This window comes from Flagellimonas olearia (genome assembly GCF_004150225.1).
In the GTDB taxonomy this organism is placed as follows: Bacteria; Bacteroidota; Bacteroidia; order Flavobacteriales; family Flavobacteriaceae; genus Flagellimonas; species Flagellimonas olearia.
In genome coordinates, this window is sequence record NZ_ML142909.1 from 115,344 (window position 1) to 172,768 (window position 57,425).

At 42.0% G+C, this 57,425-nt stretch carries 66 protein-coding genes (1 of these 66 only partly in view); 39 read left to right on the forward strand and 27 right to left on the reverse strand.

All coding sequences use genetic code 11. From position 1 onward, the window contains the following. The 22 genes from DN53_RS09475 to DN53_RS09570 form a co-directional block, all read left to right on the forward strand. Positions 1–412, forward strand: partial view of a Fur family transcriptional regulator gene (locus DN53_RS09475; RefSeq protein WP_109649867.1) — the 3' portion only. 23 nt of this gene lie to the left of the window's left edge; the window shows 412 of its 435 coding nt (coding positions 24–435); its start codon lies off the left edge, out of view; its stop codon occupies positions 410–412. Between the two features lie 124 nt (positions 413–536). After that, the gene (locus DN53_RS18115) at positions 537–665 is read left to right on the forward strand and encodes a hypothetical protein (RefSeq protein ID WP_256621137.1); all 129 of its coding nucleotides are present in this window, start codon (positions 537–539) and stop codon (positions 663–665) included. Positions 666–683: 18 nt separating this feature from the next. Then, positions 684–893: a hypothetical protein gene (locus DN53_RS09480; protein WP_109649868.1), complete on the forward strand. Its 210-nt coding sequence runs from the start codon at positions 684–686 to the stop codon at positions 891–893. A gap of 43 nt (positions 894–936) precedes the next feature. Then, entirely contained in the window at positions 937–1,737 is an 801-nt protein-coding gene (locus DN53_RS09485) for a cation efflux transmembrane domain-containing protein (protein ID WP_109649869.1), read from the forward strand. Positions 1,738–1,773: 36 nt separating this feature from the next. Beyond that, on the forward strand, positions 1,774–2,685 hold the full coding sequence (locus tag DN53_RS09490) for a cation diffusion facilitator family transporter (RefSeq protein WP_223308343.1): 912 nt from the start codon (positions 1,774–1,776) through the stop codon (positions 2,683–2,685). Continuing rightward, positions 2,682–3,680, forward strand: coding sequence for a sodium:calcium antiporter (locus tag DN53_RS09495; RefSeq protein ID WP_109649871.1), 999 nt, complete (start codon positions 2,682–2,684; stop codon positions 3,678–3,680). The genes DN53_RS09490 and DN53_RS09495 overlap by 4 nt, the downstream gene beginning before the upstream one ends. A 33-nt stretch (positions 3,681–3,713) precedes the next feature. Then, positions 3,714–3,857: a hypothetical protein gene (locus tag DN53_RS17915; protein ID WP_165357338.1), complete on the forward strand. Its 144-nt coding sequence runs from the start codon at positions 3,714–3,716 to the stop codon at positions 3,855–3,857. A gap of 466 nt (positions 3,858–4,323) precedes the next feature. Continuing rightward, on the forward strand, positions 4,324–5,166 hold the full coding sequence (locus DN53_RS09500) for a universal stress protein (protein ID WP_109649872.1): 843 nt from the start codon (positions 4,324–4,326) through the stop codon (positions 5,164–5,166). A 363-nt stretch (positions 5,167–5,529) separates the two neighbouring features. Beyond that, positions 5,530–6,729 (forward strand): di-heme oxidoredictase family protein, encoded by a 1,200-nt coding sequence (locus DN53_RS09505; protein ID WP_109649873.1) that lies wholly within the window; start codon positions 5,530–5,532, stop codon positions 6,727–6,729. Further along, a complete protein-coding gene (locus DN53_RS09510; protein ID WP_109649874.1) occupies positions 6,730–7,170 on the forward strand; it encodes a QcrA and Rieske domain-containing protein in 441 nt (146 codons plus the stop codon). Next, positions 7,160–8,374: a hypothetical protein gene (locus DN53_RS09515; protein ID WP_223308342.1), complete on the forward strand. Its 1,215-nt coding sequence runs from the start codon at positions 7,160–7,162 to the stop codon at positions 8,372–8,374. Before DN53_RS09510 ends, DN53_RS09515 begins: the two co-directional genes overlap by 11 nt. Before the next feature lie 146 nt (positions 8,375–8,520). Then, on the forward strand, positions 8,521–8,892 hold the full coding sequence (locus DN53_RS09520; protein ID WP_109649875.1) for an ArsR/SmtB family transcription factor: 372 nt from the start codon (positions 8,521–8,523) through the stop codon (positions 8,890–8,892). A gap of 1 nt (position 8,893) precedes the next feature. After that, positions 8,894–9,517, forward strand: coding sequence for a mercuric transport protein MerTP (gene merTP, locus DN53_RS09525; protein ID WP_109649876.1), 624 nt, complete (start codon positions 8,894–8,896; stop codon positions 9,515–9,517). Continuing rightward, on the forward strand, positions 9,518–10,864 hold the full coding sequence (locus DN53_RS09530; protein ID WP_109649877.1) for a dihydrolipoyl dehydrogenase family protein: 1,347 nt from the start codon (positions 9,518–9,520) through the stop codon (positions 10,862–10,864). 16 nt (positions 10,865–10,880) lie between these two features. Then, positions 10,881–11,504: a class I SAM-dependent methyltransferase gene (locus DN53_RS09535; RefSeq protein ID WP_109649878.1), complete on the forward strand. Its 624-nt coding sequence runs from the start codon at positions 10,881–10,883 to the stop codon at positions 11,502–11,504. A gap of 1 nt (position 11,505) precedes the next feature. Beyond that, the gene (locus DN53_RS18080) at positions 11,506–11,721 is read left to right on the forward strand and encodes a GDCCVxC domain-containing (seleno)protein (RefSeq protein ID WP_109649879.1); all 216 of its coding nucleotides are present in this window, start codon (positions 11,506–11,508) and stop codon (positions 11,719–11,721) included. A 65-nt stretch (positions 11,722–11,786) separates the two neighbouring features. Further along, entirely contained in the window at positions 11,787–12,149 is a 363-nt protein-coding gene (locus tag DN53_RS09545) for a metal-sensitive transcriptional regulator (protein WP_094997463.1), read from the forward strand. 155 nt (positions 12,150–12,304) lie between these two features. After that, positions 12,305–12,574, forward strand: a complete 270-nt coding sequence (locus DN53_RS09550; protein ID WP_109649880.1) for a thioredoxin family protein — start codon at positions 12,305–12,307, stop codon at positions 12,572–12,574. Positions 12,575–12,591: 17 nt separating this feature from the next. Next, positions 12,592–13,467 carry a hypothetical protein gene (locus tag DN53_RS09555; protein WP_223308341.1) on the forward strand — a complete coding sequence of 292 codons (876 nt, stop codon included), beginning with the start codon at positions 12,592–12,594 and terminating at the stop codon, positions 13,465–13,467. A gap of 25 nt (positions 13,468–13,492) precedes the next feature. Further along, positions 13,493–13,978 (forward strand): heavy-metal-associated domain-containing protein, encoded by a 486-nt coding sequence (locus DN53_RS09560; protein ID WP_109650107.1) that lies wholly within the window; start codon positions 13,493–13,495, stop codon positions 13,976–13,978. A gap of 5 nt (positions 13,979–13,983) precedes the next feature. Further along, a complete protein-coding gene (locus DN53_RS09565; RefSeq protein ID WP_109649881.1) occupies positions 13,984–14,325 on the forward strand; it encodes a hypothetical protein in 342 nt (113 codons plus the stop codon). Continuing rightward, positions 14,315–15,133, forward strand: a complete 819-nt coding sequence (locus DN53_RS09570; protein WP_109649882.1) for an NHL repeat-containing protein — start codon at positions 14,315–14,317, stop codon at positions 15,131–15,133. The genes DN53_RS09565 and DN53_RS09570 overlap by 11 nt, the downstream gene beginning before the upstream one ends. Positions 15,134–15,864: 731 nt before the next feature. On the opposite strand, the gene DN53_RS09575 is transcribed toward DN53_RS09570, so the two are convergent. From DN53_RS09575 to DN53_RS09705, 27 genes are all read right to left on the reverse strand, one after another. Next, the gene (locus DN53_RS09575; protein ID WP_109649884.1) at positions 15,865–16,317 is read right to left on the reverse strand and encodes a pyridoxamine 5'-phosphate oxidase family protein; all 453 of its coding nucleotides are present in this window, start codon (positions 16,315–16,317) and stop codon (positions 15,865–15,867) included. Positions 16,318–16,480: 163 nt separating this feature from the next. Further along, positions 16,481–17,674, reverse strand: a complete 1,194-nt coding sequence (locus DN53_RS09580; RefSeq protein ID WP_109649885.1) for a phospholipase D-like domain-containing protein — start codon at positions 17,672–17,674, stop codon at positions 16,481–16,483. Positions 17,675–17,676: 2 nt separating this feature from the next. Next, positions 17,677–18,936, reverse strand: coding sequence for an MFS transporter (locus tag DN53_RS09585; RefSeq protein ID WP_129654151.1), 1,260 nt, complete (start codon positions 18,934–18,936; stop codon positions 17,677–17,679). Beyond that, positions 18,936–21,101, reverse strand: coding sequence for a copper-translocating P-type ATPase (locus DN53_RS09590; RefSeq protein WP_109649887.1), 2,166 nt, complete (start codon positions 21,099–21,101; stop codon positions 18,936–18,938). The genes DN53_RS09585 and DN53_RS09590 overlap by 1 nt, the downstream gene beginning before the upstream one ends. 17 nt (positions 21,102–21,118) lie before the next feature. Then, positions 21,119–21,412, reverse strand: coding sequence for a phosphoribosylpyrophosphate synthetase (locus DN53_RS09595; RefSeq protein WP_094997470.1), 294 nt, complete (start codon positions 21,410–21,412; stop codon positions 21,119–21,121). Between the two features lie 6 nt (positions 21,413–21,418). After that, the gene (locus DN53_RS09600) at positions 21,419–22,033 is read right to left on the reverse strand and encodes a hypothetical protein (protein ID WP_207211106.1); all 615 of its coding nucleotides are present in this window, start codon (positions 22,031–22,033) and stop codon (positions 21,419–21,421) included. 32 nt (positions 22,034–22,065) lie between these two features. Further along, a complete protein-coding gene (locus DN53_RS09605) occupies positions 22,066–22,959 on the reverse strand; it encodes a ribose-phosphate pyrophosphokinase (protein ID WP_129654152.1) in 894 nt (297 codons plus the stop codon). A gap of 12 nt (positions 22,960–22,971) precedes the next feature. Then, positions 22,972–24,474 (reverse strand): thymidine phosphorylase family protein, encoded by a 1,503-nt coding sequence (locus tag DN53_RS09610; RefSeq protein ID WP_109649889.1) that lies wholly within the window; start codon positions 24,472–24,474, stop codon positions 22,972–22,974. Positions 24,475–24,544: 70 nt separating this feature from the next. Further along, positions 24,545–25,936: an MBL fold metallo-hydrolase RNA specificity domain-containing protein gene (locus DN53_RS09615; protein WP_109649890.1), complete on the reverse strand. Its 1,392-nt coding sequence runs from the start codon at positions 25,934–25,936 to the stop codon at positions 24,545–24,547. Between the two features lie 13 nt (positions 25,937–25,949). Next, the gene (locus DN53_RS09620) at positions 25,950–26,204 is read right to left on the reverse strand and encodes a hypothetical protein (protein ID WP_109649891.1); all 255 of its coding nucleotides are present in this window, start codon (positions 26,202–26,204) and stop codon (positions 25,950–25,952) included. 36 nt (positions 26,205–26,240) lie between these two features. Next, positions 26,241–27,083 carry an ATP cone domain-containing protein gene (locus tag DN53_RS09625; RefSeq protein WP_109649892.1) on the reverse strand — a complete coding sequence of 281 codons (843 nt, stop codon included), beginning with the start codon at positions 27,081–27,083 and terminating at the stop codon, positions 26,241–26,243. Between the two features lie 3 nt (positions 27,084–27,086). After that, on the reverse strand, positions 27,087–27,917 hold the full coding sequence (locus DN53_RS09630; RefSeq protein ID WP_109649893.1) for a universal stress protein: 831 nt from the start codon (positions 27,915–27,917) through the stop codon (positions 27,087–27,089). Between the two features lie 58 nt (positions 27,918–27,975). Then, positions 27,976–28,971 carry a 2-hydroxyacid dehydrogenase gene (locus DN53_RS09635; RefSeq protein ID WP_109649894.1) on the reverse strand — a complete coding sequence of 332 codons (996 nt, stop codon included), beginning with the start codon at positions 28,969–28,971 and terminating at the stop codon, positions 27,976–27,978. Positions 28,972–28,984: 13 nt separating this feature from the next. Continuing rightward, the gene (locus DN53_RS09640; RefSeq protein WP_109649895.1) at positions 28,985–29,956 is read right to left on the reverse strand and encodes an ATP-dependent 6-phosphofructokinase; all 972 of its coding nucleotides are present in this window, start codon (positions 29,954–29,956) and stop codon (positions 28,985–28,987) included. Next, positions 29,953–31,302, reverse strand: coding sequence for a dicarboxylate/amino acid:cation symporter (locus DN53_RS09645; protein WP_109649896.1), 1,350 nt, complete (start codon positions 31,300–31,302; stop codon positions 29,953–29,955). The genes DN53_RS09640 and DN53_RS09645 overlap by 4 nt, the downstream gene beginning before the upstream one ends. A 13-nt stretch (positions 31,303–31,315) precedes the next feature. Continuing rightward, complete coding sequence (locus DN53_RS09650; protein ID WP_109649897.1) at positions 31,316–32,377, reverse strand: class I fructose-bisphosphate aldolase; 1,062 nt, start codon at positions 32,375–32,377, stop codon at positions 31,316–31,318. A gap of 8 nt (positions 32,378–32,385) precedes the next feature. Further along, the gene (locus DN53_RS09655) at positions 32,386–33,402 is read right to left on the reverse strand and encodes a type II glyceraldehyde-3-phosphate dehydrogenase (protein ID WP_109649898.1); all 1,017 of its coding nucleotides are present in this window, start codon (positions 33,400–33,402) and stop codon (positions 32,386–32,388) included. Positions 33,403–33,428: 26 nt separating this feature from the next. Beyond that, positions 33,429–34,820 (reverse strand): NAD(P)/FAD-dependent oxidoreductase, encoded by a 1,392-nt coding sequence (locus tag DN53_RS09660; protein ID WP_109649899.1) that lies wholly within the window; start codon positions 34,818–34,820, stop codon positions 33,429–33,431. Positions 34,821–34,827: 7 nt separating this feature from the next. After that, complete coding sequence (locus tag DN53_RS09665; RefSeq protein ID WP_109649900.1) at positions 34,828–35,304, reverse strand: universal stress protein; 477 nt, start codon at positions 35,302–35,304, stop codon at positions 34,828–34,830. A 54-nt stretch (positions 35,305–35,358) separates the two neighbouring features. Further along, positions 35,359–35,967, reverse strand: a complete 609-nt coding sequence (locus tag DN53_RS09670) for a lycopene cyclase domain-containing protein (RefSeq protein ID WP_242502111.1) — start codon at positions 35,965–35,967, stop codon at positions 35,359–35,361. Between the two features lie 96 nt (positions 35,968–36,063). Continuing rightward, entirely contained in the window at positions 36,064–36,336 is a 273-nt protein-coding gene (locus DN53_RS09675; protein ID WP_067035915.1) for a DUF5676 family membrane protein, read from the reverse strand. Between the two features lie 15 nt (positions 36,337–36,351). Further along, the gene (locus DN53_RS09680; protein WP_109649902.1) at positions 36,352–36,570 is read right to left on the reverse strand and encodes an SHOCT domain-containing protein; all 219 of its coding nucleotides are present in this window, start codon (positions 36,568–36,570) and stop codon (positions 36,352–36,354) included. A gap of 29 nt (positions 36,571–36,599) precedes the next feature. Next, positions 36,600–36,815, reverse strand: a complete 216-nt coding sequence (locus DN53_RS09685) for a heavy-metal-associated domain-containing protein (RefSeq protein ID WP_109649903.1) — start codon at positions 36,813–36,815, stop codon at positions 36,600–36,602. 13 nt (positions 36,816–36,828) lie between these two features. Further along, entirely contained in the window at positions 36,829–37,071 is a 243-nt protein-coding gene (locus tag DN53_RS18005; protein WP_067035924.1) for a hypothetical protein, read from the reverse strand. 24 nt (positions 37,072–37,095) lie between these two features. Beyond that, on the reverse strand, positions 37,096–37,584 hold the full coding sequence (locus DN53_RS09695; RefSeq protein WP_313790135.1) for a hypothetical protein: 489 nt from the start codon (positions 37,582–37,584) through the stop codon (positions 37,096–37,098). 179 nt (positions 37,585–37,763) lie between these two features. After that, positions 37,764–38,345, reverse strand: coding sequence for a helix-turn-helix domain-containing protein (locus tag DN53_RS09700; RefSeq protein WP_109649904.1), 582 nt, complete (start codon positions 38,343–38,345; stop codon positions 37,764–37,766). Positions 38,346–38,508: 163 nt separating this feature from the next. Further along, positions 38,509–38,898 carry an HYC_CC_PP family protein gene (locus tag DN53_RS09705; protein ID WP_223308338.1) on the reverse strand — a complete coding sequence of 130 codons (390 nt, stop codon included), beginning with the start codon at positions 38,896–38,898 and terminating at the stop codon, positions 38,509–38,511. Positions 38,899–39,200: 302 nt separating this feature from the next. Between DN53_RS09705 and DN53_RS09710 the strand changes: the two genes are divergently transcribed. From DN53_RS09710 to DN53_RS09790, 17 genes are all read left to right on the forward strand, one after another. Beyond that, positions 39,201–39,617, forward strand: coding sequence for an HYC_CC_PP family protein (locus tag DN53_RS09710; RefSeq protein WP_109649906.1), 417 nt, complete (start codon positions 39,201–39,203; stop codon positions 39,615–39,617). 104 nt (positions 39,618–39,721) lie between these two features. After that, on the forward strand, positions 39,722–43,486 hold the full coding sequence (locus DN53_RS09715) for an efflux RND transporter permease subunit (RefSeq protein WP_109649907.1): 3,765 nt from the start codon (positions 39,722–39,724) through the stop codon (positions 43,484–43,486). Beyond that, on the forward strand, positions 43,483–44,700 hold the full coding sequence (locus tag DN53_RS09720) for a TolC family protein (RefSeq protein ID WP_109649908.1): 1,218 nt from the start codon (positions 43,483–43,485) through the stop codon (positions 44,698–44,700). The genes DN53_RS09715 and DN53_RS09720 overlap by 4 nt, the downstream gene beginning before the upstream one ends. Before the next feature lie 77 nt (positions 44,701–44,777). Beyond that, entirely contained in the window at positions 44,778–47,234 is a 2,457-nt protein-coding gene (locus DN53_RS09725) for a multicopper oxidase domain-containing protein (RefSeq protein ID WP_165357345.1), read from the forward strand. A gap of 3 nt (positions 47,235–47,237) precedes the next feature. Continuing rightward, entirely contained in the window at positions 47,238–48,536 is a 1,299-nt protein-coding gene (locus tag DN53_RS09730; protein ID WP_109649909.1) for an APC family permease, read from the forward strand. A gap of 113 nt (positions 48,537–48,649) precedes the next feature. Beyond that, entirely contained in the window at positions 48,650–48,739 is a 90-nt protein-coding gene (locus DN53_RS18085) for an SHOCT domain-containing protein (RefSeq protein ID WP_242502117.1), read from the forward strand. 4 nt (positions 48,740–48,743) lie between these two features. Continuing rightward, positions 48,744–49,130: a DUF302 domain-containing protein gene (locus tag DN53_RS09740; protein ID WP_109650110.1), complete on the forward strand. Its 387-nt coding sequence runs from the start codon at positions 48,744–48,746 to the stop codon at positions 49,128–49,130. Between the two features lie 68 nt (positions 49,131–49,198). Continuing rightward, positions 49,199–49,804, forward strand: a complete 606-nt coding sequence (locus DN53_RS09745; RefSeq protein ID WP_109649911.1) for a DUF3347 domain-containing protein — start codon at positions 49,199–49,201, stop codon at positions 49,802–49,804. Continuing rightward, complete coding sequence (locus tag DN53_RS09750) at positions 49,805–50,260, forward strand: heme-binding domain-containing protein (protein ID WP_109649912.1); 456 nt, start codon at positions 49,805–49,807, stop codon at positions 50,258–50,260. A gap of 15 nt (positions 50,261–50,275) precedes the next feature. Beyond that, positions 50,276–50,797 (forward strand): DUF3347 domain-containing protein, encoded by a 522-nt coding sequence (locus DN53_RS09755; protein ID WP_109649913.1) that lies wholly within the window; start codon positions 50,276–50,278, stop codon positions 50,795–50,797. A 148-nt stretch (positions 50,798–50,945) separates the two neighbouring features. Beyond that, positions 50,946–51,476 carry a hypothetical protein gene (locus DN53_RS09760; protein WP_109649914.1) on the forward strand — a complete coding sequence of 177 codons (531 nt, stop codon included), beginning with the start codon at positions 50,946–50,948 and terminating at the stop codon, positions 51,474–51,476. Between the two features lie 333 nt (positions 51,477–51,809). Next, on the forward strand, positions 51,810–52,484 hold the full coding sequence (locus DN53_RS09765) for a DUF2231 domain-containing protein (RefSeq protein ID WP_223308336.1): 675 nt from the start codon (positions 51,810–51,812) through the stop codon (positions 52,482–52,484). Positions 52,485–52,494: 10 nt separating this feature from the next. Continuing rightward, positions 52,495–53,988, forward strand: a complete 1,494-nt coding sequence (locus DN53_RS09770) for an FMN-binding glutamate synthase family protein (protein WP_109649916.1) — start codon at positions 52,495–52,497, stop codon at positions 53,986–53,988. Then, positions 53,966–54,550, forward strand: coding sequence for a YceI family protein (locus DN53_RS09775; protein ID WP_223308335.1), 585 nt, complete (start codon positions 53,966–53,968; stop codon positions 54,548–54,550). The genes DN53_RS09770 and DN53_RS09775 overlap by 23 nt, the downstream gene beginning before the upstream one ends. A gap of 77 nt (positions 54,551–54,627) precedes the next feature. After that, complete coding sequence (locus DN53_RS09780; protein WP_109649917.1) at positions 54,628–55,851, forward strand: permease; 1,224 nt, start codon at positions 54,628–54,630, stop codon at positions 55,849–55,851. 65 nt (positions 55,852–55,916) lie between these two features. Continuing rightward, a complete protein-coding gene (locus tag DN53_RS09785; protein WP_109649918.1) occupies positions 55,917–56,459 on the forward strand; it encodes an ion channel in 543 nt (180 codons plus the stop codon). Positions 56,460–56,595: 136 nt separating this feature from the next. Next, entirely contained in the window at positions 56,596–57,318 is a 723-nt protein-coding gene (locus DN53_RS09790) for a PepSY domain-containing protein (protein ID WP_109649919.1), read from the forward strand. Positions 57,319–57,425: the final 107 nt, after the last annotated feature.

Consider the following 57,425-nt stretch of genomic DNA (forward strand, 5'->3'; position numbering starts at 1 on the left):
GTCAAATCACGGTATTCGCCCTACTCAAATGAGGTCCAAGATATACAGGTATCTGAGAAGGAAGCAAAGTGCCGTGTCCTTTTCCGATTTAAAAAAGGTCTTTGCCGAAAAGAGCGAAACCAATAAGACCGCAAACAGAACGACCTTTTATCGCAATCTCAAGATTTTTGAGGATAAAGGACTTATTCATCAGATAAATGATGGAACCGGAGTGGCAAAATTTGCAATTTCTGATGAAAATGCAAAAGGTGATTACGGTTCAGATTTACATCTGCACTTTCATTGTACCGAATGTAAGAAAACAATCTGTTTGCCAAATAAAATACCGGAAGAAAGTATGCCAGATGATTATAAGATAAACGATGTCAACCTGGTATTAAAAGGGATATGTGTGAAATGTAAGAAAAAATAACAGGTGGGAGTTCCAAATCTTTGAACCCTTGTGCCCAAGAGTCAAGTCCAAGGTTCTTCCACCTTATTGAACCAAAAAAATACAACTATAGAATAATATGATATAACAATTATTGGTTCGTGTTTTGGCGATAATGGAATTCAGGGCAGCGGCAGAAGATATTGCACGGATGTCCCACGGACACCCCACATTTTCAGAAACCTTTAAGGAAGCCTGCTTGGCCGCTACCGAAGACAGGGCGTTGCATATATAAAATTATAAAGAAACGAAGATGAAGAAAATTCAAAAGCTAACCCAAGAAATCAACGAATTAACAGTAAGGATAGAACAAGAATATCCCGAACTCTATCGGTATTTGGATGAGAACCCCATAACTATTCCCGTAGATGATGAAGCAAAACCGACCATTAAATTGTTCACTGATTATTTGGAGAGCTTAAAATCGATTTTGGAAAAATATATGGAATCCCATAAAAAGTAAAGATTTAAAAGACCAAACGTAGAATTTAATACAGATAAATCAAATGTCCACCATAAACAAAACCACTTTTAAGGTAAGTCAAATGGATTGCCCTTCCGAAGAGCAGATGATAAGGATGAAACTGGAGTCAAATCCTCAGATCAAATATCTGGACTTTGACATTCCAAATAGAAAGTTGGATGTGTACCATCAAGGGAATGCCCAAGAAATAAATGTGGCATTGGGGGCATTAAAGTTGGGAGAAAAACTCTTGGGAACAGAAAAGGCGGAAACACCTATTGCCGAAGACGAGACAAAACAAAAGAAGATACTCTGGTGGGTCTTGTACATCAATTTTGGTTTTTTTGTTATCGAAATGACCACGGGTTGGATTTCTTCCTCGATGGGTCTAATTGCCGATTCACTGGATATGCTGGCCGATTCCATTGTATATGCATTGAGCCTTTTTGCCGTAGGCGGCGCTATTTCCAGAAAAAAGAAAGTGGCGAAATTCAGTGGCTATTTTCAGATGGCGTTGGCCCTGCTGGGATTTTCGGAAGTCGTGAGAAGGTTTTTGAGTAGTAGCGAAACCCCTTTGTTCCAATGGATGATCATCGTTTCCATTTTCGCCCTTATCGGCAACCTCGTTTCCCTATGGTTGATAAACAAGGCCAAAAGCAAGGAAGCGCATATGCAGGCAAGTGCCATCTTTACCTCAAACGACATTATTGTGAACGGCGGGGTAATACTGGCAGGGGTGCTGGTTTATTTTTTAGACAGTAAATGGCCCGATTTGGTCATAGGCGGTATTGTATTTGCCTTTGTGATGCGTGGGGCCATTAGAATTTTAAAATTGTCCAAATAACGTATTGGGAAGAAAAGAAATAGCAAAAGAAAGATTTTGGAAAGGAATCCAAATGCCATATCGAAAAAAGGATTGAAAACCACGCTTGTAGGTATAATAATTAGCGCATTTTTGGCTATAATAAAAGGGCTTGGAGGTATTTTTGGCCATTCTTATGCATTGATTGCCGATGCTATTGAATCTGCTTCAGATGTTTTAACTTCTGCAATGCTTTGGGCAGGTTTAAAATGGTCATCCAAACCACCAGACGAGAACCATCCTTACGGTCACGGAAAGATTGAGGCACTGGTAGCGATAGGTATTGCAATAGCTTTGATAATTGCAGGCGGGATTATAGTTAGAGACAGCATCATACACATTTTTGAACCACATAAAAGTCCTGCGCCCTATACATTGATTATTTTGGTAGTGGTGGTTGCTACTAAGGAACTCTTATATAGATATGTTCTTAAAACAGGAGATGAAATAAATAGTTCGGCCGTCAAGGCAGATGCCTTTCATCATAGGAGCGATGCCATTACGTCGATAGCGGCTTTTATAGGAATTTCCATTGCATTGATCGGTGGCGAAGGGTTTGAGATAGCGGATGATTTCGCGGCACTCATTGCAGCGGGCATTATTCTGTTCAATGCCTATAAAATAGCTAGGTCATCGGTAAGGGAGTTGCTGGACGAAGCTGTTGAGCCCGAATTTCGAAATGAGGTTATCCGACTGGCCGAAGCCGTTCCTGAAGTGGTAAGGGTAGAGCGCTGCCATTCCCGAAAGATGGGAACGGCCTTTCATATCGATATGCATATTTGGATCGATGGGGAATTAACTGTGACCGAGGGCCATGATATTGCACACAAAGTAAAGGAGAGATTGTTCAGGTCATATTCCGAGATACTTGACGTGCACATCCATATCGAACCTAGCAAAGAGAGAAATGTTAAAATGACAGAATTATGAACAGTTGGCTATGGGTACTCGTTTTGGGCCTAGCGGCCTGGGCAGCACACTGGGGTGCGGATCGATTGTTGACTCCTTTAAAGTTGCTCCGCAAGCAATGGGGGCTTACCGCATCCGCTGGAGCCGCTTTTCTTGCCCTTGTAACGGCCAGTCCTGAAGTTGCCATCAATATAACCAGTGCGGCACGGGACGTTTCTGATATTGGCCTGGGCAACTTATTGGGTTCCAATATTATTTCCATTCCCTTGATGGTGACCATAGCTTATTTTGCTTCCAGGAAACAATTCAAGAACAACAAGGAACATCAAGAACATCTTGATAAAAACATTCTGGCGTTGAACAAACGTTCGGTTTCCGTACTGTCACTTCCTTATCTGGGCATTATCGCCCTTGTGGCCATTTTAACTCTGCCAAAGCCCTGGCGCGGGCTACAACCAATAGACGGGTGGATTATGCTGGGTGCATATATTGCATTCCTGGCCCACGCCATAGTAAAAGGCAAGGAAAAGGGCAAAAAAGTAGAATGGAACAAAAAACAGGTCTGGTTATCGATTGCCGGGGCCTTGGCCATAGCAGTTGGTGCTTTTTTTATAGTGAAGGCGACCGAAAATATTGTTTCTGCCCTAAATATTTCTGAAATCGTGGGCGGCCTTTTTATCACGGGCTTAATGACCACCGCACCGGAAATATTCAAGACCTGGAGCGTGGTAAAAGGGGGCGAGGTGACAGCGGGTACCACCAGTGTTATTGCAGACAATGCCGTAACGATGACGGTGGCATTTTTTCCGCTGGCGCTGGTAACCACCCCCATTGAGGACTTTGAACTGTTCTGGGTCAACCTGGCCTTTGTCGGGCTTATGCCGCTGCTTTACACACTATTTGTGCATCAAAGCAAGGAACTGCACGGTTTCTCTCGTTGGCAGATTTTTGTATTTGACGCTGCGTATATCGCCTATTTACTGGTCATGGTTTTTTACGTGTTGAAACTTTTTTGATAGATGAAAAATAAACTTTTTAAAGATTGCTCGATGAGGCTCAATATGCTGGATGAAAACATCCACAAATTGGCCGTAAAGTATGCTGAAGAATACTATACGACAAACCAATGCTCCAAGGAGGAAGCCCTTGAACGCGGCATTGTAAAAGCAGAGATGGAAGGGCGAAAGCTCTAAAAAAAGTATACAATATGGACTGGACATTTGAAGATTTCAAAACAAAACTTGATGGCCTACAGCCGTCAGTTCGGAAGTAGGCCCTCAAAATTGCACAAGAATTGGTAAAGGAGAATGGGTATTCTCGTGAGAAGGCCATTACGGAGGGAATCAAACGTGCAGAAGAATGGTTTTATGACCTTAGGGGATAGCATTGGTGCGTTGATTTAAATAAAGCACAGTATATTATGTCACGGGAAAGGAGAAAGCGGAGACTAGAGGAAAAAAAGGGGAATTCAATAAACAGGAAAGTAAGAACCAGAAAGGAGAAAGGGTATTGCCTGTTGGTTTTTGTGGCAATGTTCCTTGCGGTGCTGACAATTGCCTTTCTAGATGCAATTCTATATGGTTTTTACCTGCTTTTCAATTGAATAATTAAACCTAAAAAGAAAGATTAATGGAGTCAAATCAATAAAAACAAAATGATATGAAAGATAACGGAATTTTAATACCTGTAGATTACACACAGGTTTCAAAAAATGCGGTGAGCTACGCAATTGGGCTAGCACAAGAATTGAAATCAAAACTGGTTTTTGTCCACGCCTATTCAGTGGTATATCCATCAGGTACGCCCATCGGCATGGCAACTATGGCACACAATGTAACAGATACCACAGCATCACAAGAGAAGATCAATAAAGAAAAATTGGATAAGTTTCTAAGGGACTTTCCTGAACTGGACAAGCTGGAATTTCAAGCAATGGTCGGTTTCGGGGCAACGGTCGATGTGATTTCTGGCCTGGCTAAGGAAATGAATACCAGTCTTGTCGTTATGGGTACCAAGGGTACGGCTTCGGGATTTGATGAAATTTTTATTGGAACCGTTACCGAAAAGGTGACACAAAAGGCACCTTGTCCAGTACTGGCCGTACCTGAAGATGCCAGCTATACTGCGTATAGGCGTATCGGGGTCGCAGTGGATACGGATAGTATGGATAATAGAATAGATTTTGGAATGTTGTCCAGATTATTGGAAAACTATAATGCACAGTTGCACTTTGTACATATAGCGGACAAACAGGAAAGGGTGCTGGAGAAAGCATTTATTCGTGAAAGATTTGGCAAACTTCTTGTACTTAAGCAATGGTCTTTTACAGTTATCGAGGAAGACAAACCCGAAGAGGGTATCGATGAATTTTTGACTGAAACCCCAATAGACCTATTGGTTTTGCTTTACAGGGAACACGGATTTTTTGAGGCACTTTTTAAAAAGGGGCTAAGAAAAAAAATGCTGTATGCCTCCAAGGCCCCATTGCTGATAGTTAAGTAGCCCTTCTACTTATGTGCTCTAGTAAATATTAGTTTTCGCTTACTATGCGAAATTATCGTGCTCATTCTTGGTGCAGGTGGATTGGCTACCATGTGGGAAGCGGTTTTTGCGGATGTGGGCGTGGCGTTATTGGCGATTTTTAATGCGGTGCGGTTGCAACGGATGAAGTGGGCATAAGCCCATAGTAAATATCGAAATATAAATTTTCATTCTAGCCAACCGGCAATATCCCACAGTAGGGGAGTTGCATAATTCAATCAACAACCCTTTTAAGATGTAAACACTTTTTTATTGCAAATTACTGTAAATAAATTTAGACTAAACTAAAAATATATTTATATTTACAAAAATATAAATATAGCAATGCCTAAAATAATTCATTTTCTTATTGGCCTATCCCTAATCGCTCTACTTGGCTGTGAAAATTTGGGCCCTGAAGAACCTATGGAGTTTGAGTTGTTGGATGGGCCGTTGGACGGATTGTCCATAAGTGAACAACAGCGTTTTTTAGCCGGGGATATTGCTTTTAACGATGATGTTTTTACCGTTGAAAAAGGCCTTGGCCCCTTGTTTGTTGGCACCAGCTGTGCAAGTTGCCATTCAGGGGATGGCAAGGGCCATCCTTTCAATCAACTTACCAGGTTTGGTAACAATGACTTGAACTTACCCTCGATGTTATCCTTTGGTGATGGCAGGAACCAAATTCAAAATAAAGCCATACCCGGTTTTGAACCGGAAACCGTGCCGGAAGGCTTCCCATTTTCCATTTTGGTCGCTCCGGCGGTGACGGGATTGGGTTTGTTGGATGCTGTCCCTGACGCAGATATTTTGGCTCTCTCAGACCCTTCGGATGCAAATCAAGACGGTATTAGTGGAAGACCTCACTACAATATTCCTCCTGAATTCACCAAGATTCGGAATAATAGTGTTCCCCAGGGAAACAATTATATCTTCAGGTTTGGAAAGAAAGCGGGTAGTTATGATTTGTTGCACCAAAGCGTCAGCGCATATAACCAGGACATAGGAATTACATCCCTTTATGACCCTATAGACCCGTTCAGTGGACTTGAAGAGGATCCTGAAATAAGCACCCAGACCTTGAACGATGTCGTTTTCTACCTTAAGACCTTAAAAGCACCAATTCCCAGAAATCAAACAGACCCCGATGTCATTGCTGGAAAAGAACTCTTTGAATCGGTACAATGTGCTGTCTGTCACACACCCACGTTGACCACAGGATTTTCCCCAATTGAATCGTTATCCTTTAAGGAATTTCATCCCTACACGGATTTGTTGTTACATGACATGGGGCCTGAATTGGATGATGGATTCACTGAAGGCAATGTCGAGACTTCCGAATGGAGAACCCCACCGCTGTGGGGAATCGGTTTATCGGCCAATTCCCAAGGCGGGCAAATGTTCCTGTTACATGATGGAAGGGCTTCAAGCATTGAGGAGGCCATTGAATTGCACGGTGGCGAAGCCGATAATTCAAAAGCCCGGTATTTGTCCCTGACCCAAAAAGAAAAATCACAACTGATAAAATTCATTAATTCCCTATAGGTGCATAGAAAAGATTTTATTAAACAATTTGGATATCTGATTGCAGTCCTGCCAGCTTCTTCCGCTTTGCTCAGCAGTTGCGCAGGCCTGTATTATGCATCCTTTGTTGAAGAAGGGGGAGTGCTACGAGTTTCAAAGGGTGAGTTTCAGCAGGTGAAAGGGGGAAAGCAGATTGAACGAGATTTCGTGGTCATCCAGGGCGATTCCATGCGATACCCCATCGGAATTTTCAAAACACAAAACAATGGTTATCTGGCCAGTTTGATGCAATGTACCCATAGGGGTTGTGAACTCAACATTGGCGGCGGCATATTCAATTGTCCATGTCATGGCAGTGAGTTCGACCGTTCGGGCAGGGTTTTAGAAGGGCCGGCCGAAGAAAACCTAAAATCATTTGAAACAACCGCCGATAATGAAAATATCTATGTGCATGTCCCGTAAAATATATGCAGCCCTTGCTTTAATGAACATTTGCGTTTTAACCCTAAGCTCGCAAACTAGCGACAGGGACAGTATTCAGGAATCGATGAATATGGATGCGGTTTATGACCGTCCGTTTTTGACTTTCGATAAATTTCCAGTCAATCTTGGTGGTTATCTTGAGGCGAATTCAATCTACAGTATTGAGGACGGATTGTCGGAGGGGCTTTCTTTTCAGGCCCGAAGATTGACCCTTTTCGTTTCGGCGTCCATTTCAAAGCGTATTAAGTTCTTGACCGAACTGGAATTTGAAAATGGGACAGAGGAAATTGCCATTGAATTCGCCTCCATGGACATTGCTTTGCACCCCTTGTTGAACCTTAGGGGAGGCATCGTACTGAACCCAATAGGATCCTTTAACCAAAACCATGACGGACCAAAATGGGAGTTCGTCGAGCGGCCAGATGTCAGCACCAATTTGTTGCCCGCCACTTTCTCCAATGCCGGATTTGGTATATATGGAAAGGCATATAAGGGAGCTTGGACCTTGGGCTATGAAGCATATCTCACCAATGGCTTTGATACAAGCATTATAGATAACGAGGAAGAAAGAACATTTTTGGCCGCAGTCAAGGAAAATTCCTCGCGATTCGAGGAGAATTTTAGCGGCAATGCCCTCCTCAATGGAAAGTTGGCCATTAAGCATAGAAAATTAGGGGAATTGGGCATTTCCTATATGGGCGGGGCCTACAATAGGAAAGAAGTTGACGGGCTTCAGGTTGATACAAAATCAAGGAGGGTAGAAGTTCTTGCCCTGGATTTAAATACTGCCATTAAAAAAACGGGGACAAGGTTTATCGGTGAGATGGCCTACATATGGGTCGATGTTCCGGACACTTTTACCCAGCAATTTGGCGATCGGCAGGTTGGTTTTTTTATGGATATTGTTCAACCGGTACTAAGGACCGAAGTATTCTACTGGGAAGATGCCGTACTCAATCTATCGCTCAGAACGGATTATGTGGATTACAACATTGGCAGGTTTGCCCAAACCAATACGAATATTAGGGATGATTTATTCGCAATTACACCTGCAATAAGCTTTAGGCCTGCAGCACAGACCGTTCTAAGGATCAACTACAGATACCAGTGGCAACAGGACATTCTCAACAATCCAGCCTCAAGAACGGCCACATGGTATTTTGGATTCAGCACCTATTTTTAATAAAATATTCTACATAGCTGCTTTGATTTCATATCGGGTAGAGTGTACTTAAGTTAGGTGTGATTTTAAAAGAGCATCGATGGATAATATTATTTAAGTATTTGCTTAAATAATTATATTAATATATCTTTGTCAAAAACAGTACTATGGCACTTGAATTAAGTTGTACACGCGCCGAGGCCGACCAAAAACAGTTGATGCGCTGTCGCGAAACCTTGGGAACAAACTCAAAAACAATTACGGAAATAAGTAAGGTTCTCGCCTTGGCCGGGAACGAAACACGTTTAAAGATACTTTTCTTGTTGAACGAGGAAGGTGAGCTTTGTCCCTGTGATTTTGCTGATATACTGGAAATGAGCGTACCCGCAGTTTCACAGCACATACGTAAAATGAAGGATGTGGGATTGATTGCTTCGAGACGTGAAGGGCAGACCCTGTATTATTCACTGGTCCCGAATCATAACGAAGTAATGGACAATGTATTTACCGAAATTCAGAAAAATAAAAAGGTAGCATAAAATGGAAACAGGAAAAACCTCGAACAAGGTCGCCTACGCAGGAATATTGACGGCCATAGCGGCATCAATATGTTGTATAACCCCGGTTATGGCATTGATTGCAGGAACCAGTGGAATCGCATCCACGTTTTCTTGGGTGGAACCATTTCGGCCTTATCTTATCGGCATCACTATACTCGTTTTGGTCTTTGCCTGGTACCAGAAACTACGACCAAAAACACAGGAGGAAATTGACTGTGCCTGTGAGGATGATGCAAAACCCTCCTTTTGGCAATCCCAAAGCTTTCTTTTAATAGTTACAGTTTTCGCGGGATTGATGCTGGCATTTCCATATTACTCCAATATGTTTTATGCACAGCCCAGTAAGGACATTGTCTATGTCTCGCAATCCAATATTGTAAAGCACACTTTTAATGTTGAGGGAATGACCTGCGCAGGGTGTGAAGCCCACGTAGAGAGCGAGGTCAACAAACTGGGTGGCATATTATCGGTCAAGGCAAGTTACGAAGGTGCGAATACCGTAGTGGAATATGATAAAACCAAAACCGATTTTGTCGCAATCCGAAAGGCCATTAACAGCACAGGTTATAAAGTAATCGATGGTGAAAATAAAGAAAACGAGTAGATGAAAAAGTACGATGTCTTTGTTATCGGTTCTGGGATGGCAGGGATGACCGTTGCAAATAAATGTGCTTCCAAAGGCCTTAAGGTAGGCATTACGGATGAATTGCCATATGGTGGAACCTGTGCGCTAAGAGGTTGCGACCCCAAAAAGGTAATCATCGGTGCGACCGAAGTAAGGGATTCTGCTATGCGCCTAAAAGGAAAGGGTATCGATACGGTTCCCGTTGTCAATTGGCGGGATATAATGGCTTTCAAGCAGACCTTTGTTGACGAAATGCCGCCCAAAATAGAAAAAGGAAACAGGCATAATGATATAGACACCTATCATTCTTCGGCAAAATTTCTGTCCAAAAATACCCTACAGTTGGGAACAGATACTATCGAAGCCGACAAGATTGTGATTGCAACGGGCGCAAAACCTAAAGTTTTGGATTTCGAAGGCGGGGAACTTGCCCTGACCAGTACAGATTTTCTGAACTTAAAGAAATTGCCCGAATCTGTATTGTTTATCGGAGGCGGTTACATAGCCTTTGAATTTGCCCATATCGCTGCTCGTTCCGGTGCCAATGTTACGATAGTGCACCGGGGCGAAAGGCCCCTGGAAAATTTTGATCCCGATATAGTTTCACATCTTGTTGCGGCAACCGAGGATTTGGGAGTAAACCTGGTTCTGGAAACTGAAGTGACCAAAATTGAAAAAATCGAAAAAGGCTACTTAATAAGTGGCACTACCAACGGGAACTTGAATCAATTTGAAGTGGAAGCCGTATTCAATTCGGCCGGAAGGCCTCCCGCTATTTTCGATTTGGAATTGGAAAGAGCAAATGTCGCCTATTCCAATAAAGGGATTTCGGTCAACAAATACCTCCAGAGCACTTCAAATCCCAAAGTGTACGCCGCAGGGGATGCAGCGGAAACGGGGGGATTGGCTTTGACACCCGTGGCCGTAATGGAGGGACACGTAGTATCTTCCAATATCCTAATGGGAAATTCCAAAGAAGTGGATTATCCCCCGATGCCCACGGTGGTATTTACCTTGCCTACAATGGCATCCGTCGGAATGACAGAAACCAAGGCCAAAAACAGTGGTCTTGAATTTAGGGTAAACTATGATAAGGTTGATGATTGGTTCAACGCAAGGCGCCTGAATGTCGAAGAATATGCTTACAAGACAATCATTGATAAAAATAACGGTACGGTTCTGGGGGCACATCTTATCGGGCCACACTGTGAGGAGACCGTCAACCTGTTCGCGATGGCAATAAAGACCAAAATGACCGTAAACGATTTAAGGACGATGATTTTTTCTTATCCAACATTATCCTCGGATATTCCCTATATGCTTTAACAAAATATCAAAATTTATGAAAAGTGATGAATACACTAAAAAGCACTGGGAAGAGGTTTATACCGGAAAAAGTGATGAAGAAGTAAGTTGGTTTGAAGGGAAACCCTCGACTTCATTGGATATTATAGCTTCCCTTGACTTACCTAAAGATAGTTCAATTATTGATATTGGCGGGGGGAACTCAAATCTTATAAGTCATTTGTTGAAAAATGGCTATAACAACCTGTCCATTCTTGATATTTCAGAAAATGCACTTCAGCGTACCAAATCAAAATTAGGCAAGTCAGCCGCAAAGGTGCAGTGGATAAATTCGGACATATTGAATTTTGAACCGACCCAAGACTTTGAGTTATGGCACGACCGGGCTACTTTTCATTTCTTCACACGGGAAGAAGATATCTTAAAGTATATTGACATACTGGGTCGTTCCCTTAAGACGGGAGCGTATTTTATACTGGCAACTTTTTCGACCACCGGGCCAAAAAGATGTAGTGGATTGGAGATTACCCAATATTCTCCTGAAAAACTAAAGGAATTGTTTAAAGTAGATTTCACCCTATTGGAATCCTTTGAAAAAATTCATAAAACCCCTTTTAAAACAGAGCAAAATTTTATTTATAACCTGTTTCAGAAAAAATAATATGAACTACGAGAGAATCCTTTTAAATTCAACCATTACCTGTCCCGAATGTGGACATACGAAAGAAGAGGAAATGCCCACAAAGGCCTGTCAGTTTTTCTATGAATGCGAAAACTGCAATCAAATATTAAGACCAAAGGAAGGCGATTGCTGTGTCTTTTGCTCTTATGGGACGGTTGCCTGCCCACCAATACAAGAAGGCTCTGGTTGTTGTTGAATAATTTCAGGATAAATTTGTAGAGCACCCCAGTACAATTATATATTGCCAAAATTTTAAAATCGATGATACCACGAGATTTAAGCAAGGACATAAAAACGAGGTTGCAAAGTATCAATGGGCAAATTGGTGGCCTCATTAAAATGCTCGATGAAGATACAGACCCAGAGAAGATTTTAATACAGTTCAAGGCAGCACAGAAAGGATTGGATAAAGCCCATTTTCTGTTACTGGACGAAGTTTATCGAAAAGCTTTGGCCATAAAAATATCTGAAACTGTCGAGGCCTGCCCCGGAAATTGTGGCAATGAAGACCGTATCGAATTTATAAGAAAACAGTTTCCAGATTTGGAATTGGACAACCTAACTGAAAAGATGAAGGAAATCGATGTGCTCAAGGCCAAGCTCGAAGCATACAAAAATGGTTGAATCTTTCCAATTAGCATAGCATTTATGGCCCACGAAACGTGGGTCATTTTTTTTGAGATTTTATTTGGAGACCACCCCACCCACCATTCTACCTTTAAACTGTTGTTATGATTTACTAACAATGAAACGATTTATGAATAATTAAAATTGAAAGAATGAAACGTCAAGTAGAAGTTTTTACGGCCAATTGTCCAGTCTGTGACCCTGTGGTTAAAATGATCAGGGAACTGGCCTGTGACAGATGTGAGGTAACGACCTATGATCTGGTCAAGCAATGTGAAGACAAGATTTGTCTTGATAAGTTGGATGAATACGGCATAAAGAAAGTTCCCGCTGTGATAGTGAACGGCAAATTGCTGGACTGCTGTAAGGACTCGGCCATTACCAAGGAAAGATTGATGGAAGCAGGAATTGGACAATCATAATTAAAAAACGGTTAAGTATGATTTGCAAAATATTCCCGAAAATATCGCTGAACATTAGCTATCTACTATTGATTTTGCTATTGCTATTGGCCGTAACAGGAACGGCGATGGCCCAGGGTCACGGCCCTTTATATGGTTTGCAGACACCGACTTTGGCCAAAGGTGGTGTAGATTTGAACGTGGCAAGTATGAGTTTGAGCACGGAAGATGAAACGTCTTATATGCTCCGCTATCTGTTTTCCTATGGCATTACGGAAGACCTGCAGATCAACCTGACCACCCCCACGATGATAGAGCGGTTGCGTGATGCACCAAGGACAAGGGGCAATAGCAATATGCCCGCCAACGGAGATATAGAGGCTTCCCTTTGGTACCGGTTTTTCTCGAATGCTTTTGGTGTGGGGAAGCGTTTTGAGTCCACCGCCATCGTGGGCGTTTCTGCACCGACCGATGATGTCAGGGGACAGGTCAACGTGGGCAACTCGGTACACGCTGCCATTTCAACGGGCTATGCCTCGCGTACTTGGTATGGATGGATTGGGGGCGGTTATCAATATTATTTTGAGAAAGATGGCGAACAATTGGGCGACCTGCCCTACGCCAGTGCGGTAGTGGGGTATCGCCCCAATATATTTATGGGCGATTACCCAAAGCCCGATTGGCGCATCTTTATAGAATCGTTGGCCGAATTCCCAGGTAACAATAAATTTAACGGACAACTGGATCTTAGCGATTCGCGCAGTACAAAAGTTTTGGTCGGCCCATCATTCCTTGGTCTGTATGGTGCCTGGGGCATATCTTTTGGCGCGATGTTTCCGGTCGTACAGGACTTGACACCTGGAGCAGCGAAAGAAAGGTATCGATTGGCCATAAACTTAAGCTATTGGTTATAAAGCAAGAATTTTAAAAATGTATAAAATGAGAAATATATTTAGAATTATGATAATAGGTCTATTCGGAATTGGCACAGCATCGGGGCAAATTACCAAAGTTGACCAAGAAGTGTATGGAATGGATTGCGCCCCTTGCGCCTATGGCCTAGAGCGGGGACTGAAAAAGATGGATGGGCTTCAGGAAGTGCGTGTCAGCCTCAATGACGGAAAGGCATATATGGGATTGGCTGCCGAGAACGGACTTAAATTACGTAGCATTCAGGAAGAGGTAAAAAAGAATGGGTTTTCGGCAAAAAAAGCTGAAGTGACCCTAATGGGTAACGCGAAGAAAGAAGATGGCCAATGGTACTTTGAGACCGCTAATGAACGATTTTCCGTATCGCAGGATACGCCTACGGCGTTGTTACAAAAATTAACCGTTGGAACAGCAACCATAAGCGGAACGGTGCAGGATGAGGAAGATGATAACCTCTCTGGCCATTGGTCCATTGTACTAACCAAAATCGAATAGATTTTATGAAGACTATTTCCAAAATGGTATTGGGAAGCAGCTTGGTTGCCGCCCTTCTTCCCTTGATGTGCTGTTTTTTGCCTGCTCTGCTATCGGTCGGTGCGGGATTTGGTTTCTTGGGTTCAACTTTTGAATGGGTACATCCTGCCCAACCCTTTCTGACCACCTTTTCGGCCGGTGCCCTTGGGTTTGCCCATTTAAGGAATTTTCAAAATTCAAGAAAATGCAGTGGAGAGGAAACCTGCCAAAACGACAAAAGGAAACGCATTATCAACACTTGGTTTCTCTGGACCTTTACATTGCTGATTCTTGCTCTTATGATTTTAAACTACTGGCATGAACTTTAGAAAGCTATTCATTTTTCCGGTTTTTGCTTTGGTTCTTCTCACATCTGGTTGTGAAAGAACGAAAGAACAATGGCAGTTCGAACGGAAAATTATACTTCCCAAAGAAGCCCGCCCCTTGGCTTTGGCCAAGGACGAGGAGGCCATTTGGTTTTCAGATCCGGATTATTTCCGCTTGTATAAAATCGACCTGAATGGAAAGGTGTTGGATTCCATCACGGGGATACAACGGCCGATGAACATCCATATGGATAAGCAAACACTTTACATACCCGAATTCTTGACCGACACCATCTGGCAATATAAAAAAGGTAAAACCAGTCCGTTGAAAATCAACAAACGGCCACAGGCCCCGGCGGGTGTTTCTGTATATGGGGATACCATTCTGGTAGCCGATTTCTATAACCATCGTATCATCGTTCAGACACCAAATTATAGCTATACTATTGGAAAGCAAGGCCATAATGAGGGCCAATTGTATTATCCAATAGATGTAAAACTAAAGGATGATAAGGTATTCGTAGCCGATGCGTATAATAATAGGGTTCAGGTCTTTGATTTTGATGGAAACCACATCAAGACTATCGGATTAAATAAAAAAATGAATGTGGCCTCCGGCATTGCTTTGAGCACTAATGAATTAGCCATCACCGACCAAGAAAATAGCCGGATATTAATTTTTGATTATCAAGGAAAGTTGCTGCAAATATTAAAGGAAGGCATTTTCTATCCAACAGATATTCACTTTGACAAGGGAAGGCTTTTCATCGCCAATTTCAAGGACAATTCTATATCCCTTTATGGCAGGTAATATCAATTGGATATTTTTATAAAAGCTATCTTATGCGTTCATACTCCGTAAATTCGAACGTAGTCCCACCAGTCTCGTTTTCATCCGATTCACTTCTGACAACTAATTGTTGGGCATTTAATTGAATGACAATATGGTATTCACTTGTATTAGAATTAACATGGCTCAGTTTTCCTGATTCTTCGAGAGACCAAGTGCCAATTTCAGTGAAAGTTTATGATATCTGGCTATGACAGGCAATTGCCCCGATTCCCCAGAAATAGCGGTTATCTTCTTGCTCGTCGCCCTTAACATATCTGATAATGTCATCTTTTCGGCAATTTTCGAATTGGGCAAACAAATCTTCCAAGGGCTCCAATATGCCCAATGAATCATTGGGTTGTCCTCTAATTTCTGCAATCCTTTTCCAATCTCCTGCTAAATTATTTTCGGTAAACAAAAGGTTGACTTATTGTGAACTTTGGTCGTCTTTTTTGCAAGACCACATAACCAACAAGGAAAGTGATAATATGTAAATTGTTTGTTTTGGCATTACTTGATTGACATAAAGTTACATCTTATCCTAACATTAAGTACATCTATTTTAAAGAACTATAGTTAGATAGGTTCCAAGTTGTTTTAAATGGCCATCCGCTAAATAATTTCAAAATACAAATAAGATTCTTGCATTGGAATTTAGACCTGTTGGGTTGTTAAGGCCAAAAAGGTCTATCCGATTAGCGATGTTGCTTTTACGTTTCCCGTCGTTTTCCTGAAATCTCAAGTATTTTGACCTGATAGACAATCGGATTTCCCCTTTCGTATAATTTGCTCGAAAATTCATTGATAAACTCAACCTCTCTCCGTTCTTTTCTACGGATAATGCTCTTCACGCCTTCGGTAAAAAGGTGTAACTTTTGTTTGGCAATGTTGCCCTCAAGTTCTTCGAATGTACCGTGCACCATGGCCGATTCCCAATTGAACATCGATTGTATTTCTTCTACCTGTACGGTAACAGAGTTGTTATTTCGCATCGCATTGATTTTATGGCCATCCGAGGTATAGCTAACGATCGTATTGTCGGCAGGATCAAAATAATAGGTGATGGGAATCAAATAAGGCTTCCCTTGCCATAGATAGGCCAAGTGGCCGAGGTAATTGTTTCTGAGGACACGCTCAATCGCACTAGTTGTTAAATCTGTCATTGCTATTGTTTTTGAATATTACTGATCGCTTATATGTGTTTTTCAAAGTGTGGTTTCTGCTTGTATTCCATCATCGATTATTAAGTTGTTGTGCCTCATGATTTATCGCCTTGGCCGTATAGACAGATAAAGAGGCGAAACCATTTAACCACTTGCCAACATATTATAACCTATAATTTTTCAAAAACCTTAAATGCGGAAGAAAGGTTAGAAAAAGCATGGCTGTGCGTACCATTTGATACGAAACCCAATTGCCCAACTTATTGAAGATACCTGCTCTTTGTCTTAGACTCCCCTTTGTAATTTCGCTACACTGGCTTATAACCATTTCAAAGTCGGCCCGAAGAATTTTGGCAAAATTGACCGAGTGAACTTCTACGTTCATTTCAATACTGCCATAACAACTAAGACTGTTCAAGTTAAATGAGCCTATGGTAGACCATTTATTATCTACTACCGCAGCTTTACCGTGTACTACGGATTTGTTCCATTCAAATATTCTCATATGATGATTCAGAAAAGAAAAGCACAAATGTTCGGTAGCCCTACGTACCAAAGGCACATCGCTAATGCCCGCTAAGATCACCGTTGTTTTTATTCCTCTTTTACAGGCCTTTTTCAATGCCTTTGCTATTCTACTTCCAGGTAAAAAATACGAGCCTACGATAACTATTTCCTTTTTGGCGTGAATGAAGGCGTTGGTGTATGCATCACAGACTTCCGTTTTTCGCTGTAGCCAGTCGTTTTGTAAAACTCCTACGAGTGCGCTACCTGCCGAATGTAACACGGGTGGTATTTTTTTTGAACTTCCTTTTTTGAAAAAATAATCACTACACAATATTTGTAGATCCTTAGCTGCCGGGCAATTCAACTGAACGGCATAGTCCAACCAAGGTTCCGCAGCTCCGGTTCCATAGTATTTATCGGCAATATTGATTCCGCCTATCAATGCTATTTTTTTATCAACGACCGCAATTTTATGATGCATCCGCCTGCCGATATAAAAATTGTTCAAGGAGAATAAAGGCGAAAAAAACCGAAGTAAAATACCATGTTGCACCATATCATCTGCAAAACTATCGGGTAATGCAGCACTACCATAGGCATCCAGTAAGACGTATACTTTTACCTTTCGTTGCGCGGCTTTCTTCAAACAGGCAGCTATTCGGTTTCCTGTTTCATCGTTCTCAAATATATAGGTCTGTAAATGGATTTCCTTTTCTGCCTTATCTATTAATTTTTCAAGCCGCAAAAAATAGTCTTCTCCCGAATGGACCAACTCAACATATTTTGAATTGTCTGTGGCATTTTGAAATGCTGTTTTACTGTGTTTTCCAACTGCATATTTATGGTCCATCGCTACCCTTTTTTATGCTGGTCGGCCAATAAGATTTGATCAACCTCATTATCTTGTTTCCTCAAAAAATAAACCAATCCCAAAGATGCCAAAACGGTTGTCCCAGCAATAATGAAAGGGTAATAAAACCCTCCGGCAATCAGCCAAGTCCCCAATACCGGACCCAAAATTTGACCGATACTGTTCGTGGAACTTTGAATGGATATATTCCTTCCCGTGTTTTCCTTGGATATCAAAGAAACTGCCGAAAGCAGGTTTGGTGTCACCATGGCTCCCCCGGCTGCGAAAATTATTATAGTAACATAAATGTATAGTTCACCACTCACAAAAGGGAAGACGATTAACGAAACACCCGATATCAATAACCCCAATGTTATTTGCTGTTTAGAGGTCAATATTTTTTCGCCATAGGTTGCGAATACCGGTTGCAAAACGGCCATCACGGAACCACAAAGCATAAAACCAATACCCACCTGATTGGTTGTAAAGGCCAACTCATCCTTCCCATAAATTGAAAACACGGTCTCAAACAGGGTAACCACGAACTGCATCACAAAGGATAAGAGCAACAAAATGATAAAATAGTTACTAAGGGAAAAACTGAATTTGACTACCTCAGAAGCAATACGACTTTTTACTTCCGTATTCTTTAGCCATTTTATGATTATCAGCAATACCACAAAGCCCAAAAGAGCGGCCAAAATAAAGGGAACCGAAAAACGGTCTAGGTGGAACACTCCAAAAGAGTATGTATAGTGAAGGTTCGTTCGCGACAGAAATCCCCCCAGAACAGGGCCAAATATGACACCGGAACTGATAGCGATCCCAGACCAGGCCATTATTTTGGTCCTTCGCTTTTCTGAGGTAATATCACTTAAATAGGCATTACTGACCGGAATGACCGCTGATGTAAAGATGCCCCCTATTATACGGGCTATATATAGCATCGGCAGGGAAGTGGCAAGACCCGTTAGCAAGTTCATCACGACAAAACCTACAAGCCCCAATAGTATTATAGGTTTACGGCCATATTTATCGGAAAGCTTGCCCCAGACGATAACGAACAAGAGCTGGAACAACGGATAAATACTGGTCAACATTCCGATATGGAAGTTGATAAGGTCCGTATCCAGATTGTCCTTTAACGCCAGTCTTTCCGTGTAATAGGGGAGGGTAGGCAATAAAATACCGTACCCGAGCATTACCACAAATAAACTTAACAGCACTAAAAATATCCTGTTAAGTTTGTCCTTTCTATTCATTACTTTTTCCCAATTTTTCTTTTCAACAATTGAGCGTTAATGGCTACAATAATGGTGCTTAAACTCATAAACACGGCACCAACTGCGGGACCCAGTACAAAGCCTGATGAGTACAAAACACCTGCTGCCAATGGGATGGCGACGACGTTATAGCCGGTGGCCCATATCAAGTTCTGGATCATCTTGTTGTAGGTGGCCTTGCCGAACAAAATCAAATTGGCAATATCCTGAGGGTTACTGTTTACTAGAATAATGTCCGCAGTCTCCGCAGCGACATCAGTGCCGGAGCCCACGGCTATTCCAACATTGGCTTGTGCCAACGCAGGTGCGTCATTGACCCCATCGCCCGTCATGGCCACAAACTCTCCTTTGCTTTCCAACTCTTTTACGATTTCCACTTTTTGATGGGGTAGCACTTCGGCATAATAGCCATCCAAACCTAACTTATCGCTAACAGCCTTGGCTGTTTTTTCATTGTCACCTGTGGCCATCAAAACTTTGATATTATTCTTTTTGAATATTTTGATAGCTTCCGCAGATTCTGGTCTGATCTCATCCGCTAAGGCAATATAACCGGCCAATTTTCCATCGATTAGAACAAAAACCACCGTTTCAGCGGCATCGCTATAGGCATCTTCAGGAATTGCAATTTTTTCATCCCTTAAATAACCCGGACTAACTACTTTAACTTGCTTACCTTCCACATTGGCCTCTACACCTTTACCAGTAATCGCATTAAAGTTTTCAGGCTTAGGAATTGTAATATTATCTTCTTTGACCTTTTTTATGATTCCAACTGCAATAGGATGTTCCGAGCTCTGTTCCAGGGCACTTGAAAGCCTTAAGATTTCTTCTGTAGAATATTCTTGCTTAACCGATTCAACTCTTGTGACGCCAAAATCACCTTTGGTCAATGTTCCGGTTTTATCAAACAATAAAGCTGATATTTTTCGGGATTCTTCAAAAGCTGTTCGATTCCTTATCAATAAGCCATTTTGGGCAGATACTGCGGTAGATATAGCGACAACTAACGGAATGGCAAGTCCTAATGCGTGTGGGCAAGCAATAACCATAACCGTCACCATTCTCTCTAAGGCATATACAAAAGGGAAGCCTAAAATGAGCCAAACAGCCAATGTTCCAAAGCCAATCGCTAACGCAATGTAGGTTAACCATTTTGCGGCCCTATCAGAAAGGTTCTGCATTTTAGATTTGGTCTTTTGCGCTTCCTCGACCATTTTGATCACCTTATTGAGATAACTGTCCTTTCCGGTATGCTCTACCTTGACTTTTAGGGTACTATTACCATTTACCGACCCACCGATTACTTTGTCGTTCTCATCTTTTTTTACGGGCTTGGATTCCCCTGTAAGCATTGATTCATTTAAGTAACTCGAACCATCTACTATAATCCCATCGGCAGGAACTTTTTCACCTGGTTTTACTAAAATCACATCGTCTTTTAACAAATCTTCCAAGGGAATATCTTCTATAGTATCACCCTTTACCCTGTGGGCTTCGGCTGGCATCATACTTACTAAAAGCTGTAAGGCTTTTGATGCACCTAATACACTTTTCATTTCTATCCAATGGCCTAAAAGCATAATTGCGATCAGTGTTGAAAGTTCCCAGAAAAAATCTTCCCCCCTTAGTCCGAATACTGTGGCAGTACTATAAAAGTAGGCAACGCTTATGGCCATGGAAATTAGGGTCATCATTCCAGGTGCGCCCTTTTTGACCTCTGACCAAAAACCTTTTAAGAAAGGCCAGCCTCCAAAGAAATAGACGATGGTAGATAGTGCAAATAGGATATATGGGTTTCCTGGTAAGAGAAATTCATATCCGAAAAACTCCTGTATCATTGGCGAGAAGAACAATATGGGAATGGTTAGCACGAGCGTTACCCAAAACCGTTTTCGAAAATCGGCAATCATCATTTTGTGATGGTCGTGACCCATTTGACCGTGACCTGGATTATGACCTGAATGGTCGCCAGAACCGTGATCCATTTTACTATGATCCATCTTGCTATGGTCGTCGGATTTTGGATCTTCCATTTTCGAGTGATCCATTTTTGAATGGTCTTCTTTATCGTCATTCATTTTAGAATGGTCCATTTTGGAATGATCTATTTTTTTGTTCTTTTGCTCTTCGTGATTGTCCATAGTATTCTATTTAAGGGTTATCGTAATTTTTTTCGCATTGCTTCCGAGATATTTTCAGCATAGACCCCATAGGCATCTACCAAAAGCCCCTTTATACCATCTTTTGATGAAATGGCATAAAGAACACTGTTATCGTCCGTACTGCTCATACCTTCAAAACGATGGGTTTCATCCACATCAAAATCTTCGGGATGGATTTCCAATTCCAATGAAGCACATTTTATACAGTCGGGGGCCAAATTAAAATCATAGGTATATCCCCTGATCTGTAAATCATTAATTGCTTCTGATAGGGTGTCATAGTTTCTCATAATTTATTATTTGTATGTCATCGTAAAATAGCTGCCGTCTTTCTCGGTAAATTTCTGGAATGATAACAAGTTCTCATTTGTAAGTTTTTCACTTGCAACATAGTCCAATTGTTTAATTCGTATTCCTATGGCGTAGGCCTTAATATTGATTTTGGATTTAATTGTTTTTCCATTTCCATTGGATTCCAACACGCGGTCATAAATTTTAATCTTACTGTTGGAACCAAAGAAGTTCAACAATCCCGAATCAAAGCTCATTTCGAGTTCAACATTCTCTAAGTTCCCAAGGTCATAGAGTTCCTTGAAATTTTTGGACACCGTATTGATTTCGGTTTCCTTGGATTTTGGCTTTGAAAAAGGAAAGGCCATTACTATAATACTGGATTCATCCGGTTTACATCGGTAAGTGGTGGTATATTTATCGGTCGGAGTGCTTTTTTTATCAAAAAGCTCGGTTGTGACAACAATTTCATAATATCCATCGACTTCTTTCAACTTACCTGCTTTAAAGGTCTGCTTGTTCAGAAAGTCTCCATTTTTATCAAAATTTTCCCGTACCACCCTTCTATCGGACAATTGTCCGATTAGCATTTCATCTTGTGGGTATGCGGAAAAAATCATAAAAATGAATGTTATTAAATACAATCCTGTTTTCATATGTGGTGCATCAATTCTTTAACCTCCTTGGCAATCACATCGCTCAAATCAATTTTATTCGACTGGTGTGGAATCGTGTTGCAGGAAATGATGTCCTCCACATAAGCGTCCCACAAATCTTGATAGGCATTTCCTGAAAATACGGCATGAATGCCGATGCATATTGCAGGTTTCATTCCCGCACTTTTCAAATGCTCCGTAGTTTCTATCATGGTTCGGGCCGTAGAAATGATGTCGTCTACTAAAACTGGCGTCGCTTCCTTATATTTATCTACATCGGGCACGGAAACCTCAACATCACGGTCGCCATGACGAACCTTTTGTAACACCGTGAAGGGTACTCCTGCTTTTTTTGCCACATCGGAAACCCATTGCTCGCTTTCGGAATCGGGCCCGATAAGTACCGGATTATGTATGTTTGCCTTAATATATTTCGATATTTCGTCAGCAGCATGGATGACCCTGTTCGGAATGTCATATACCTCCCCTAATGAGCTTATCCTATGTAAATGCGGGTCAATGGTCGTGATGCTATCGGCAAAACCTGAAATCAATTTCCCGAAAAACCCAGAGGTAACCCCTTCACCTTCATTGAACACCTTGTCTTGCCTCATATAAGCTAAATAGGGGGCCACCAAGCACGTACACATCGCACCCAATGACTTGGCAGTATGACTCAAAAAATACAACGGTAATAACTTTTCGTCAGGCTCGTGCAGGGTACAGACCATGACCACACACTTGCCTTTTACATCGGAAAGGATACGCGTGTAGGATTCCCCGTCTGGAAACTTGCGTATGGTGCATTCCCCGATTTCCGCTTTCATTTTCTCCGCTAACAATTCCGTGAGTTCTTGGTTTCCCGGAAGACTGAATAATATAGTTTTCATTTGTCCTTTTTTTTATTCTATTGTTATAATATCGTCATGGCTCTCATAATATTCCAAGGCATAGTTCAACTCCCCTTGCGATTCTGCAAAGAGCGTATAGAGTAACTGGCCTTTTTCTATTTCATCGTTTAAATGAACGTTCAATAAAATACCGGCAGATTTGGATTGGGGCGCACCGGAAAGTTTGGCGAGTTTTGCAATCTTTCTATTGTCGATACGTCGTAAAACACCTGTTTTTTTGGCTTTTATTTCGAATTTATAAGGTTTTAGAAGGGGTTGTTTAAAATTACCTTGGGCTTTACAGATAGCGAGAAATTTGTTGTATGCCTTACCTGATTCCAATAGCCCTCTGGCGGTTTGCTTCCCTTTTCCTAATTCGATTTCGCCAGAAAGCTCTAACAGCTCGCCCGCCAATAGAACTGCCCTTTCTCTTAGGTCTTTCGGTGCATCAACTTCATTCTTGAGTACACTAAGGAGGTCCATTGCTTCAAGCGCGGGGCCAATACCTCTGCCGACAGGCTGTGTACCATCTGTAATAACTACTCTTGTATTAAGGCCAACAGCTTTGCCCACGACTTCGAGATGTTCCTTAAGCTTCATGGCAGCGTCATTGGTACGAACCTTGGCCGTTTCACCGACGGGAATATCAATGACCACATGGGTAGAACCTGCGGCCGCTTTTTTAGAAAGCACGGATGCAATCAACTGCCCTTCGCTATCAATATCCAAGGCTTTTTCAATTTTGATGAGCATATCATCTGCCGGACTTAATTGTGCGGTACCCCCCCAAACAAAACATCCGCCTTCTTTTTCAACAACAGCTTTGATTTCTTCCAAAGAGAGGGTAACATTGGTCAATACCTCCATGGTATCGGCTGTTCCCGCCGGAGATGTAATGGCCCGGGAGGAGGTTTTGGGCATGGTAAGCCCATGTGCTGCAACAATGGACACAACAATGGGAGTGGTTCTATTACCCGGTAAACCTCCGATACAGTGTTTATCGACCACAATCTCCTTGTTCCAGTCCAATTGTTTTCCAGAAGCGATCATGGCTTTTGTGAGTTCCGAGATTTCATTGACATCCAATCTATTTCCGGCACAAGCCGTAATAAAGGCCGAAAGATGAATGTTCGAGTAATCTCCTTCAACGATGTCGGTAATGATTTCATCGAAGGCCGTATAATCCAGTTTCTGATTGTAGATTTTTGCCCGTACGTGGCTTAAGGAATCTATAGGTTCTAAATGGGACACCATTAGTGTTTCATTTCCGGACACTTTTAATTTTTTCGCCGCCGCTTCGGATAAACCTATCTCTCCGGCTAGCAGTACATCCGATGTTATTACATTAAGACTGGCAACGATGGACGTACTGAAATTGGATACACGGATTCTGGTCAATGCTTCAAAACCTTCGGAAACACAGACATGGCAATCTTCCCGCATATAGACTACATGTTCGTTCTGTGTATAAATGCCCAAGTGTTTATATTTTAAAGTACTCGATTTTTCTTCCATAACTCTTTGCGTTATTTTAGTTTAAATAGTTCTGGTGATGCCACCAATGGTATTCCTATAATCAAGTCCATTAGCTGTTTTGAAAAGTTTCTACGGATTCAATGCTATATAATTTGGGAATTTCAGAACCCCAATCATAAGTTTCCTTAATGCCTTTTTGCAATGCTTCCGCACCTTCTTTCTCTCCGTGAACAATAAATATCCTTTCCGGTTTCTCTGCGACCTTGCTTAGCCAATCCAATAGTTCGGAATGGTCGGCATGTGCCGAAAGACCTTCTATTTCTGCCACCTCCATTTGAAAGGATACTGTTTTTCCGTACACTTTTAATTCCCTGTCGCCTTCCAACAATTTTCTTCCCCGAGTACCTTCCGCTTGATAGCCCACAAAAAGCAAGGTGTTATTGGGGTTTTGTGCTTGTGTTTCGAGATAATTGAGCATTCTACCTCCTGTGAGCATTCCACTTCCGGCGATGATGATTTTAGGTGTATCGTCGCTTCTCAATTCCATAGTTTCACGATAACTGCTAACCACAGTAAAATAGGAACACATTTCGTCGCACTCATCATCCTCCAACCTGTGCCAATCCCTTGTACGATGGAACAGTTCCAATACATTGGCCCCCATCGGACTGTCCATAATCATCTGCACTTTGGGGATTTTATTTTGTTTTAACAACCTCCAAAATATCAGCATCATCAATTGGGCACGCTCTACGGAAAAACTTGGTATGAAAAGGCTTCCGCCCCTTTCAATGGTTTTGTTGACCAATTTTTCAATTTCGGGAAGTGCCTCTGCTTCTTCGGGATGAAACCTGCCGCCATAGGTCGATTCTATAAAAAGAACATCCGCCTTTTTTGGTTTTAGCGGTGGATATAGCAATAAATCGTTGGTTCTGCCGATATCCCCTGAAAAAACAAAACGTTTTCCGAGAACATCCAATTCTATGTAGGTAGCGCCAAGGATATGGCCGTTGTACTGAAATCTAGCTTTTATGTTTTTCATCAAGGGCAGCCATTGGCCGGGGGGTACTCCCTTGAAATAGGGAACGGTTTTTTCAACATCCTTTAAATCGTAAAGCGGTTCGGCGGGGCTGTGTTTGGAATAACCTTCCTTATTGGCACGTTCGGCTTCCTGTTCTTGAATCTTGGCACTATCGTTCAATATGATTTTGGCAATGTCCAGGGTGGGGTACGTTCCATAAATGGGTCCCTTAAAACCCTGTTTGACCAATCTGGGCAGATAGCCTGTATGGTCCATGTGCCCATGCGTAAGCAAGACCGCGTCAATTTCCGAGACTTCAACGGGTGGATACTCCCAGTTTTTTAGACGTAGTTCTTTTAGTCCTTGAAAAAGACCACAATCAATCAAGATTTTGCGTTCGCCAGTATCCAGGAGATATTTTGAACCGGTAACGGTTCCTGCAGCTCCTAAAAAGTGAATGTTTATTTTGTTGTTTTTCATTTATAGTACCCGTTTAGTGTCCCCCACAGCAGGAAGGTGTGTTCCCTTTATCTTGGTCCGGTTGGCATAACTCCGCTATTTCTTTGTGGAGATCATGAAAATCCTCTTTGATGAGAAGGGCTAGTTTCTTGGTGGATTTGGGTTCGGAGTTTACCATCTCCAATAGTATTTCAAAAGCTTCTTCAAGTAATTTGGAATCATCCTCCATTGCTTGGTAAAATGGCTCTAGGTCTGTACTCTTCTGTTTTTTCAATTCTTCTGTTTTCATATGTTTTCTTTTTAGGATTAATTAATGTTTGTTGGTTTAATGCGCTGTGCATAATTCTTCCGAATCTTCGAGAATTTTTTTTTGTCGTTGCTTGGCGATACCTATTTGCTCCAATAGTGATGGGTTTTCGTTAATATCCTTGCAGAGCACAATGCCTTTATCCAATAATTTGGATTTCTCGGCCTTTGTCAATGTTGTTAAAGAGGTTAAGGGATGTAGACCGGATCTGTCTATGCGTTCTTTCAGACCGTTCCCTTTCGGATAATCCCAACTTGTAAGCATCAGCCCAACACAGGTACCATATTGTATGGCATCGGTGGTAAAGCGGGTATTGGTATAAACACCCCCTTGATGAAACTTGGTTTTATGGCCTTGCTGTTTTTCCCATTGTTTTTCCACATCCAAAAATCTTGATTGGATATAGAGCGGGATTTTCACGTTGCAAAACCGGCCCTGATCACTATGGTATTTACATTCAATCATATAATGCTTGTTGTCTTTTTCAGCTATCACATCCACTTCATGCTGTACACAATTGCCTTGAACGATTACCCCGACTTTTGTATCAAAACCTTCTTGACTCAATATGGCCCCAACAAATTTTTCAAAGGGATAACCCGAAGGCCCGAGTTCCATAAGGGCTTTTTTTAGTTTATACCGCGAAGCGCTCATACGGGCCTTGCTCTTTAGCATCCTAAAGGCACTTCGGTATATTTCTTTGGTGGTCATGCCATGGGATACCCTGTCCCTAATTTCATTGGCAATTTCTTGAACAAGCGTTTCGTCAGCCTTTGAACGGCGCAATGATTTGATAAGCTTGTTGATATCGAATTCCTCAAGTTCACCGGAATATTTTCTTATCTGTACCTGCTGGGGCATTCTCTATATTTTAATGCTCATCACTGGTAGCGAAGAATGGTTGGCGACCCCTTCTGTAATGCTTTTTGAGAACAAACTCAAAAAACCTGTATTGCCGTGTGTACACATGGCAATCAGGTCCGCTTTGTTGTGTTTCAAATATGTATTGATGCCCGTTTCAACTTGGTTCTCGTTATACACGTTCATGGAGAAATTCTTGAGTTCTGGAAAACCCTCCAAAAACTTTCGTATGGGATCTAGGCCAAGGGCGATACTATTATGGTCTGAAGCCGTGTTGATGCGTAATAGATGAATTTTCGCATTACATTTTTCTGCGATGGATAGTACTTCCCTAAAAGCACTGCCCACATCTTCCATAAAATCTGAAACGAAGACGATATCCTTGAAAGGAAAACTTACATCATCTTCTTTTACCACAACGACCGGCACATCGGATTTTCTTACCAAACGTTCTACGTTACTTCCGACAAGTTCACGAACTATGCCCTTGGTGCCACTGCTTCCTGTAACGATGAAATCATGGTCATAATGACCCGAATGTTTCAGAATGTTGTCTTGATCTACATGAAATTGTAAAAAGGTTTGGCATTTTAGATGTTCTTTTTCGGCCTTTTTTTCCAGTTCACGTAACGAGGCTTTCGCTTTTCCAATTTTTTTGAGGGTTTCTGGATACCGTTTTTCCTTTTGCTTGTCCAATTTGACCCAATCGACAGGGGTTTTTAACAAATGGAAAAAATGGATTTCGGCATTATAAAGTTTGGCCATTTCAATGCCCAAATCGGCGGCTTTGTTGCAGTTTTCTGAGAAATCCGTGGGTACGAGTATATTTTTCATAGTGTTATTGTTTTAAGGTTTATTTAGATTTAAGTACTTCCTTAGGAAGCTTGTCGTTTTATTTGCTGGCTACTTCGTTTCCCGAGTCGATTTGTTTTTCAAAACAATCCAGATTATGTATGGTGGTTTCGGCAATATTCGTCAGTGCCGTATCGGTCAAGAAGGCCTGATGGCTCGTTATCAGAACATTATTGAAGGTCATCAAACGAGCGATTACATCGTCCTGTAAAATCTCGTCAGAATGGTCTTCGAAAAACAGTCCTTCCTCTTCTTCATAGACATCCATACCAAAGTACCCGACCTTTCCGGTTTTTAGTCCATCGATGACCGCTTTGGTATCTACCAGACCGCCCCTGCTCGTATTGATGAGCATAACACCTTTTTTCATGACCCCAATTTGCTCGGCATCTATTAAATGTTTCGTGTCGGTAGTCAAAGGCACGTGAAGACTGATAATATCCGATTCGGCACATAATGTTCTACAATCGGTATAGCGGGCACCAAATTTTTCTACTAGGTCTTCATCCTTGTTGACATCATAGGCTAGAATTTTACAGCCAAACCCATGAAGGATTTTGACCAAGACTGCGCCAATCTTTCCGGTGCCCAATACCCCAACCGTTTTGCCGTTCAAGTCAAAACCAGTGAGTCCGTTTAAGGAAAAGTTTTGTTCACGCACTCTATTATTGGCCCTAATTAGTTTTCTGTTCAAAGCCAATATGAGTGCGACCGTGTGTTCTGCGATGGCGTAAGGCGAATATGCGGGAACACGAGCCACCTTGATGTTCATTTCATCCGCCTTGTCCATATCCACATGATTGTAGCCTGCCGAACGAAGAGCTATGTATTTGACTCCGAACGCACCTAATTTTTCTAGTACGTTGGCGGATGCATCATCCCCTGTAAATAGACTGATGGCCTCCGAGCCTTTTGCCAAGGGAACGGTATGCTCGGATAATCGTTCCTCTAGTAGCCTCAATTCATGTTTGCCGTCATTGGCGGATGTTAAATAGGATTCTTCAAACTTATGGGTGCTGAATACCGTTGTTTTCATTTGCGTTTTAATTTTATTTACCAAAAATCTTTACGAGTTCGTACAATTCGTCTTGTACCTGGTGTTGTTTTACCACTTGGTCAAAAGGCGTGAGGCTAAGTTCGTTGTTGAGAATACCGACCATAACGCTCTTTTTTTCTTGTAAAAGGGCCTTTACCGAAGCTGTCCCAAGTCTTATCCCCAACATACGATCGGCAGCGGAAGGGTTTCCACCGCGTTGCACATGCCCCAGTTTTGTGATGCGGAGGTCTACCTTCGGATTTAATTCCTTGATCTTTGATGCCGCTATTTCGGCACCAAGTTCATCGCCTTCGGCAACTACGGCAATGAAGGCTTCTTCGCTATCATAAACACTTGCCTTTTCGAGCAAACGGACAAAATCTTGTCCGCTTTCCGGCACTAAAATGGCATCGGCACCTACGCCCAACCCAGAATGCATTGCTATATATCCGCAGTCCCTTCCCATTACCTCAATTAGAAATATTCGGTTATGTGATTCTGCTGTGTCCCTAATCTTATCAATGTTTTCGATTGCCGTATTCACTGCGGAATCAAAGCCCAAGGTGAAGTCGGTTCCGGCCATGTCATTGTCAATGGTACCCGGAATACCGATAAATGGTAGTTCGCAAATCTCCGAAAAGGCGAGCAGCCCTTTAAAAGTACCATCCCCTCCCACGGCGATAAGTGCATCGATGTTATTTTTCCGAAGGTTCTCCAGGGCCTGCTGTCTTCCCTCTTTAGTTAGGAATCTTGCGCTTCGTGCGGTCTTAAGAAAAGTACCGCCCCGATGCACTAATTTTTGAAGTTCCTGGGTATCCAATTCGACTAAATCCCCATCGATTAGGCCTTCATAACCTTTACGAAAACCACTTAATTTTATGCTGTTCACTTCGGCAGTTTTTGCAATGGCAAATAAAGCTGCGTTCATGCCTGGGGAATCCCCTCCCGAGGTAAATACCCCAATATGTTTCATATTCGTGTTCATGATTTAGTGGTTTTAAGATTAGCGGTAATCAGATCGGGTATTTTTCCGTAAAACCGATTGAAAACCATACAAGCCGTTAAGTCGCCGGTAACATTGACTGCAGTTCGGAACATGCCGAGCAAGCGCTCCACCCCGATTATTATGATAATCCCCTCAGAAGGTATTCCGGCCCCCGATAATACCGAAGCCAGTATGACAACGCCACCTCCGGGTATGGCCGGGGTTCCGATCGAGGCCGCAACGATCGTAACGACGACGACAATTATATTCAAAAGGCCCATTTCAAGGCCATAGGCCTGTGCTATGAACAAAGTCGTTATGGTCTGGTAGAGGGCCGTACCATCCATGTTTACGGTAGCCCCGATGGGAATTATGAAATTACTGATAGAGCTATCTACTTTCAGTTCTTCCTCTGCTGTTTTCAGCGATAAGGGCATGACCGCCGCAGAACTTGTAGTCGAGAATGCTAAAAGCTGGACATCCGTAATTTTCCGTAAAAATTTAAGAGGATTAGTCCGGCCAAGTGTGCTTACCAATAAGAGGTAGATAACAATCAACATAAATAGGCCCAACAGTACAACGAGCACATAAAAACCCAATCCTGAAAGGGAGCTTAACCCGACACTGGATGTAAGCTGGGCCATCAATCCGAATACTGCCACCGGCACCAACAACATGGCCCATTTTACTACGGTCATACAGATTTCCTGTACGGCACTCAAAAGTAATTTTACCGGTTTGAGCAAATCATTGGGTAACGACAGAACGGCTACCCCTATGATAATGGTAAAAATGACAATGCTCAACATTTCGCCACTTACCATGGAGGCCAATGGGTTTTCGGGCAGTAGATCCGTTATGGCATTCGGAATATCATTTATTCCAAAGGATAGTTCCGAACTTTCGGCAGTATCGGCCAATGCATTTGCATGATCCATTTCCGCCTGTTGGTGCAGATACTTTCCAGGTCTGAACAGTGTGGCTAGCACCGTTCCTATGGTTACCGATATAATTGTTGTTGATATAAAATATAAGAGTACACCACCCCCCAACCTTTTTAGATTTTCCTTGTCGTTACTGGCTATGCCCGTAATGATGGAAGCCACGATCAAGGGAATCATGATCATTTGCACCAATTTGAGGAAGAGCATTCCCGGTAGGGCCAACCAATTTCCCAACATATCGGCAGTCGCCTTACTGACCCAACCGTTTTGAGGACTTAATAATAACCCGAAACCTACACCCAAAAACAAAGCGATAATCACTTTTAGCCATAACCTGCTCTCTACCAGTCTCTGCAAGTAATGATTTAATGATTTTAAAGATTTTATTTCGGTTTCGAACATGGTATTTTATCACTTAGGCTATCGTTATTTTTTCCTCCAAATAAACACTTTGGACCGCATGCAATAATTCTACCCCTTCTTTAATGGGTCGTTGAAAAGCTTTTCTTCCAAGTATGAGACCCGAGCCTCCTGCCCGTTTGTTCACAATTGCGGTTGTGATGGCCTCGGTCATATCAGAGGCTCCTTTGGAACCCCCACCGGAACTGATCAGTCCTATTTTGCCCATATAGCAATTGGCAACCTGTAAACGACACAAATCGATGGGGTGTTCGGTGGTCAGGGTTTCATACATGGCATCGTCATATTTCCCAAATTGAAGGTCTTTAAAACCGTAATTTGTAGTGGGCAGTTTTTGTTTGATGATATCCGCCTGTATCGTTACCCCAAGGTGGTTGGCTTGTCCCGTTAAATCTGCAGCGGTGTGAAAGTCCTCTTTATCCGTTTTGAAAGCATTATTACGGGTGTAACACCACAAAATCGTGGCCATGCCAAGTCTATGGGCTTCGGCGAAAGCTTCCGCAATCTCCACTATCTGTCGATTACTTTCCTTAGATCCAAAATATATGGTCGCCCCAATAGCAACTGCGCCCATATCCCAAGCGTCCTTGACCTTTCCGAACAAGGTTTGGTCGTAGGCATTGGGGTATGACAGTAGTTCATTGTGGTTTATCTTCACGATGAACGGTATTTTATGCGCGTATTTCCGAGCGTACAGACCTAATACACCAAAAGTCGAGGCCACCCCGTTACAACCTGCGCCAATGGCCAGTTTTATAATATTCTCAGGGTCAAAATAATCGGGGTTTTTATAGAAGGAAAAAGCGGCACTATGCTCGATTCCCTGATCTACGGGAAGTATGCTTAAATACCCTGTATCCTTCAGGTTGCCATGCCCGTACATTTGGGCAAGACTTCGAAGCGTTTGTGGATTACGATTGCTGTTGACAAAAACTTTGGAGACAAAATTTTTATCGGGCAATTGCAGTTCATCCTTGGTAATCTTTTCGCTAACATGATCTAAATAGAAGGACGCTTTGTCCCCCAACTGCTCTATTAATTTTTCGTGAGTGTTCATTCTTGTTACTATTGATTAATACCTAGACTTTTATTGGTCTTAGCGATGGATTTATTACCATCCATCTCGATTCCGGTAAGTGCCCGAATGGCGTCGATCGTCTCAGGAATTACAATCGCTTGATTGTCCACCACGTAGGCATAAAAGAGTTCATCGCCCACCACTTTTAGCATATCTTCCCATAGGGCTACCTCGTACATGTCGCCCCAAGGCCTGCCCATATCCAAAAACATTTCCTTGATGGTGTTGTTGGAGACCAAGCCTTGATCATAGTGAATAAACTTGATTCTACTTGAGGTTTTGAGGGCGTTCAACACCTCTTCCTTTGATGTTTCTTTCTTTAGTTTCACGTTCCAGTAATGCATATGGCTCAAGGTTTGGGGAACTTTGACCGCTGAAGTAATGACATCCAAATCCGGATCGACACTTTGCGCATCGGGCCCTTGATGACTTGGGATTTCCTTTTCTGGCATCATGGTATTCATAATGCCTCCTAAATGGCTTTCCCAAGGATCTGTCGCTCTTCTTAATAATGTTCCCCGTGCATAATCCAATAAATCCGCTCTTTTTAAAGCAGTCAAGGTTCGAAGAATGGAAGTGGTATTACAGGAAACTACCCTTGTAGCATTTAAATTTAAAGCAGATTGGTAATTATTTTCGGCACTAAAGGAATGCCCAGTAGTTTCGTGCTTTTCCCCGCCGTGCAGAATGAATTTGATGTTATTTTTTTTATAGGTCTCCACATTTTTTGCCGCAATCTTTTTAGGGGTACAATCCACCACTAAGTCCGTCTTTTTTAATAGGCCCTGCAAGTTGCCCTTCACCGAAATGCCGGAGGCCTTCATTTCTTTTTCGGCTTCGGTAGTTGCTGCATAGATGTCATAATTCTTTCTTACGGCGTTTTGTATACGCCAATCGTTGATAACATCGCAAACCCCAACAAGGTTCATATCATCCTGTATATTAATTGCATCGGCCACTCTTTTTCCGATGACTCCGTATCCTACTACTGCTATATTTTTCATGTTATTCTTGTTTAAACTATTCGTATTTAATTAGATTTTATTTGTTCAACGGGCTGTGAGGCTTTCTTATGGACTTTCTTTTTATCCTTATCCACCTTAAAATTTCTAATAATTACTCGATTACTCTTCTCATAGGAAAAATAGCTTACGGCCCAGTTGAATCCGACCAATAATTTGTTACGAAATCCGCTGATAGACATTAGATGCACAATTGACCATAGCAACCAGGCAAAATATCCGGCAAACTTCAATTTCCCCAAATCGGCAACTGCTCTCCGTTTTCCAACAGTGGCCAAAGAGCCCTTGTCTTTGTAGATGAAAGGTTCGGAGGATTTAGATCGTATGTTGTTCAGCAACATCTTGGCCAGATGTTTTCCCTGCTGCATGGCTGCTTGTGCGACCTGTGGGTGGCCTTTTGGGGTTTCTTCAGAAATTAATGCGGCAATATCCCCAATGGCATAAATGTTTTCTTGACCATCCACTTTCAAATGTGCATCGGTTTTTAAGCGATTTCCCTTGACTACATGCCTCTCATCGATACCCTTTGGGAAGTCCCCTTTTACACCTGCTGTCCAAATCAAGTTCTTGGCTAAAATGGTCTTGCCGCTTTTGGTATTGACCACCCTGCCATCATAATTGCTAACGGACTCTTTCAGCAATACTTTCACGTTTAGATTTTCCAAATAGGTTAGGGTTTTTGAAGAAGCTTTGTCGGACATCGCCATGAGTAGTTCGTCCATAGCTTCTACCAAATAAATGTTCATTATGGAGGAAGGGTACTCGGGATAGTCCTTTGGAAGGATGTATTTGCAAAACTCCGCCAAGGCACCTGCCATTTCTACTCCGGCGGGGCCGCCGCCCACAATCACAAAATTCGTGAGGGCATCGCGTTCCTCATCATCGCATGTAATCGCGGCCTGCTCCAAGTTTTGCAGCATCATGTGGCGGATATTTAGGGAATCTCGGATATCCTTCATGCCCAAACTATTTCTTTCCACTTCTTCCATACCAAAGAAGTTGGTCTTTGTTCCCGTTGCTAAGACCAGATAGTCGTAGGTAAGTTTTCCTTTGTCCGTTATGACAGTATTGGTAGAGGCTTGAATTTCCTTTACCTCGGCCAGCCTGAAGCTCACATTCTTATACCCCTTAATTTGTTTTCTAAAAGGGAACACAATACTATCGGGTTCGAGGCCGCTAGTGGCTACCTGATAAAATAAGGGTTGGAATTGATGAAAGTTGTTGCGGTCTATCAGTACAACCTGAACATCTTTGTTTTTCAGCCCTTCCACCAATGCTAGACCCGCAAAGCCCCCTCCAACTATAACTACCCGTGGCAACCTGGAATTTGGCAAGCAGATTGCTTCCGTCACTTTGCACGTATGATCGTCGATACCGTTTAACATTTGATTCTGTTTCATTAACTTTTTACTGTTTATTTTTTTCTTTCGAGTCGCGTTTCCGGACTATCACGACGGAACAGTCGGCATGTGTTGCCAAGGACTGGGAAACCGAGCCGAGCAAAAATCTAGAGAATGCGCCATGGCCCTGCGACCCGACTATGATCAAATCGGCATCAAAGGCTTCCGCCTTTTCTAAAATTGCACTTTTGGGAAGCCCCTCTACCACGGCTGTTGTTATCGACAATACGTCATTCTTGTTCCTTAATGATTTTGAAGCTTCATTAACAAGGTCTTCTGCCGATTTTTTCGCATTGGAAACGGTTTCTTCATAATAATTACCAAGCGTGCCGCCCAAAGGAAGAGCACCAGGAGCGGCCAACATGGGATTTTCGAATACATTCAAAATACATACTTCGGTACCCGCAGGCAACGGTAGGGCCGCAAGTTCATCTATAGCGACTTTACTAAAGTCAGAACCATCTATTGCCAATACTATTTTCATCTTTCTAAATTTATTTGTTCATAATTAATTATGCTTAATTCCCATATTGCCAAATCAACTTATGACCAGGGGTTTCATCAATTTTTTCCAATACAAATGCTCGTATAGCCCCGACCAGTACATTCCGAAAGTGAAAGCGAACAAAAGCTCTTCTATTGGAATGCCGGCCACCAGAATATCACTAAGGTTTTCCAGATTCCAGAAAAGTTCTACATAATCGGGATAGAAGGGGAGAATACTTCCGAAATAAACAAAGTACAATGCCGTGAACAGAAATCCACTTGTCCAGATTTTGGTCTTTAGGTCCGGACGACAGTACAGGGTGGCCATTCCACCCAAAAACATGGCCAATATTCCACAGTAGATATGATTCAAAGGCGTGAACAGGGCCAACATCAAAAACACTACTGCCGGTACGAAAAGGATATATAGGTGCAACCGGTGCCTTTCATGTTTCCGTTCGGTATGCGGTATTTCAACATACTTTCGCTTAAAAATAAGATTGTAGATTACCGTGCCTATGCCCCCTATGGCAAAAGAGAAGATTAGGCTTTCAATATCGAACCCTGTCTTTATCGCCAAATCGAAAAGCGATGGCGGATGCCAATATTCGGGAACAAAAAGGGGTTCGGTAAGCCCAAAGGGCATAGTTATCCAACTCATCTTCAGCATTTCTCTTCGAGAATCTTTCTTCATTAGATAGACCACGCCCCAGAGGGCTAAAATAATAAGGGACCATATGAACCAGACGTACTGCATTTATCGTTTTAGCTGTGCATTGTAAAAAGCTGCGATCAGCGCTCCTGTCAGCCATCCGATAATGAATGTTTGGATCATCCCAATTATAGCTTCCCAAAAAGGAACATCCATGCGAATAATACTGGTTGTGTCAAGCCCATGGAGCAGGCTGTTGAAAAAATCTATGGTACCTTCCCTGCCGGCCGTAAACATGACGACCATACAGCCAATGTAGAGGATGGCGGCAGTGAGACCGAATGCAAATCCGAATTTTTTAATGTTTATACGGTTCATGATTTCTGTTTTTAGTTATTTGTCCGTTCCCAAGGTTTTTTTTGAATCTTCATATTCTTCCTTGGTAATTTCTCCTTTTGCAAATCGTTTTTTTAGAATTTGCATAGGATCTTCATTGCTCGATTTTTGGTAGGGTACGTCATACGGGATAAAGAAAATCCACACCAGTAGTACGAGCCAGATAATCCACCATATAATGTGCATGCCGCCCCAATGTCCTTCGAAATAGTGCATAGTTAAAAGTTTTAAATGTTAGTACTTAATTAATTCAATTCTGAAATTGTATAGCCCTCAAGTCGATTCAACTGTTTCTGCAGATCATCGACCGAAAGGTTCGATTTCATACTGATCTTGGCGACTCCTTTCGGACTTAAAAAAATCTTTGCCTCCTCAATGTCTTCATGAGACTCCAATACTTTTTTGACCTTTGTTATGCAACCGCCACAATTGATTCCGTCTATTTGATATTTTCTTTTCATTTTTTCGGGGATTTCAGTGTTGATGCTGTTTTTGGTCGTGCTTTTCCTTTTCTTCCTTTTTTCTTTTAAGGTTATCCTCCGTTAGCCCATGGGTATGGCCACCATGTCTCATGGGCATCAAGAGATGCACCGCGAACATGATTACTATGAACGTAAACAGTGTGAGGTTGCCTTTAATGCCGAATGCTGGTGCAAAAAAGATGAAAAGAAGCGGAAGTCCGCAACCGAGTATCATCCATATCCAATGATTCTTCATAATCGAAAATTTAAAAGTTAATCCTTAATTGTGTTCAGAATGGTCTTGCTCAGATGGTTCTATTTTATTTGAACCATCCTTCATGCCCATTCCTTTCATATCCATTCCCTTGTCGCCCATCATCTTCTTGCAAGACTCCATACAATCTTCGCTCATCATGCCCTTTTCGTGCATCATTTGCATCATATTGCCCATCATTTTTCCATCTTTCATCATGGATTGCATCATGTTTTTCATCATTATACTATCTTTCATCATCATCTGCATTCCCTGGCCCTGCATCATGGTACCCATCATCTTTTGATTGCCCTGCATCATCTGCATGGCATGGTCGTTGCCTTGCATGTTGTCCATGAATTCAGTCATGTAACTGTGGTTGCTGGCAATTGCATCAAAGAGTTCCGTTCTCGTTTGCGAATTTTCGAGCATTGCATTAGGACCTGTTTTCTGGTTGCAACCGGATAGACTTACTAAGCCAATTGCCAGTAAAATAATTGCTGCTGTTCTCATCATATTTGATTTTTAATTAATATTATTTCAGTTATTCGTTTTGTATTTATCTACAATTGTCTTGTTTTAGTTGCGTTTTCAATTCTTTTTTGATTCTAAACATTAGCTTGTTTTTCTGGTAATCTCCAAGGTTAAATCTAGGTATTGCCAAAAGCCTTTGTCTGCATAATTCTCTTTATTATTTATATAATTTCGTCAAAGAAATTTCGCTCCCAGGCTTGATCATTTTTATAATCGGTCATGCTCATGCCCATGATTTCCTTAAACTGCCTGGATAAGTGGTTGACACTGCTGTAATCGAGCAAATAAGCGATATCCGAAAAGGTATGTTGCCGCAACTGAATGAGCTCTTTTACCTTTTCTATCTTCAGCTTTATGAAGTATTTTTCAATAGTGATATTTTCATTTTTTGAAAAAATCTTGCTCAGTACCTTGTACTCTCGATGTACTATGTTAGCCAGATAGTCCGAGGTTTTTCCCCGATTGTTGATAGGGATATCAGCGACCAATGAGATCAAGGCGATCTTGATTTTCTCGACTATCATCTCTTCTTCGCTTTTGGCTATTTCAAAACCGTTGGAATGGAGGACGTCCACCACTTTTTGGTCTGCTTCAGCAATAGCTATTTCTGGAGCCTTTACCGTAAGTTTCCCTAGTTCTAGGGATAGTATGGTAATGCCCAAATCATGCAATTCTTGCTTTATGACCTTTAGGCAACGCCTACAAACCATATTCTTTATCCAATATTCCCTTATGGAATCCATGGTGCATGTATTATGGTTTACATTAAATCTCAGGTAAAATCCTGTTTGGCAATCAATCTGAATATTCTGTCGTGGGAATGGGGTACGACAAAAAGGGGCCACTTAAGAGGTATGGCCAATGCGAAGAGCGGACTATTGCATAAACAATCCGCTTAAATAAAAATCAAATTAAGAAAGTCTCGTGAAGAACTAGTAAATCCTTCTGAATCAACGGAGGTTTATAGTTTTTGAAGGGAACTACATTTTCCTCAAGTCCTTCAAAAAGGTTTATATAAGTGTGGACAAAGGCCTTTAAGAAGACAAAATTTTGAGAATCAATCTCAAAGGAAACCTTTTGGAGATTATCATTACCTTGCTGTATAAATGAATCATCACTACAACAGTCTCTAGCTCCAATTGAACACTTTTTTGAAGTGTTTTCCGGCTTTTGGATTTTTTGATCACAGGGCGTTGCTTTACCGAACACGGCAATATCTACCAGTTTTTCACAGCAAAAATGCATATCCGCCGTAAACGAGGTAGTCGAAAAGAGTACCGCCAACGTCAAAAACATGGATAATGTTTTGCTAAAAAACTGCTTCACAATCTAAAATTACAAAATTTTGTTTACCCCCAAAAATAATCTATTTTTTGACAATCTTACTTAATTATCTGAAAATCAAATATATATTTGGTGATCCATATAACCTTAATAACAAATGTAAACTAGAGGCTTAAACAAATAAATGATATTTATCATATCGCCGATAATTGACTTTGTTGGCATGGGACTTGAAAGAAAATCAAGGTATTAGATTTCCAAAATTTTGTTAAACAAAAAAAGAGTGTTAAAATTTTTGTAGTTTTGCAGAACGGATGAAAAGTGTTTTCCATAAAATAACATCGTTTACAATGGCACTATTAGTGCTGTTATCAACCTTCTCTTTTTCGGTTGCGCAACACTATTGTGGTGATGTTCTGGTTGATTACTCTTTCTTGGGCCATGCAGAATCTTGCGGCATGGAAGTTCAGGAGACAGCAGAGTTACCAGAGTGCAATTTGGTCAAAGCCGACTGCTGTAGCGATGAAGTCCTTACCGTTGATGGCCAGAACGACTTAAAAGTATCTTTCGAAAAATTAAGTTTTGAACAACAACAGTTTGTTGCCCTCTTCATCTACACCTATCTTAATCTTTACGAAGGACTACCTGAAAACATAGTCCCGTTTAGTGATTACCCCCCTCCACTTTTGGTCAAGGATATACAGATCCTAGATCAGATTTTCCTCATTTGATTTTTAAGTAATAGCATTTTACAGCCCGACTGATAGCAGTTTAGGGCTTATCCTGTTTTCGTTGGTTTCCGGCCAGCACTTCTAATTACTTAATCATCAATGTCATGCTGAATAAAAGCATCAAATTCCTTATCGAAAATAAATTGGTAGCCGTTTTGCTCCTAGTCCTTTTTGTAGGCTGGGGAACCGTAAACGCCCCTTTCGAGTGGAGCACTGGCTCATTACCAAGAAACCCTGTTGCCGTAGATGCCATACCTGACATCGGGGAAAACCAGCAGATTGTTTTTACCAAATGGGACGGTCGTTCCCCACAAGATATCGAGGATCAAATTACCTACCCATTGACAACCTCACTCTTGGGAATACCAGGGGTTAGGACCATCCGTAGCTCCTCCATGTTCGGATTTTCAAGTATCTATATCATATTTGAAGAGGATATCGAGTTCTATTGGAGCCGCAGTCGAATCCTTGAAAAATTGAACTCCTTACCGAGCGGTTTACTGCCCGATGGGGTCAACCCTGCATTGGGGCCGGATGCCACAGGACTTGGACAAATCTACTGGTACACTTTGGAGGGACGCGATGAGAAAGGAAATGTCACAGGCGGCTGGGATTTACAGGAGCTTAGAAGTATTCAGGATTTTTATGTTAAATATGCCCTATCGTCAGCAAGCGGTGTTTCAGAGGTGGCCTCTATAGGGGGTTATGTACTAGAATATCAGGTAGATGTGAACCCCGAACTGATGAAGCAATACGGTATTGGGCTACAGCAGGTGGTAAAAGCGGTAAAACAAAGTAATCGTGATATTGGGGCACAGACCTTGGAAATTAATCAGGCCGAATATCTTATTCGCGGGCTTGGGTATGTGAAGTCCATCGAGGATCTACAGAATGCAGTCGTTACCTCTGAGGATTACACGTCCATTCGCTTAAAGGACATTGCAAATGTTTCCTACGGACCGGCCACCCGGCGCGGTATTTTGGATAAGGAAGGCGCAGAAGTTGTCGGTGGCGTAGTGGTCGCACGGTATGGTGCCAATCCAATGGAAGTCATCAATAATGTTAAAGACCAAATCAATGATTTAAGTGCCGGACTGCCCTCAAAAGTACTTGAAGACGGCAGAACATCTCAACTTACCATTGTTCCTTTTTATGATAGGACCGAACTCATTCAAGAAACGCTGGGTACGCTCAATGAAGCCCTGACCTTGGAAATTTTCATTACCATTTTGGTCATCATTATCATGGTCTTCAATTTAAGGGCATCCATCCTGATATCGGGGCTGTTGCCGGTTGCGGTGCTTATGGTGTTTATTGCGATGAAGCTATTCAATGTGGATGCAAACATCGTGGCACTTTCGGGTATAGCCATTGCCATTGGAACCATGGTGGATGTAGGGGTCATACTCTCGGAAAACGTCATACGGCATTTGGACGAAAATGAAGAGGGCCTACCCATTAATACCGTTGTCTACAATGCCACCGCAGAGGTGTCGGGGGCCATATTGACCGCCGTAATGACCACCATCATCAGTTTTATTCCGGTATTCACGATGATCGGGGCCGAAGGAAAACTCTTCAGACCCTTGGCCTTTACAAAAACCTTTGCGCTTACCGCATCCATTATCGTAGCCTTATTTTTGATACCACCCTTTGCGGCCTTTCTATTTAGAAAAAAAAGCATAAAGAAAACCACTGGATACGCCGTTAATGGAATATTGATACTTCTAGGGATTATAGCCCTTGTTTATGGCTTTTTATTAGGATTTATATTGATTGCCTTCGGTATCGTAGGCTTGCTAAAAAATCCGGAATTGGCATCACGTATTTCCACTGGATTTTCGCTTTCCGAAGAACGAGCCAATCTTATCAATATCATTATTTCGGCCTTTGCCATTGTTTTTGTTTTGGCGGAATACTGGAGACCGCTCGGTCTCGATAAGAGTATTTTTTGGAACCTGATTTTTGTTTCGCTTATATGTTTCGGACTACTGGGCTTCTTTACCATATTCCGGAACTATTATACAAGGATACTTCGCTGGGCATTACGGAATAAACTGATATTTCTTTCCATACCCACCGCCATTGTGATATTCGGGGTAATGATTATGCGCAATACGGGCAAGGAGTTTATGCCTTCATTGAACGAAGGTTCGTTTTTATTGATGCCTACCTCCCTTCCGCACGCCGGTGTCGAAGAGAACAAACGGGTATTGCAGCAACTGGATATGGCTGTAGCCAGTATTCCTGAAATAGCAACGATAGTCGGCAAATCCGGTAGAACCGAATCCGCATTGGATCCGGCACCCTTGTCGATGTATGAGAACGTCATCCAGTACAAGCCAGAATACGTGTTGAACGAGAACAGGGAGCGCCAACGGTTCAAGGTTAATGAAGATGGCCTCTTCGAACTCAGGGACGGCACCTTTGTGACCAATCCGAACATGGTTCTAGATGATGAAGGAAATTACGATGAGTCTGCCATAGTTTCTGCATTCTCTGTTAAACAAAAGGATTTGATTCCCGACAATGATGGGGAATATTTTAGAAACTGGCGGCCTGAAATTGAATCCCCCGATGATATTTGGAACGAGATTGTACGTGTAACGAAACTTCCAGGCGTTACATCCGCGCCCAAGCTGCAGCCTATTGAAACCCGCTTGGTCATGTTGCAAACGGGAATGCGGGCACCTATGGGCATCAAGGTAAAAGGGCAAGATTTAAAGGAAATAGAAGCCTTTGGCCTCAAGCTTGAAGACATTTTAAAGGAAGCCGAGGGGGTCAAGGATGAAGCCGTATTTGCCGATCGTATTGTCGGAAAACCCTATTTGCTGATAGATATCGATAGGGAGCGCTTGGCACGATACGGCATTACCATTGAAGACGTGCAGAGCGTTTTGCAGGTGGCCGTTGGTGGCATGGTGCTTACCCAAACTGTTGAAGGCCGTGAGCGTTATGGCGTACGCGTGAGGTATCCACGGGAATTGCGAGAGAATCCAGCGGACTTGGAGAATATTTATATTCCTGTTGCAAAAGGAAGTCCGGTTCCTTTAAGCGAATTGGTTACGATCAGATACGAAAAAGGGCCACAGGTCATCAAGAGTGAGGACACTTTTTTGGTCGGTTATGTGTTGTTCGATAAGTTGGACGATTTTGCCGAAGTCGAGGTGGTCGAGAACGCTCAAGCGCTGATACAGGAAAAAATAGATAGAGGGGAACTCGTAGTACCCAAGGGTATCAACTATTTGTTTACCGGTACTTATGAAAACCAGCTGCGTGCCGAAAAAACCTTATCGGTCGTAGTACCGTTGGCATTGGCCATCATATTCTTGATTCTTTATTTTCAATTCCGTTCGGTCGGCACATCTTTAATGGTATTCACCGGGATTGCCGTTGCCTTTGCGGGAGGTTTTCTGATGATCTGGTTCTATGGACAGGATTGGTTCTTGAACTTCAACTTTTTCGGGGAAAATCTCAGAGACCTCTTTCAAATGCACACCATTAACCTGAGTGTTGCCGTATGGGTCGGGTTTATTGCGCTATTCGGTATAGCCACGGATGACGGCGTGGTAATGGCCACCTATCTTACCCAGACTTTTGATAGGAACAAACCCGATTCACTTGTTGCGGTCAGGGACTCAGTGGTCGAAGCAGGTGAGAAACGTATCCGTCCGTGTTTGATGACCACCGCTACCACTATTTTGGCGCTGCTCCCCGTATTGACATCCACAGGGCGGGGTAGCGATATTATGATACCGATGGCGATTCCTTCTTTCGGGGGAATGCTTATCGCTTTGATTACCCTATTTGTTGTTCCAGTCTTGTACAGTTGGAAGGCCGAATTTCAATTAAAAAGAGTATCCAAATGAAGAAATACCTATACATATTGATTGGAATAGTATCCGTCGCTTCCATGAACGGACAAGAGTTGGAAAGCCTTATCCAACAAGCCGAACTGAACAATCCGGAAATTCAGGCTTTTGGGCTGCGGTATAATATTGCCTCCGAAAAAGTGAACGAGGTCAACACTTTACCCAATACGGAGGTAAGTGCCGGACTTTTCGTAAGCGAGCCCGAAACACGGACCGGAGCACAGAAAGCACGGTTCGCGGCAAAACAGATGATCCCGTGGTTCGGTACCATTACCGCCCGTGAAAATTATGCAAGTTCATTGGCCGATGCCCAATACGAAGAACTAGTGATCGTAAAACGAAAACTGGCCCTATCGGTCTCGCAATCCTATTACCGACTATTTTCAATTAGGGCAAAACAAGGTGTATTGGACGAGAATATCGAATTGCTGGAAACCTATGAACGATTGGCCCTGACCTCGGTAGAAGTTGGTAATGCCTCTGCGGTTGATGTGCTACGCTTGCAGATTCGGCAGAACGAACTGCTACAGCAAAAAGAAGTTTTGGAACAGGAGTTTCTGGCCGAGCTGACCTTGTTCAATAATCTTTTGAATCGGGACGAGCAGACCCAAGTCGAAGTTTACGACGGGCTTACGGTACCGGAACAAGACCCGATAACGGAAGAAGGAAGCCTTGACCTGCACCCCGAACTTTTAAAGTATGATAAATTGTACGAGTCGGTCGAACAATCCGAAATCTTGAACCAAAAAGAAGCATTACCGGACCTTGGTTTCGGATTGGATTACATACCCGTCGCCGAAAGGCCCGATATGTCTTTTGATGATAACGGGAAGGATATTATAATGCCGATGGTATCGGTATCCATCCCGATTTTCAACAATAAATACAAATCCATATCCGAACAGAACAAGCTAAGGCAAGAGGAAATAACCGCCCAAAAGCAAGAACGAAGAAACAAACTCGAAACACTTTTGAGCGAGGCCATGAATAATAGAATAGCCTTCAGGATCCGGTTTAGAACACAATCCAAAAATATCAGGCAGGCCAAGGATGGGGAGGAAATCCTTATCAAAAGTTACGAGACCGGAACCATTGATTTTAACGATGTGCTCGATATTCAAGAGTTACAGCTTAAGTTTCAAATCAATCGAATCGAATCCATCAAGGGCTACTTTGTGCAATCGGCCATTATTAATTATCTAAGGAGCTAATATCCATATTGATAAGAGCATTATGTATCGATTGAATATGATACAGTAGGATATTATAAATATTAAAAAAGAGAATCATGATAAAAAAAATTACAGTGTTGTTGGTACTTCTCATTTCATGCGTAGGCATTGCTCAAGTAGGGACCAACGGACAAGATAGAAAAGAAGATGGGCGACCTGTTAAGGAGTATAACCTTACCATTGAAGAAAACAAAATGACGCTTGGTGGTGTTGCTGCCAATGCAATGACCATCAATGGTAGTATTCCCGGACCAGTCTTGGAATTTACCGAAGGCGACCTTGCTATAATCAACGTAACCAATAAAATGGACGAAGAAACCTCAGTGCATTGGCACGGATTGATACTTCCTAATTTTTATGATGGCGTTCCCTATTTGACTACCCCACCCATCGAACCAGGAACGACTTTCCAATACAGAATCCCGATCAATCAATCGGGTACATATTGGTACCATTCCCATACGATGCTACAAGAACAGAAAGGGGTGTATGGTTCCATTATGATTCAGCCCAAGGAAAAAACCTTGGACTATGATAAAGATTTAGTTGTAGTACTCTCTGACTGGACCAACGAAAAACCGATGAACGTACTGCGTAACCTAAAAAGGGGAAACGAATGGTATCAAGTTAAAAAAGGTACAGCGGTCCCTTTGGGCAGGGTCATCAAAGAGGGGGCTTTTGGCGCGCAGCTTAAATTCTGGAGAGACCGTATGGAAGGGGCTGATATTGCCGATATCTATTATCCGGCATTTCTGACCAACGGGAAAACATTGGCAGAATATCCCGAATTCAAGCCAGGAGAAAAGGTGCGGCTTCGCTTTATCAACGCTTCGGCCTCTACCTATTATTGGATGGATTTTGGTGGTGGTAACCCAATGGTGGTTTCCGGCGATGGTATTGATGTGCAACCCGTATCCAAAAGCCGATTTCTATTTGGTATAGCTGAAACCTACGATGTAATCGTAACCATACCTGACGGTACTTTGGAAGTTACGGCAACGGCACAAGATGGCTCTGGGCATACATCATTGCGTTTAGGACAGGGAACACTTTATCCTGCAAAAACGATTGATAGACCGGACAAAGTGGAAATGATGAAGCAAATGGCAAAAATGGATATGAAAATGGGAGCACCTGCAATGGCTGGTAATAAAAAGAAAAACACGCCTGAATTTTTAATGCAGAAGTATGGAATGAAGATGGATATGAAAGACGGTCAGATGAATATGGGGATGAACGATAAGATGTCAATGAATAAAGGCAAAATGGGCGATAAGATGAAAACGGATGACCAAAAACCTATGGATATGAATGACAATCATATGCAAATGGAGATGCACAAAAAGATGGACGGTATGAAGGGAATGAACCCGCCTGCCGGACGGGCAGGAATGGACTCGATGTCAATGGACCATAACGGAGAATCTAATAAAATGAAAGGCCATATGAATCACAATATGCCCAAGATGCAGAAGGATACTTCTTCATTTGATTACGACACTCGTAAAACATATTTCAACTACGACTTTTTAAGGGCAAAGGAGAATACCACCTACAAAGCTGATTTGCCGGTAAATGACATACTGTTGAACCTAACGGGAAATATGCAGCGCTATGTATGGAGTATGAACGGCGTACCCCTTTCAGAAACCGATAAAATAAAAATCAAGGGGGGCGAAGTAACTCGGATTACGCTCAACAACCTTACGATGATGCACCACCCAATGCACCTGCACGGGCATTATTTTAGGGTCATCAATGAAAATGGCGAACGTTCCCCATTAAAGCATACGGTAAATGTACCACCTATGCAGAAAGTGGTCATAGAGTTCTATAATGAAGAGTATGGCGATTGGTTCTTTCACTGCCACATACTGTATCATATGATGGGCGGTATGGCAAGGGTTTTCAGTTACGATACGCCAAGAGACGAAAGAATGAAGGATTATCCTGTTCAGAAACTTATTGATGAAACAGACCATTATTATTCTTGGGGAAGAGCGCGTTTAGGTTCAAATTTCAATGAGCTTAATCTTATATCGAGTAATATCCGCAATGAATTTGGCCTACGTGCCGAATTTGACTACGACCAAAATGCCGAAATAGAAGTGAATTATAATAGATACCTGAATGATTGGGTACGTGTGTATGCAGGAGTAAATACCGAAACTTCAACACCGGATTCTTATGATACATTTAATACTGTAGGATTGGTCGGTGTAAAATATTTTACACCATATAGATTTAATGTAGATGTGAGTATGGACCATCAGCTACGCCCAAGAATACGTCTGGACAGAGAATTATTGATTTTTCCTAGAGTTTTTCTGGAAGGCGAATACGAATACAGAGCTGACTTTGGATGGGTAAATGATTTGGAGAACAACAAATCCTTTGAAAGTGAAACACAATGGTTGGTAGGGGTTGCGTACATTCTTTCCCGTAATTTTTCAATCCAAGGCAATTATAACAACCGATACGGTTGGGGTGGCGGACTTTTGGTAAGATTTTAATTAATGGAAGGATATAAAAAAAATAGCTTGAGTTTGACCGGTGCCGTATCCCTGGGTACGGGGGTAATGATCGGTGCCGGTATTTTTGCCCTGTTGGGTCAGGTAGCAGAACTATCGGGTCAATGGTTTCCTATTGCGTTTTTGGTAGGGGCCATTATCTCGGGCTTTAGTGCCTACTCTTATATTAAATTGTCGAATGCTTATCCATCTGCAGGAGGGATTGCCACCTATCTGAAAAAGATTTATGGTAAAGGGGCGTTTACGGCATCCGGGGCTTTGCTAATGGCTTTTTCCATGGTTATCAACGAGAGTTTGGTTGCACGTACCTTCGGTTCGTACACCTTGCAATTGTTCGATGTTGGCGACAATAGTGTATGGGTTCCTATTTTGGGGGTCGTACTGTTGATTACGGCGTTCTTGATCAATATTTCGGGAAACAACGTTATCGGCAAATCATCGTTAGTGATGGCCATCCTGAAAATAGGAGGCATTTCCATTTTTGCGATAGGCGGACTGTGGGCCGCGGGATTCTCTTTTTCAGAAGTAGTCCCCTCTAGCAGTTTGTCCGAGTATCCAGTCTCCAGCTATTTAGGGGCCTTGGCATTATCCATCTTGGCCTACAAAGGCTTCACGACCATAACCAATAGCGGTGGGGAAATTATCAACCCTAATAAAAATGTTGGAAGGGCAATAATTATTTCACTGGCCATTTGCACTCTCATATATCTATTGGTCGCTTTTGCGGTTTCCTCTAATCTTTCGATAGAAGAAATCATACAGTCCAAGGACTATTCCCTAGCGGAAGCATCCAAGCCTGCCTTTGGCAAATATGGTCTTTGGTTTACGGTTGGTATTGCCATTGTCGCTACGATTTCAGGAGTTATTGCTAGTGTTTTTGCCGTTTCAAGAATGACGGCCATGCTCACTGACATGGATTTGATACCCCATAACCATTTTGGAATGCCAGGGGGCATACAGAAGCATATGCTGGTATATACCGTAGTCTCGGCAATCGCATTGACCGTTCTATTCGATTTGACAAGAATTGCATCTTTAGGGGCCATACTCTATTTGGTCATGGATATTGGAATCCACTGGGGCATTTTAAAAAATCTACGGAAAGAAATAAAGGCAAATGCGGCCATAATCGGTACCGCCATTATATTGGACCTTATCGTTCTTGGCGCATTTCTATGGATTAAAATATCGAGTGACGTGCTGGTCGTGATTGTAGCGGTGGTACTTACGATACTCGTTTTTGCTGGGGAAAAATGGTTTTTAAAAAGAACGAATAACACTTAAAAATTTAGATTATGATGATGTACTGGTGGGTAATTGTTTTGGTAGTTCTAGTTCTGGGCATATCGATGTATGCTGGGAAGAACGGGAATGTGTTAAGAAGAAAACAAAAACCTATGGATATTCTGGACGAACGTTTCGCGAAAGGCGAAGTATCCAAAGAAGAATATGAAGAACAAAAACGAATTATTAATTCTAAAAATTAAAATGATGAGATATTATTTCAATAAGACCCTTAACGAAGATTTCGATAAAGTTATCGAGAGGGTTACGGAAGAACTTAAAAAAGAAGGTTTTGGCATTTTAACTGAAATCGATGTCAAGGAAACCTTGAAAAAGAAATTGGATGTAGACTTCAAAAAATATCGAATTCTTGGTGCCTGCAATCCCCCCTATGCGCATCAAGCATTGGAGGCTGAAGACAAGATAGGTACCATGTTGCCTTGCAATGTAATCGTGCAGGAAGTATCAAAAGGGGTCGTAGAAGTTGCAGCGGTAAATCCGATGGCGTCAATGCAAGCGGTCGATAATGAAATACTTGCAGAAATCGCAAGCGAGATTACGGCCAAGTTGGAAAATGTCATCGAGAAACTTTAAACATCAACTCTTTCGGTTTTACGAAAAAAAGAATAATCCAAATAATTATAAATCTAAAATTAAGAGCAATGAAAAAAATAAACCTAACAAAAGGGATTTTAGCAATCACATTGGTAGCCCTAACGGTAACTTCATGTAAAGAGGTTAAAAAGGAACAACATATCGATAACGAACATCACAGCGACGGAAGTCATGATGATTCAACTATGGATTCATCAAATGATATGATGGGCAACGACCAGCATGCGTCAAAATCAACTGCACTGGTCGCCAATTATCTAGAACTAAAAAATGCACTTGTTGCCGATGACAAAGATGCTGCGGCAAAGGCGGGCGGTATGATGGTTTCAGCTTTTGACGATTTTGAAACTTCTTCATTCGGTTCAGAAGAACAGCAAGAATTGAAGGATATCATAGAGGATGCCAAAGAGCACGCCGAGCACATAGAAAAAAGCCCAATCGACCACCAAAGGGAACATTTTGATGTGTTGAGCAAAGATATGATAGACCTTATCGCCATTACAGGGACGGAAGAAAAGTTATATCAGGATTTTTGCCCCATGTACAATAACAACAAGGGGGCGCAATGGCTGAGCGCTACCAAGGAAATAAAGAATCCATATTACGGGGCTAAAATGATGAGCTGCGGGAGTGTACAAAAGGAAATCAACTAAGTGAAGAAAAGTGTAAAAATCATTGCACTAGTGTTTTTGGTCGGGTTAGTGGGAATTCAATTCTTTCCCACTTCCCGAAACCAAAGCGACACCATAGTAAAAACGGATTTTATGCTGGTAAACGATGTACCGAAACAAGTGGAGAACATCATCACGACCTCTTGCTATGATTGCCATAGCAACAACACGGATTATCCTTGGTACAACAAAGTGCAACCCGTTGCCTGGTTCTTGGAGGATCATGTTGCCCATGGCAAAGAAGAACTGAATTTTAACGAATGGGCCGATTATTCAAGCAGAAGAAAGAACAGTAAGTTAAAATCGATCATTAGCCAGATAGAAGATGGAGAAATGCCCCTTTGGTCCTACACGCTAATTCATAGGGAAGCAGAACTTTCGAAGGACGAAAAGAAAATCGTTCTTGAGTGGATTTCGAAATTAAAAGACAGTTTATAATTAAAAATTCAACAAATGAAAAATTTAAAAAATGCTGTAGCAACCCTGCTCATGTTGGGGACTACAATGGGCTACGCACAGCACAAAATAGAGTTGAACCATGATCATAGCAAAATGGAAATGAAAGTGGTCGAGTTGGAATTTAACGACGAGAACATCGCCAATGTCTACGAACATTACGAGCACATTAAAAATGACTTGGTCGGTTCAAATCCGGGCGATGCCCAAAAGGGAGCGGTAATGTTGAACGAAGCACTCGAAAAAGTCGAGGGTTCCGAAGCGGCATTATCGGCCTCGCAAAAAATCGCTGCTACCGATGATCTAGAGAGACAACGAAAGGCTTTTTCCGACTTAAGCAATGAAATGGAAACCTTGTTGAAAGGAAGGGTTACATCTGGAAAAATCTATAAGGATTTCTGCCCCATGGCCTTGAACGGAGGTGCTTATTGGTTATCCGCCATCAAGGACATCCGCAACCCGTATTATGGAGCAAAAATGCTCAGCTGTGGAAAAGTGACAGCCATCATCGAAAAGTAAAGCCTAATAGGGGAGGTTGAATATAGTTAATGGTTAGTGTTTAAGATACTTCCCCTTTTCAGGTAGTAAAAATTGATTGTCTAGGCACAGTTCTAAGAGTTTTAAAAAATAAAGTGTAGAAAAAGATTATAAAATTTGCAAAATCTAGATGGAAGCATTAACCCTTGACATTTTTGTAGTACCAACCATTGCGTTGACCGTGATCGTTCTGCTGTATATCTATTTTACCAAACAGGTACAGGACAATGAAATTTATCGAAACTATATTATTGGTGTCGGTTTGGTGTCATTTTCGTTGAATTTTATTTGGGAGCTGGCACAAGGTCCGCTCTATGAAGGTTTTGAATACGATTGGGAGCATATATCGTTTTGCGCCTTGGCATCCTTAGCCGATATGTTGATGGTGCTTATCCTGCTTTTCGGATTTGGTTTGGTATATAAAAATGTCTTTTGGATAAGGTCAATGGATATTAATAAAATACTCCCGTTGATTTTTATCGGAAGTGCTGGCGCAATTTTGGGAGAAATTTGGCATACCTCACGAGGCGATTGGAACTATGCAGAAGCTATGCCTATACTGCCATGGGTAAATTTGGGATTGTCGCCGCTATTACAATTTGCACTTTTGCCCACGATTATTTTTTTAATCGGCAAAAAGTTTATAAACGAAAAAATTTAAAAATGTAAAATCTGGGCAGGTCAAGAATGTGTTTTTTGATTGGTTAGTTATTTAGTGTATTTCATGACCGCGCAGATTGTTTTAATACAGAAAAAGTCCTGTTACGGGAAGGGAAATTTCGTTGATGTAGTGTTTAACGCCCTTCCTTTGACAGGCACCATAAACAGAATTAAGGTTGAAATGAAAGATTGCTGTAAAAGGGAACCGGAAAAGTCGGAGAAACAAGGTTGGAAGAAATGGTTTAACTATACCATTTACATCATAATTGGCGCTATTGTAATAGGTGCCCTCATTGTACAGTTAACGAATAATGCATCATAAAAACGATTGATTATGAAAAAAACAGTCTCATTTTTAGTACTGCTTTTGAGCTTGATGTCGCTACATGCAAGTGCACCTGAGTCCATTGGGAACAATTCAGGGTATTTGACGAATAGCTCAGGAACTTTTTATGCTGTTAAATTGTCCGAAAAACCAGAACAACATACCGAAAGCCACGCCGAAAAGCCCATAAACAAAGAGGAGGTGGGTTTGCATGAATTCGACAATTTACATCCATTGGTGGTGCATTTTCCTATCGTACTCTTGTTGTTTGCGGCACTGCTCCAATGTATTCAGCTCTTCGTCCTAAAAAGGAATTTGGACTGGGTTATCCTGTTTCTTATTGGTACTGGTTTCATTGGGGCCTACGTGGCGGGAACTTATGTACACCCACATACCCACGGGCTTACGGATGTAGCTCAAAAAATATTGGATAACCATGATAAATATGCAGATTGGACCATTTGGTCCAGTGCTTTGGCCGCAGTTTTAAAATGTATCAGCCTTTTTTGGATAAAACTGAAACGCGGATTCGAAATAGCCGTTCTCCTTGTTATGGCTTTCTCAGCGTTCTCCGTTTCACAAGCAGGGCATTATGGCGCTCAGCTCGTTTATATTCAGGGCGTTGGCCCACAGGGCCAGTATTTGGAAACTGAAAAGGCAGAGGAAGAAAGCCATTCACATTGAGAAACAAAGTATGAGAAGAATATTTTTAATATCGTCGATAACGCTGTTAGTGGTACTTGCAGGACTCATAATGTGGAAGCCCCATTTATGGTGGCTTGCGCTGTTGATCGCACCTTTTATGCTTCTCGGCTTTAGGGACTATTTTCAAAAAACAGATAATATTAAGAGAACCTATCCGATGTTAGGCAGGATTACCAATCTGTTGGAAAAACAACGTCACGTTTTACAAGAAACGGTATTGCTCAACCGTACTGAGGGAATGCCTTTTAATTGGATACAAAAGGAAATCGTTTACAAACGTGCTTCGGATGAAAATAAAAGCCAACCCTTTGGCACGCAATTGTCCTATGAGGATTTAGGCCGTGAGTGGTTTTTGCATTCGACGTTTCCTGCAAAAGAAGTCAATGATGATTTTAGGATAACGGTTGGAGGCCCAAATTGCAAAAAGCCTTACAGAGCAAGTATTTTGAATCTGGCGGGGATGAGTTTCGGTTCCATCAGTAAAAATGCAACCTTGGCCTTTAATGGAGGAGCAAAAATTGCCGGTTTCGCACAAAATACTGGCGAAGGCGGATTGACACCCTATCACAAGGAATTTGGTGCGGATATAATCTTCCAGTTCGGTACGGGCTATTTCGGATGCCGGAACGAAAATGGGGATTTCGATGCTGAAAAGTTTAAGGAAATTGCCACACTGGAAATCGTTAAAATGGTTGAAATAAAAATTTCACAAGGGGCGAAACCCGGTTTTGGGGCTATCCTTCCCGCAAAAAAGAATACGGAAGAAATTGCCCGATACAGGGACGTGGAGGCGCACACCGAAATTCACTCCCCGGCTCACCATAGTGCCTTTGGCAATACGGATGAAATGATTCGATTTATTGATAGGTTACGGCAATTATCCGGGGGAAAACCCGTAGGCATAAAGATGTGTCTGGGCCAAAAGGAGGAGTTCGAAGAAATGGTGAACACCTTTGCAAAGCACAATAACTTCCCTGATTTTATCTGTATCGATGGTGCGGAAGGGGGTTCCGGTGCCGCACACATGGAGTCATTGCATTGGGCGGGGACCCCGCTTTATGAAGGGCTCCATTTTATGGATAAGACCTTGAGAAAATCGGGCCATCGCGAAAGCCTAAAAATATTCGCGGCGGGAAAGATAATTTCCGCCTTCGATATTTATAAGGCCTTGGCACTGGGTGCGGATGCTTGTTACAGTGCCAGGGGTATGATGTTCGCCCTGGGGTGTGTACAATCCCTGAAGTGTAATCTGGATACCTGTCCCACTGGAATCACAACAATGAACCCAGCTCGTGTGGTATCACTGGTCGTGGAGGACAAAAAAAACAAAGTTGCCAATTATCACAGAAATACCATGGAAGGGCTAAGGGAATTGCTGGCTTCCATAGGTTTAAAGGATACAATGGGCATTGACAAAAAATATATCATCAAAAGGACCGGCGAAACGCAAACCAGATCATATGAAGAAATTTATGAAAATTAATAGCAATTTATCCATATCCAAAAACCTGATTTTTTTCCTATCGCTTTTGCTAATGCTCATGGGTAGCCATACCTCGTTTGCACAGGTATATGCCACCCAAGCTGGAAATGCGACCTTCAAAGCTAAAATGCCCCTTAATTCCTATACGGGCGAGTCCGACAAGCTACAGGGAACCATTGATTTTGAAACTGGAAAGGTAGTTTTTACCGTACCCGTAAAATCCATAAAAACAGGCAAGGATAAACGTGACGAACACATGTACGAGCTGCTTGAAGTGCAAAAATATCCCAATGTCGTCTTTGAGGGAAAACTTGCCGACGAATTTGATCTGGATAAAAAATCTGAACAAACGGTCAAGGTAAAGGGCGATTTTACCCTTGCAGGAACGACCCGACAAATAACGGTCCCCTTAAATCTGGATCCCGTGTCAAAAGGCATTCAATTGAACGCATCGTGGTCGCTTTTGATTACCGATTACGGTTTGGAGCGCCCGAGCCTGATGTTTATAAAAGTAAACGACAAACACGAGTTGGACGTAAACGCATTGCTCAAAGAGGAATGACAAAGAAGAGGAAATTATCCCATATGGTATTCATTGAACGAAGTTTAAAAGAGCAGGGACACCAAATCATATAAATTATGGACAATTTTTTAAAACAATGGGGCGAAGCGGCCTATACCACCACGGGATTTTTCTGGATGGCCCTATGGGCGTTTATCCTGGGCTATATCATCAGTAGTATGATACAGATTTTTGTGACCGAAAAACGGATGCAGAAAGCCATGGGCGAGAATGAGGATAAAAGCATGCTCTTGGGTACCTTTTTTGGATTTATAAGCAGTTCGTGCAGTTTTTCGGCTTTGGCGGGCACAAAGTCCATCTTTAAAAAAGGGGCAAGTTTTGTTTCCTCCATTGCCTTTCTACTCGCCTCGACTAACCTTGTCATCGAATTGGGCATTATCATTTCCATTTTTCTGGGATGGCAATTTGTGGTCGGCGAATACGTAGGTGGTATTCTTTTGATTCTGATTTGTTGGTTGCTCATACGCATCATCAACCCTAAAAAACTGATTGAAAATGCCCGAAAAAACTTAGAAAACGAAGATAATGATGCTATGGACGATTCCAAGAACTGGAAGAAACAGATTCAGAAAGAGGATAGTTGGGCAAGGGTCGCCAAAAAATACAAGATGGAGTGGCAAATGGTCTGGAAGGATGTTACCGTAGGCTTTACCATTGCCGGTATCGTCGCGGCCTTTGTGCCCGATTCCTTTTTTCAGACCCTTTTTATCAATAGCGGTCAGGGCAATACCGATTTTACTTTTCTTGAAATTTTAGAGCATATCATCGTAGGACCAGTCGCTGCATTTCTCACGTTTATAGGATCTATGGGAAACATTCCCCTGGCGGCCTTGCTATTCGGAAAAGGTGTAAGTTTTGCGGGCGTAATGGCATTTATTTTTAGTGATCTGGTCGTATTTCCCGTGCTACGGATCAATGCAAAGTACTATGGTTGGAAGATGTCCTTGTTCATCCTCTTCCTATTGTTTACCGCATTGATAGGCACGGCCCTGTCCCTGCACTACAGTTTTGACCTACTCGGTATGTTGCCCGACCCATCGCAGGTAAAAATTGAGGACAGTGAGTTCTTCAAGATAGATTACACCTTCTTTTTGAACATCGCTTTCCTGGCCATTTCTGGATATTTGGTCTATCTGGGCTTTTTTAAAAAGAAAGACGTCAAACACAATATGAGCGAGATGGCACCCAAAAGTCCGTTGTTGGAAAGTGTTTTAAAATATACGGCGTTTATCTGCTATGCTTGGTTGGCAGGTGGACTGATTGTCAAGTTTTTTGTTTAAGGCCGGAAGTTGGAGGATCGTAGTTAAACAGTAGATGAATTTTATCGATAACAAAGAAATTGAAAATGGACGATACAGAAAACATAGAACATAGCCCGGCCTTTTACAGGCAGCTATTTTCAAAAGCAATGCCACTTATCTTTATAGTGCTGTTCATTGCCGTATTGGATATTTGGTTTGTGGATAGAGTGATTTCGTGGGTATGGGGCGTTTTATTTTTAACCTTGTTTAAAATGTATTTTATACTCAGATTGACCTTTATCCAATTGAGCAAAATAATAGCACAAAGCCATTTACTGGCTCACGTACTGGCGCTTTTCGGTCTTCTGATTGGCCTAATTGTTCTATCGTTCGCAACGGACTATACCGCAATGTTTCTCATCGATGCACAAAGTTTCAAAACCAACCTGACGAATGGATCGCCTGGAGGTATCGTTTTTTTCGAATTTCTCTATTTCAGTTTTATATCCTTTTCCTCGGTAGGTTTTGGAGATATTGTACCTACCACATATGCTGCGAAGAGTTTGGTTGTGCTCGAAGTAATTTTAAGTTTCATAGTGCTATTCTTCGGAATTGCAAATGTCAATAACATGCACGTACAAAAGTAAAAAGTCGATAACTCTAAAATGACATTATGATAAAAATTGAAATAATCGTCCTCCATAGCTTGCCATTGACGCAATCGGAAGTGCAAAAGAAAAAACCAGTCTAAAATGCCTTTTTAGGTAATTTAATAGTAATGTAATGGTCAAAAGACAAACAGCAATTAAAATTAGGAAAGCACACCGCTATTTAGGACTTTTTTTAGGTATACAGTTCCTTATATGGACGATTAGCGGCATGTATTTCAGCTGGACGGATATCGATGAGATACACGGCGACCATTTCAAAAAGGAAATACCAGAACAGACGGCTTTTTCCGATTTGTTGGGAACGGCTCAATTGAAGATTGAACAACCCATTCAATCATTGGAATTACTGGAGATTGCGGACAATCCCTATTACTGGATTAACGGAACAGCCCTTTACAATGCCCGTACGGGAAGTAAAAAAAATGAAGTTTCAGAACAGGAAGCCCAACAAGTAGCCAACCGTTTTATGCTGCCTGAATTAAAAGTAGTAGGCATTAAACGCATCGACGAAGTGGGTAATCATCATCAATACCGCAGTGGGCCTTTGCCAGCTTATGAGATTTCCTATGAAACCCCTCAAAATCTTAAGGCCTATGTAGCCCTTGAAAATGGGACATTTCAAACAGTCAGGCACCGCCAATGGAGATGGTTCGATTTTCTTTGGATGACACATACCATGGATTATCAGGGAAGGGACGATTTTAACACCTTTGTACTTAGGGCGTTCTCCCTGCTGGGATTGATTACCGTACTAAGCGGTTTTACCCTCTGGTTTATTTCATCGCCAACAGTAAGAAAAATTAAAAAAAGAGATGAGCGAACATGCAATAAATAAAAAAAGTAATGAAAATGCACCAAAGTATATTCTTATGGAAAGCGATAGTGCTAACATTATCATTTCCATTGTGATTTTGTTTGTATTTCAAACGCTCCTCGTAGCAT

Excerpts from the sequence above, each read along its gene's own strand:
- DN53_RS09480 (WP_109649868.1), top strand. The coding sequence starts at position 684 with ATGAAGAAAATTCAAAAGCTAACCCAAGAAATCAACGAATTAACAGTA.
- DN53_RS09485 (WP_109649869.1), top strand. The coding sequence starts at position 937 with ATGTCCACCATAAACAAAACCACTTTTAAGGTAAGTCAAATGGATTGC.
- DN53_RS09495 (WP_109649871.1), top strand. The coding sequence starts at position 2,682 with ATGAACAGTTGGCTATGGGTACTCGTTTTGGGCCTAGCGGCCTGGGCA.
- DN53_RS17915 (WP_165357338.1), top strand. The coding sequence starts at position 3,714 with ATGAGGCTCAATATGCTGGATGAAAACATCCACAAATTGGCCGTAAAG.
- DN53_RS09500 (WP_109649872.1), top strand. The coding sequence starts at position 4,324 with ATGAAAGATAACGGAATTTTAATACCTGTAGATTACACACAGGTTTCA.
- DN53_RS09505 (WP_109649873.1), top strand. The coding sequence starts at position 5,530 with ATGCCTAAAATAATTCATTTTCTTATTGGCCTATCCCTAATCGCTCTA.
- DN53_RS09515 (WP_223308342.1), top strand. The coding sequence starts at position 7,160 with ATGTCCCGTAAAATATATGCAGCCCTTGCTTTAATGAACATTTGCGTT.
- DN53_RS09520 (WP_109649875.1), top strand. The coding sequence starts at position 8,521 with ATGGCACTTGAATTAAGTTGTACACGCGCCGAGGCCGACCAAAAACAG.
- merTP (WP_109649876.1), top strand. The coding sequence starts at position 8,894 with ATGGAAACAGGAAAAACCTCGAACAAGGTCGCCTACGCAGGAATATTG.
- DN53_RS09530 (WP_109649877.1), top strand. The coding sequence starts at position 9,518 with ATGAAAAAGTACGATGTCTTTGTTATCGGTTCTGGGATGGCAGGGATG.
- DN53_RS09535 (WP_109649878.1), top strand. The coding sequence starts at position 10,881 with ATGAAAAGTGATGAATACACTAAAAAGCACTGGGAAGAGGTTTATACC.
- DN53_RS18080 (WP_109649879.1), top strand. The coding sequence starts at position 11,506 with ATGAACTACGAGAGAATCCTTTTAAATTCAACCATTACCTGTCCCGAA.
- DN53_RS09545 (WP_094997463.1), top strand. The coding sequence starts at position 11,787 with ATGATACCACGAGATTTAAGCAAGGACATAAAAACGAGGTTGCAAAGT.
- DN53_RS09550 (WP_109649880.1), top strand. The coding sequence starts at position 12,305 with ATGAAACGTCAAGTAGAAGTTTTTACGGCCAATTGTCCAGTCTGTGAC.
- DN53_RS09555 (WP_223308341.1), top strand. The coding sequence starts at position 12,592 with ATGATTTGCAAAATATTCCCGAAAATATCGCTGAACATTAGCTATCTA.
- DN53_RS09560 (WP_109650107.1), top strand. The coding sequence starts at position 13,493 with ATGAGAAATATATTTAGAATTATGATAATAGGTCTATTCGGAATTGGC.
- DN53_RS09565 (WP_109649881.1), top strand. The coding sequence starts at position 13,984 with ATGAAGACTATTTCCAAAATGGTATTGGGAAGCAGCTTGGTTGCCGCC.
- DN53_RS09570 (WP_109649882.1), top strand. The coding sequence starts at position 14,315 with ATGAACTTTAGAAAGCTATTCATTTTTCCGGTTTTTGCTTTGGTTCTT.
- DN53_RS09575 (WP_109649884.1), bottom strand. The coding sequence starts at position 16,317 with ATGACAGATTTAACAACTAGTGCGATTGAGCGTGTCCTCAGAAACAAT.
- DN53_RS09580 (WP_109649885.1), bottom strand. The coding sequence starts at position 17,674 with ATGGACCATAAATATGCAGTTGGAAAACACAGTAAAACAGCATTTCAA.
- DN53_RS09585 (WP_129654151.1), bottom strand. The coding sequence starts at position 18,936 with ATGAATAGAAAGGACAAACTTAACAGGATATTTTTAGTGCTGTTAAGT.
- DN53_RS09590 (WP_109649887.1), bottom strand. The coding sequence starts at position 21,101 with ATGGACAATCACGAAGAGCAAAAGAACAAAAAAATAGATCATTCCAAA.
- DN53_RS09595 (WP_094997470.1), bottom strand. The coding sequence starts at position 21,412 with ATGAGAAACTATGACACCCTATCAGAAGCAATTAATGATTTACAGATC.
- DN53_RS09600 (WP_207211106.1), bottom strand. The coding sequence starts at position 22,033 with ATGATTTTTTCCGCATACCCACAAGATGAAATGCTAATCGGACAATTG.
- DN53_RS09605 (WP_129654152.1), bottom strand. The coding sequence starts at position 22,959 with ATGAAAACTATATTATTCAGTCTTCCGGGAAACCAAGAACTCACGGAA.
- DN53_RS09610 (WP_109649889.1), bottom strand. The coding sequence starts at position 24,474 with ATGGAAGAAAAATCGAGTACTTTAAAATATAAACACTTGGGCATTTAT.
- DN53_RS09615 (WP_109649890.1), bottom strand. The coding sequence starts at position 25,936 with ATGAAAAACAACAAAATAAACATTCACTTTTTAGGAGCTGCAGGAACC.
- DN53_RS09620 (WP_109649891.1), bottom strand. The coding sequence starts at position 26,204 with ATGAAAACAGAAGAATTGAAAAAACAGAAGAGTACAGACCTAGAGCCA.
- DN53_RS09625 (WP_109649892.1), bottom strand. The coding sequence starts at position 27,083 with ATGCCCCAGCAGGTACAGATAAGAAAATATTCCGGTGAACTTGAGGAA.
- DN53_RS09630 (WP_109649893.1), bottom strand. The coding sequence starts at position 27,917 with ATGAAAAATATACTCGTACCCACGGATTTCTCAGAAAACTGCAACAAA.
- DN53_RS09635 (WP_109649894.1), bottom strand. The coding sequence starts at position 28,971 with ATGAAAACAACGGTATTCAGCACCCATAAGTTTGAAGAATCCTATTTA.
- DN53_RS09640 (WP_109649895.1), bottom strand. The coding sequence starts at position 29,956 with ATGAACACGAATATGAAACATATTGGGGTATTTACCTCGGGAGGGGAT.
- DN53_RS09645 (WP_109649896.1), bottom strand. The coding sequence starts at position 31,302 with ATGTTCGAAACCGAAATAAAATCTTTAAAATCATTAAATCATTACTTG.
- DN53_RS09650 (WP_109649897.1), bottom strand. The coding sequence starts at position 32,377 with ATGAACACTCACGAAAAATTAATAGAGCAGTTGGGGGACAAAGCGTCC.
- DN53_RS09655 (WP_109649898.1), bottom strand. The coding sequence starts at position 33,402 with ATGAAAAATATAGCAGTAGTAGGATACGGAGTCATCGGAAAAAGAGTG.
- DN53_RS09660 (WP_109649899.1), bottom strand. The coding sequence starts at position 34,820 with ATGAAACAGAATCAAATGTTAAACGGTATCGACGATCATACGTGCAAA.
- DN53_RS09665 (WP_109649900.1), bottom strand. The coding sequence starts at position 35,304 with ATGAAAATAGTATTGGCAATAGATGGTTCTGACTTTAGTAAAGTCGCT.
- DN53_RS09670 (WP_242502111.1), bottom strand. The coding sequence starts at position 35,967 with ATGAGTTGGATAACTATGCCCTTTGGGCTTACCGAACCCCTTTTTGTT.
- DN53_RS09675 (WP_067035915.1), bottom strand. The coding sequence starts at position 36,336 with ATGAACCGTATAAACATTAAAAAATTCGGATTTGCATTCGGTCTCACT.
- DN53_RS09680 (WP_109649902.1), bottom strand. The coding sequence starts at position 36,570 with ATGCACTATTTCGAAGGACATTGGGGCGGCATGCACATTATATGGTGG.
- DN53_RS09685 (WP_109649903.1), bottom strand. The coding sequence starts at position 36,815 with ATGAAAAGAAAATATCAAATAGACGGAATCAATTGTGGCGGTTGCATA.
- DN53_RS18005 (WP_067035924.1), bottom strand. The coding sequence starts at position 37,071 with ATGAAGAATCATTGGATATGGATGATACTCGGTTGCGGACTTCCGCTT.
- DN53_RS09695 (WP_313790135.1), bottom strand. The coding sequence starts at position 37,584 with ATGATGAGAACAGCAGCAATTATTTTACTGGCAATTGGCTTAGTAAGT.
- DN53_RS09700 (WP_109649904.1), bottom strand. The coding sequence starts at position 38,345 with ATGGATTCCATAAGGGAATATTGGATAAAGAATATGGTTTGTAGGCGT.
- DN53_RS09705 (WP_223308338.1), bottom strand. The coding sequence starts at position 38,898 with ATGTTTTTGACGTTGGCGGTACTCTTTTCGACTACCTCGTTTACGGCG.
- DN53_RS09710 (WP_109649906.1), top strand. The coding sequence starts at position 39,201 with ATGAAAAGTGTTTTCCATAAAATAACATCGTTTACAATGGCACTATTA.
- DN53_RS09715 (WP_109649907.1), top strand. The coding sequence starts at position 39,722 with ATGCTGAATAAAAGCATCAAATTCCTTATCGAAAATAAATTGGTAGCC.
- DN53_RS09720 (WP_109649908.1), top strand. The coding sequence starts at position 43,483 with ATGAAGAAATACCTATACATATTGATTGGAATAGTATCCGTCGCTTCC.
- DN53_RS09725 (WP_165357345.1), top strand. The coding sequence starts at position 44,778 with ATGATAAAAAAAATTACAGTGTTGTTGGTACTTCTCATTTCATGCGTA.
- DN53_RS09730 (WP_109649909.1), top strand. The coding sequence starts at position 47,238 with ATGGAAGGATATAAAAAAAATAGCTTGAGTTTGACCGGTGCCGTATCC.
- DN53_RS18085 (WP_242502117.1), top strand. The coding sequence starts at position 48,650 with ATGGATATTCTGGACGAACGTTTCGCGAAAGGCGAAGTATCCAAAGAA.
- DN53_RS09740 (WP_109650110.1), top strand. The coding sequence starts at position 48,744 with ATGAGATATTATTTCAATAAGACCCTTAACGAAGATTTCGATAAAGTT.
- DN53_RS09745 (WP_109649911.1), top strand. The coding sequence starts at position 49,199 with ATGAAAAAAATAAACCTAACAAAAGGGATTTTAGCAATCACATTGGTA.
- DN53_RS09755 (WP_109649913.1), top strand. The coding sequence starts at position 50,276 with ATGAAAAATTTAAAAAATGCTGTAGCAACCCTGCTCATGTTGGGGACT.
- DN53_RS09760 (WP_109649914.1), top strand. The coding sequence starts at position 50,946 with ATGGAAGCATTAACCCTTGACATTTTTGTAGTACCAACCATTGCGTTG.
- DN53_RS09765 (WP_223308336.1), top strand. The coding sequence starts at position 51,810 with ATGAAAAAAACAGTCTCATTTTTAGTACTGCTTTTGAGCTTGATGTCG.
- DN53_RS09770 (WP_109649916.1), top strand. The coding sequence starts at position 52,495 with ATGAGAAGAATATTTTTAATATCGTCGATAACGCTGTTAGTGGTACTT.
- DN53_RS09775 (WP_223308335.1), top strand. The coding sequence starts at position 53,966 with ATGAAGAAATTTATGAAAATTAATAGCAATTTATCCATATCCAAAAAC.
- DN53_RS09780 (WP_109649917.1), top strand. The coding sequence starts at position 54,628 with ATGGACAATTTTTTAAAACAATGGGGCGAAGCGGCCTATACCACCACG.
- DN53_RS09785 (WP_109649918.1), top strand. The coding sequence starts at position 55,917 with ATGGACGATACAGAAAACATAGAACATAGCCCGGCCTTTTACAGGCAG.
- DN53_RS09790 (WP_109649919.1), top strand. The coding sequence starts at position 56,596 with ATGGTCAAAAGACAAACAGCAATTAAAATTAGGAAAGCACACCGCTAT.